The 57,671-nt window shown below is 42.2% G+C and carries 46 protein-coding genes, 1 tRNA gene and 1 other annotated feature (2 of these 48 running past the window's edge); of the genes, 41 read left to right on the top strand and 6 right to left on the bottom strand.

Translation table 11 applies throughout. The features are described 5' to 3' along the window. The 6 genes from ychF to GT641_RS04780 all read left to right on the top strand — a co-directional run. On the top strand, nt 1-990 hold the 3' portion of the coding sequence (gene ychF, locus GT641_RS04805; protein ID WP_117807322.1) for a redox-regulated ATPase YchF. It extends 108 nt beyond the left edge of the window; only the last 990 of its 1,098 coding nucleotides appear in the window; its start codon lies off the left edge, out of view; the stop codon is at nt 988-990. 29 nt (nt 991-1,019) lie between these two features. Beyond that, nucleotides 1,020-2,000: a prolipoprotein diacylglyceryl transferase gene (gene lgt / locus GT641_RS04800; protein ID WP_161116942.1), complete on the top strand. Its 981-nt coding sequence runs from the start codon at nt 1,020-1,022 to the stop codon at nt 1,998-2,000. 127 nt (nt 2,001-2,127) lie between these two features. Further along, a tRNA-Gly gene (locus GT641_RS04795) sits at nt 2,128-2,199 on the top strand. A 568-nt stretch (nt 2,200-2,767) separates the two neighbouring features. Beyond that, nucleotides 2,768-4,813: an LTA synthase family protein gene (locus GT641_RS04790; protein WP_161116941.1), complete on the top strand. Its 2,046-nt coding sequence runs from the start codon at nt 2,768-2,770 to the stop codon at nt 4,811-4,813. Between the two features lie 172 nt (nt 4,814-4,985). Further along, nucleotides 4,986-6,437 carry an IMP dehydrogenase gene (guaB, locus tag GT641_RS04785; RefSeq protein WP_008401827.1) on the top strand — a complete coding sequence of 484 codons (1,452 nt, stop codon included), beginning with the start codon at nt 4,986-4,988 and terminating at the stop codon, nt 6,435-6,437. Nucleotides 6,438-6,619: 182 nt separating this feature from the next. After that, nucleotides 6,620-7,561: a tRNA-dihydrouridine synthase family protein gene (locus GT641_RS04780; protein ID WP_243143693.1), complete on the top strand. Its 942-nt coding sequence runs from the start codon at nt 6,620-6,622 to the stop codon at nt 7,559-7,561. Nucleotides 7,562-7,635: 74 nt separating this feature from the next. Here the strand turns inward: GT641_RS04780 and GT641_RS04775 are convergent, their stop codons facing one another. After that, nucleotides 7,636-9,024 carry a TrpB-like pyridoxal phosphate-dependent enzyme gene (locus GT641_RS04775; protein WP_161116939.1) on the bottom strand — a complete coding sequence of 463 codons (1,389 nt, stop codon included), beginning with the start codon at nt 9,022-9,024 and terminating at the stop codon, nt 7,636-7,638. 335 nt (nt 9,025-9,359) lie between these two features. Continuing rightward, nucleotides 9,360-9,485 carry a hypothetical protein gene (locus GT641_RS13290; protein WP_274922261.1) on the bottom strand — a complete coding sequence of 42 codons (126 nt, stop codon included), beginning with the start codon at nt 9,483-9,485 and terminating at the stop codon, nt 9,360-9,362. A gap of 139 nt (nt 9,486-9,624) precedes the next feature. Next, nucleotides 9,625-9,913: a binding site (T-box leader), on the top strand. 73 nt (nt 9,914-9,986) lie between these two features. On the opposite strand from GT641_RS13290, the gene aspS reads away from it, so the two are divergent. From aspS to GT641_RS04760, 3 genes are all read left to right on the top strand, one after another. Next, nucleotides 9,987-11,738: an aspartate--tRNA ligase gene (aspS, locus tag GT641_RS04770; RefSeq protein ID WP_021943673.1), complete on the top strand. Its 1,752-nt coding sequence runs from the start codon at nt 9,987-9,989 to the stop codon at nt 11,736-11,738. A gap of 91 nt (nt 11,739-11,829) precedes the next feature. Continuing rightward, complete coding sequence (locus tag GT641_RS04765; RefSeq protein WP_161116938.1) at nt 11,830-12,672, top strand: pyridoxamine kinase; 843 nt, start codon at nt 11,830-11,832, stop codon at nt 12,670-12,672. A 15-nt stretch (nt 12,673-12,687) separates the two neighbouring features. After that, a complete protein-coding gene (locus GT641_RS04760) occupies nt 12,688-13,290 on the top strand; it encodes a TIGR04100 family radical SAM protein (protein WP_161116937.1) in 603 nt (200 codons plus the stop codon). A gap of 128 nt (nt 13,291-13,418) precedes the next feature. Here GT641_RS04760 and typA read toward each other — a convergent pair whose 3' ends face one another. Next, on the bottom strand, nt 13,419-15,257 hold the full coding sequence (gene typA, locus GT641_RS04755; protein ID WP_008401819.1) for a translational GTPase TypA: 1,839 nt from the start codon (nt 15,255-15,257) through the stop codon (nt 13,419-13,421). A gap of 215 nt (nt 15,258-15,472) precedes the next feature. On the opposite strand from typA, the gene GT641_RS04750 reads away from it, so the two are divergent. After that, nucleotides 15,473-16,780 carry a Na+/H+ antiporter NhaC family protein gene (locus tag GT641_RS04750; RefSeq protein ID WP_161116936.1) on the top strand — a complete coding sequence of 436 codons (1,308 nt, stop codon included), beginning with the start codon at nt 15,473-15,475 and terminating at the stop codon, nt 16,778-16,780. A gap of 277 nt (nt 16,781-17,057) precedes the next feature. Here GT641_RS04750 and hslO read toward each other — a convergent pair whose 3' ends face one another. Then, entirely contained in the window at nt 17,058-17,933 is an 876-nt protein-coding gene (gene hslO / locus GT641_RS04745; RefSeq protein WP_161116935.1) for an Hsp33 family molecular chaperone HslO, read from the bottom strand. A gap of 172 nt (nt 17,934-18,105) precedes the next feature. Beyond that, on the bottom strand, nt 18,106-18,879 hold the full coding sequence (locus GT641_RS04740; RefSeq protein ID WP_161116934.1) for a class I SAM-dependent methyltransferase: 774 nt from the start codon (nt 18,877-18,879) through the stop codon (nt 18,106-18,108). Nucleotides 18,880-19,095: 216 nt separating this feature from the next. Between GT641_RS04740 and GT641_RS04735 the strand changes: the two genes are divergently transcribed. The 3 genes from GT641_RS04735 to GT641_RS04725 all read left to right on the top strand — a co-directional run bounded on the left by GT641_RS04735 (nt 19,096) and on the right by GT641_RS04725 (nt 24,745). Next, the gene (locus GT641_RS04735) at nt 19,096-20,043 is read left to right on the top strand and encodes a magnesium transporter CorA family protein (protein WP_021943669.1); all 948 of its coding nucleotides are present in this window, start codon (nt 19,096-19,098) and stop codon (nt 20,041-20,043) included. A 533-nt stretch (nt 20,044-20,576) separates the two neighbouring features. After that, nucleotides 20,577-21,734 carry an exonuclease SbcCD subunit D gene (locus GT641_RS04730; protein ID WP_008402958.1) on the top strand — a complete coding sequence of 386 codons (1,158 nt, stop codon included), beginning with the start codon at nt 20,577-20,579 and terminating at the stop codon, nt 21,732-21,734. A 2-nt stretch (nt 21,735-21,736) separates the two neighbouring features. Next, a complete protein-coding gene (locus GT641_RS04725; RefSeq protein ID WP_243143696.1) occupies nt 21,737-24,745 on the top strand; it encodes an SMC family ATPase in 3,009 nt (1,002 codons plus the stop codon). A gap of 69 nt (nt 24,746-24,814) precedes the next feature. Here GT641_RS04725 and GT641_RS04720 read toward each other — a convergent pair whose 3' ends face one another. Beyond that, complete coding sequence (locus GT641_RS04720; protein WP_161116932.1) at nt 24,815-25,999, bottom strand: DUF4317 domain-containing protein; 1,185 nt, start codon at nt 25,997-25,999, stop codon at nt 24,815-24,817. A 559-nt stretch (nt 26,000-26,558) separates the two neighbouring features. Between GT641_RS04720 and GT641_RS04715 the strand changes: the two genes are divergently transcribed. From GT641_RS04715 to GT641_RS04585, 28 genes are all read left to right on the top strand, one after another. Next, nucleotides 26,559-27,248 carry a response regulator transcription factor gene (locus GT641_RS04715; protein WP_117785483.1) on the top strand — a complete coding sequence of 230 codons (690 nt, stop codon included), beginning with the start codon at nt 26,559-26,561 and terminating at the stop codon, nt 27,246-27,248. Nucleotides 27,249-27,286: 38 nt separating this feature from the next. Beyond that, a complete protein-coding gene (locus GT641_RS04710; protein WP_161116931.1) occupies nt 27,287-29,998 on the top strand; it encodes a HAMP domain-containing sensor histidine kinase in 2,712 nt (903 codons plus the stop codon). A 137-nt stretch (nt 29,999-30,135) separates the two neighbouring features. Then, complete coding sequence (locus tag GT641_RS04705; protein WP_008402965.1) at nt 30,136-30,438, top strand: transcriptional repressor; 303 nt, start codon at nt 30,136-30,138, stop codon at nt 30,436-30,438. A 485-nt stretch (nt 30,439-30,923) separates the two neighbouring features. Beyond that, the gene (gene mraZ, locus GT641_RS04700; protein ID WP_021944496.1) at nt 30,924-31,370 is read left to right on the top strand and encodes a division/cell wall cluster transcriptional repressor MraZ; all 447 of its coding nucleotides are present in this window, start codon (nt 30,924-30,926) and stop codon (nt 31,368-31,370) included. A gap of 17 nt (nt 31,371-31,387) precedes the next feature. After that, nucleotides 31,388-32,332, top strand: coding sequence for a 16S rRNA (cytosine(1402)-N(4))-methyltransferase RsmH (gene rsmH, locus GT641_RS04695; protein WP_008402967.1), 945 nt, complete (start codon nt 31,388-31,390; stop codon nt 32,330-32,332). Nucleotides 32,333-32,347: 15 nt separating this feature from the next. Then, the gene (locus GT641_RS04690; RefSeq protein WP_008402968.1) at nt 32,348-32,914 is read left to right on the top strand and encodes a hypothetical protein; all 567 of its coding nucleotides are present in this window, start codon (nt 32,348-32,350) and stop codon (nt 32,912-32,914) included. 76 nt (nt 32,915-32,990) lie between these two features. Next, nucleotides 32,991-35,123 carry a penicillin-binding protein 2 gene (locus tag GT641_RS04685; RefSeq protein WP_161116930.1) on the top strand — a complete coding sequence of 711 codons (2,133 nt, stop codon included), beginning with the start codon at nt 32,991-32,993 and terminating at the stop codon, nt 35,121-35,123. 89 nt (nt 35,124-35,212) lie between these two features. After that, entirely contained in the window at nt 35,213-36,943 is a 1,731-nt protein-coding gene (locus GT641_RS04680; RefSeq protein ID WP_161116929.1) for a penicillin-binding transpeptidase domain-containing protein, read from the top strand. A gap of 70 nt (nt 36,944-37,013) precedes the next feature. Further along, complete coding sequence (gene mraY, locus GT641_RS04675; protein WP_192919799.1) at nt 37,014-37,973, top strand: phospho-N-acetylmuramoyl-pentapeptide-transferase; 960 nt, start codon at nt 37,014-37,016, stop codon at nt 37,971-37,973. Between the two features lie 17 nt (nt 37,974-37,990). Further along, nucleotides 37,991-39,346 (top strand): UDP-N-acetylmuramoyl-L-alanine--D-glutamate ligase, encoded by a 1,356-nt coding sequence (murD, locus tag GT641_RS04670; protein ID WP_008402973.1) that lies wholly within the window; start codon nt 37,991-37,993, stop codon nt 39,344-39,346. Then, complete coding sequence (gene ftsW / locus GT641_RS04665) at nt 39,343-40,497, top strand: putative lipid II flippase FtsW (RefSeq protein WP_347562843.1); 1,155 nt, start codon at nt 39,343-39,345, stop codon at nt 40,495-40,497. Before murD ends, ftsW begins: the two co-directional genes overlap by 4 nt. A gap of 27 nt (nt 40,498-40,524) precedes the next feature. Next, the gene (locus GT641_RS04660; protein ID WP_161116928.1) at nt 40,525-41,289 is read left to right on the top strand and encodes a cell division protein FtsQ/DivIB; all 765 of its coding nucleotides are present in this window, start codon (nt 40,525-40,527) and stop codon (nt 41,287-41,289) included. Between the two features lie 203 nt (nt 41,290-41,492). Beyond that, nucleotides 41,493-42,764, top strand: coding sequence for a cell division protein FtsZ (ftsZ, locus tag GT641_RS04655; protein ID WP_161116927.1), 1,272 nt, complete (start codon nt 41,493-41,495; stop codon nt 42,762-42,764). A gap of 88 nt (nt 42,765-42,852) precedes the next feature. Then, entirely contained in the window at nt 42,853-44,403 is a 1,551-nt protein-coding gene (locus tag GT641_RS04650; RefSeq protein WP_161116926.1) for an NAD(P)H-hydrate dehydratase, read from the top strand. A gap of 26 nt (nt 44,404-44,429) precedes the next feature. After that, nucleotides 44,430-45,596, top strand: coding sequence for an alanine racemase (gene alr, locus GT641_RS04645; protein ID WP_008402979.1), 1,167 nt, complete (start codon nt 44,430-44,432; stop codon nt 45,594-45,596). Between the two features lie 70 nt (nt 45,597-45,666). After that, nucleotides 45,667-46,011, top strand: a complete 345-nt coding sequence (locus GT641_RS04640; protein WP_008402980.1) for a type II toxin-antitoxin system PemK/MazF family toxin — start codon at nt 45,667-45,669, stop codon at nt 46,009-46,011. A 213-nt stretch (nt 46,012-46,224) separates the two neighbouring features. Then, the gene (locus tag GT641_RS04635; RefSeq protein ID WP_119962735.1) at nt 46,225-47,031 is read left to right on the top strand and encodes a hemolysin family protein; all 807 of its coding nucleotides are present in this window, start codon (nt 46,225-46,227) and stop codon (nt 47,029-47,031) included. A gap of 98 nt (nt 47,032-47,129) precedes the next feature. Further along, the gene (locus GT641_RS04630) at nt 47,130-47,870 is read left to right on the top strand and encodes a YebC/PmpR family DNA-binding transcriptional regulator (RefSeq protein ID WP_008402983.1); all 741 of its coding nucleotides are present in this window, start codon (nt 47,130-47,132) and stop codon (nt 47,868-47,870) included. 210 nt (nt 47,871-48,080) lie between these two features. Beyond that, on the top strand, nt 48,081-49,862 hold the full coding sequence (locus tag GT641_RS04625; protein ID WP_008402985.1) for an ABC transporter ATP-binding protein: 1,782 nt from the start codon (nt 48,081-48,083) through the stop codon (nt 49,860-49,862). Between the two features lie 16 nt (nt 49,863-49,878). After that, entirely contained in the window at nt 49,879-51,639 is a 1,761-nt protein-coding gene (locus GT641_RS04620) for an ABC transporter ATP-binding protein (RefSeq protein WP_161116925.1), read from the top strand. A gap of 41 nt (nt 51,640-51,680) precedes the next feature. Further along, nucleotides 51,681-52,907 carry an acetylornithine/succinylornithine family transaminase gene (locus GT641_RS04615; protein ID WP_161116924.1) on the top strand — a complete coding sequence of 409 codons (1,227 nt, stop codon included), beginning with the start codon at nt 51,681-51,683 and terminating at the stop codon, nt 52,905-52,907. A gap of 14 nt (nt 52,908-52,921) precedes the next feature. Further along, nucleotides 52,922-53,416 carry a preQ(1) synthase gene (gene queF, locus GT641_RS04610; protein ID WP_008402990.1) on the top strand — a complete coding sequence of 165 codons (495 nt, stop codon included), beginning with the start codon at nt 52,922-52,924 and terminating at the stop codon, nt 53,414-53,416. Nucleotides 53,417-53,428: 12 nt separating this feature from the next. Next, nucleotides 53,429-54,742 (top strand): folylpolyglutamate synthase/dihydrofolate synthase family protein, encoded by a 1,314-nt coding sequence (locus tag GT641_RS04605; RefSeq protein ID WP_161116923.1) that lies wholly within the window; start codon nt 53,429-53,431, stop codon nt 54,740-54,742. A gap of 22 nt (nt 54,743-54,764) precedes the next feature. After that, nucleotides 54,765-54,911 (top strand): hypothetical protein, encoded by a 147-nt coding sequence (locus GT641_RS12960; RefSeq protein WP_008402992.1) that lies wholly within the window; start codon nt 54,765-54,767, stop codon nt 54,909-54,911. A gap of 1 nt (nt 54,912) precedes the next feature. Next, nucleotides 54,913-56,322 (top strand): tetratricopeptide repeat protein, encoded by a 1,410-nt coding sequence (locus tag GT641_RS04600; RefSeq protein WP_161116922.1) that lies wholly within the window; start codon nt 54,913-54,915, stop codon nt 56,320-56,322. Nucleotides 56,323-56,468: 146 nt separating this feature from the next. Further along, complete coding sequence (locus GT641_RS04595; protein WP_008402996.1) at nt 56,469-56,810, top strand: STAS domain-containing protein; 342 nt, start codon at nt 56,469-56,471, stop codon at nt 56,808-56,810. 20 nt (nt 56,811-56,830) lie between these two features. Beyond that, on the top strand, nt 56,831-57,262 hold the full coding sequence (gene spoIIAB / locus GT641_RS04590; protein ID WP_008402997.1) for an anti-sigma F factor: 432 nt from the start codon (nt 56,831-56,833) through the stop codon (nt 57,260-57,262). Beyond that, nucleotides 57,263-57,671, top strand: the 5' portion of a protein-coding gene (locus GT641_RS04585) for a sigma-70 family RNA polymerase sigma factor (RefSeq protein WP_161116921.1). The gene runs 269 nt beyond the window's last position; only the first 409 of its 678 coding nucleotides appear in the window; it begins with the start codon at nt 57,263-57,265; its stop codon lies off the right edge, out of view. It abuts the gene before it with no gap.

Below are 57,671 nucleotides of genomic sequence, written 5' to 3'. Positions count from 1 at the left end.
CCAAATGTAGGTGTCGTTGCAGTACCGGATGAGAGGTTAGACAAGCTGACAGAGATGTATCACTCAGCAAAGACCACTCCTGCAGTTATTGAATTCGTAGATATCGCAGGACTCGTAAAGGGCGCATCCAAAGGCGAAGGTCTGGGAAACCAGTTCCTTGCAAATATCAGAGAGGTAGATGCGATCGTTCATGTTGTCAGATGCTTTGAAGATACAAATGTTATTCATGTAGATGGTTCGGTTGATCCGATCCGTGATATTGAAACGATTAATCTGGAGCTGATCTTTTCCGATATCGAAGTTCTGGATCGTAGAATAGCAAAGACGATACGAGGTGCAAGAAATGATAAGATGCTTGCAAAGGAGCTGGATTTCCAGCAGCGTATCAAAGCGCATTTGGAGGAAGGCAAGCTTGCAAAGACTCTTGAAGTAACAGATGAGGACGAACAGGGTTGGATCGAGGAATACAACCTTCTTACATGGAAACCGGTTATTTTCGCAGCAAATGTAAGCGAAGACGATGTAGCAGATGATGGAGCATCAAATGAGCATGTTCAGAAAGTAAAAGAATATGCAAAAGAATTTGATTCAGAAGTATTTGTTGTCTGTGCACAGATCGAGCAGGAGCTAGCAGAACTGGATGACGAAGAAAAGAAAATGTTTTTGGAAGATCTTGGAGTAAAAGAATCCGGTCTTGATAAACTGATAAAGGCAAGCTATTCACTGCTTGGACTGATCAGTTATCTGACAGCCGGTGAGACAGAATCCAGAGCATGGACGATCAAGAAGGGAACAAAAGCGCCGGGAGCAGCCGGCAAGATCCATTCTGATTTTGAGCGTGGATTCATCAAGGCAGAGGTTGTAAGCTATAAAGATCTTATGGAATGTGGCAATATGGTAGCTGCCAAAGAAAAAGGTCTGGTAAGACAGGAAGGTAAAGAATATGTGGTAGAGGACGGAGATGTCATCCTCTTTAAGTTCAACGTATAAAACAGCTTCCTTTAGGAGATAACAAGAAAATGGAAACAATTTCAGAATATTTTAACAGTATTATCTTTCCGCATTTGGGAATCTTCCTGAAGCATGTAGGTGATCATATATCCATTGGCAGCTTTGAGATCCGGTTTTATGGTATCATCATTATGTGTGGATTTATCCTTGCCTACTTCCTTGTGACAAATGAAGCGAAACGAACAGGACAGGATCCGGAAATGTATCTGGACTTTATCCTGATCCTGATCATTCCGGTAATCTTAGGCGCAAGAATTTATTATATATTGTTCCGGCTGGATCAGTATATAGTGGCGGGAAATGTAAAAGAAACCATCCTTGGCATGTTAAATATCAGAGGTGGCGGACTTGCAATCTATGGTGGTGTAATTGCTGGTATTATTACCGGATGCATCTTTGCGAAGAAGCGGAAGGTAAATGTGCTTCGGCTTGCCGACACAGCAGCGTTTGGTCTGCTGATCGGACAGATCCTTGGACGCTGGGGCAATTTCTTCAACAGGGAGGCGTTTGGTGCGTATACAGATTCTGTATTTGCGATGGGAATCCCTCTTGATTATTACAGACATGAAGGAACACTAAACAGTCTGATCAGCAGTGGAGTGATCTCAGATACTATGCTTGCAAATACACAGACACTTCATGGTGTGGAATGTATAACAGTACATCCTACGTTCCTGTATGAGTCACTCTGGAATCTGATGTTGCTGATTTTTCTTCTTATATATAGAAAGCATCAGAAGTTTACAGGTGAATTCGCATTTATCTATGTAGCAGGCTATGGACTCGGAAGATGTATCATTGAAGGACTTCGTACAGATTCCTTAATGATCGGCAATTCCGGTATCCGTGTATCACAGCTTCTTGGATTTGCATGCTTTTTAGTTGGTGCAGTTGTGCTCATCGTTGGTTATGTTCGCAGAGCAAAAGGGCAGTTGCAGACCATTGAAAATGAGTCTGTTCAGGCGCCTTCAGAGGATGAAAACAACTAGGCTCAATGCGGTAATTCATTGCGTGAAAAAAATATTTAAAAAAGTTGAAAAAAGTTGTTGACAGATACAACGTCTTATGATAACATATCCATTGTTGTGAGGCAAACAAATCACAACAATGGAAAATGCGCGAGTGGCTCAGCGGTGGAGCACCTCCTTGCCAAGGAGGGGGTCGCGGGTTCGATCCCCGTCTCGCGCTCTTATTATTTTATAGGAAGTCTTATTTAAGACTTCCTATTTTTATGTAGCAAAGGTTTTGAAACCAACAATATGAGCCACTGCCATTTATCAGAAAAACAGTAGCATAGACGACTGACTTTCGATGATCCGATGCTGGAACACCGGGCACAACGAATTTATCGTGCCCGGCGTTCCATGCAGATCGGATCGGAATCGAAAGGAGGAGAGTCATGCGTGTTTTACGATAAATGGCAGTGGCTCATTTGGGCTCAAAGTCTTAATCATCTTAAGAATCCTAAAGAAGATTTAATAATTGTTTTATTGTAGTTTCCTCCGAAATATGATATTTTCCCATCATATAAAGCATTCCCAAAGATATAGATAGAAGAAAAGTAAGTAAAAATTACGCAAAAAATGAAAAAATGAGGTAATTATTTGTAAAATTTGCGGATTGAATAAAAAGAAAGGAATGCTATAATGAAACCGATTTAATCTTATTCTGAAATTACCGGTTTATGAATAAGATAACAGGATTGCATTAAGTATTTGGTTAGTGGTTGCCGAATCACGGCAGAATGGAGTTTTAGATGAAAGACAAATTGAAGAAATTGTGTAGTACAGCTATATTCCAGTGTGTTGCGATTGCAATTGTGCTGGATATTATTTTGGAGATATTGGGAAGACACTCATTTATCAATACGATGAAATATATTGTGAATGAACCCTTGGTGTTCCTGTATAACTGTTCCATTATCTTCTTTACTCTGACATTGGCACTGCTGATGCGTAAGAGAGTGTTTGGTTATGGTATTATTTCATTTGCATGGCTGCTTTGTGGTGTAACGAACTGTATTGTTTTAGGCTTTCGTATCACTCCGTTTTCAGCGATCGATATGCTGATGGCGAGAAATACGATCACCATCATTGATAAGTATTTTTCAGTATGGCAGATTGTATTCATCGGTGTAGCGTTATTTGTTGCATTGGCAGCGGTTATCATATTGTTCTTAAAGTCCCCGACAATCCAGGGAAATATTTACAGGATCCGTACAACGGTTCTGATCGTTGCATCTTTCTGTATGGTTATGCTATTTACAAAGATTGCATTAAATGCACAGGCAATCTCGGATAACTTTGCAAATCTGGCAACAGCATACGATAAATATGGTTTTGTATATTGCTTTTCAAACAGTGTAGTGGATGTCGGAATCAGTGAGCCGTCAGATTACAGTGAAGAAAAGATGCTTGAGATCAAGGATGAACTGGATACGGTGAAAGCTTCGGGAGCAAAATTTGCAAAGAGAAAGCCAAACGTAATTGTAGTTCAGTTGGAATCTTTCATGGATCCATCATATGTAAAAGAATTATCTTTTAATATGAATCCGATTCCGAATTTCACAAAATTAAAAGAAGAATGTTCGTCAGGTTTCCTTACGATGCCTGCAATCGGAGCGGGAACGGCAAATTCGGAATTTGAGGTGCTTTCCGGATTTGATGTGGCATACTTCGGTGCCGGTGAATATCCATATAAGACGGTACTTGGAAGTACAACCTGTGAGACGATGGCGACACAGTTTAAAAAGCTTGGTTATTCTACTCATGCGATGCATAACCATGACGGTACATTCTATGACCGTTATATCGTATATAAGAATCTTGGCTTTGATACATTTACCCCTATGGAATACATGTATGACGTAGAGCATACTCAGAAAAACTGGGAAAAGGATAATGTACTGACCGGAGAGATCATGAAGACCCTGAAATCTACAGAGGACAAGGATTTTATCTTCACGGTCAGCGTTCAGGGACATGGAAGATATCCGAGTGAATTAGATTATGAGAATTATTCCTATCCGGTAAAAGTAACAGGTACGGGAAGTGAAGAACTGGACAATGAATGGACATATTATTGCAATCAGCTTCATGAGATGGATGAATTTATCAAGGATTTAATTGAAGAACTGAAGAATTATGATGAAGATGTAGTACTGGTAATGTATGGTGATCATTTACCGGGATTTGAACTGACAAATGATGATGTAGAGAATGGAAATCTGTACCAGACGGAATATTTCGTGTGGAGCAATATGAAGCATTTCATTGATAAAGATGAAGACATTCCGGCTTATGATCTGAGTACGAAGCTGTTTGATGTGATCGGACTTGAAAAGAGTGCCATGCAGAAGGTGCATACACTTTACAGCGAAGATGATCCTGAATACAGCGATGTAATGTGGAATGTAGAATATGATATGTTATACGGTAAGCGATATATGTATCCGGATGGCTGGCCATATGAGCCTACCGATATGCAGTATGGTGTAGAACCAATCTATATTACGGATATAAAAGAAGGCGATTATCAGAAAGTGTCCGATGACCCGGAGAAAGCGCCGGAGCAGCTCCATGGATATTATATCAAGGGTGAGAATTTCAATGAATGCAGTTTTGTTTGGATCAACAACGGATTCAAGAAGGAAACAATCTATATAGACCGGAATACTCTGTTTATTCCTGATATCACGTTTGACGATGGTGAGGAAGTCTATGTTGCTCAGGTTGGTGATGACAGCATTGATATCGGAAAGTCGGAAGCGTTTATTTATCAGGCTCCGGTAGCAGAAAATTAAAGATAACTGATAATTCCTCATAAAAAAGAAATTTTTTGGTAATAAATAATCTTGACATTAAATAGGTTATTTGATAGCATAGCATCATATATTTTGGATATAACAGGAGCGTTCGTTTGAATGCTCCTGTTATATCAACTTACAAATAAAAAAAAGAAAGTGAGAGAAAAAAATGGGTAAGATCATAGGCGAAGGAATTACATTTGATGACGTATTATTAGTACCTGCATATTCTGAGGTGCTTCCAAATGACGTGGATTTAACAACTAACTTAACAAAGAAAATACAGCTTCAGATTCCTCTTATGAGTGCCGGTATGGATACCGTAACAGAGCACAGAATGGCTATCGCTATGGCTCGTCAGGGTGGTATCGGTGTTATTCACAAAAATATGTCAATCGAGGAGCAGGCAGAGGAAGTAGATAAGGTTAAGCGTTCTGAGAATGGTGTAATTTCTGACCCATTTTATTTATCTCCTGAGCATACACTTGCCGATGCAAATGCACTTATGGCAAAGTTCAGAATTTCAGGTGTGCCTATCACAGAGGATGGCAAATTAGTCGGTATCATTACAAACCGTGACCTGATGTTTGAAGAAGATTATTCCAAGAAGATCAGCGAGTCAATGACTTCAGAAGGTCTGATCACAGCAAAGGAAGGCATTACATTACCGGAAGCAAAGAAGATTCTTGCAAAGGCTCGCAAAGAAAAGCTTCCGATCGTTGACGATGATTTCAGATTAAAAGGACTTATCACAATTAAGGATATTGAAAAGACGATCAAATATCCACATTCTGCTAAGGATCCACAGGGAAGACTTCTCTGTGCAGCAGCCGTTGGATGTACAGCAAATATTCTGGATCGTGTTGCTGAACTTGTATCAGCAAAGGTTGATGCGATCGTTATTGATACAGCACATGGACATTCAGCAAACGTACTTCGTACTTTCAAGATGGTAAAGGAGAAGTATCCGGATCTTCAGGTTATCGCCGGTAACGTAGCTACTAAGGCCGGTACACAGGCAATGATCGATATGGGCGTAGATGCAGTTAAGATCGGTATCGGACCTGGTTCTATCTGTACAACCCGTGTTGTTGCAGGTATCGGTGTACCACAGATCACAGCTATTATGGAAGCATATGATGCAGCTATGAATGCAGGTATTCCTGTTATCGCTGATGGTGGTATCAAGTACTCAGGAGATATCACAAAGGCAATTGCAGCAGGTGCAAATGTATGTATGATGGGTAGCTTATTTGCAGGTACAGATGAAGCTCCTGGTGACTTCGAATTATATCAGGGACGTAAGTACAAGGTATACAGAGGTATGGGTTCTATCGCAGCTATGGAGAATGGAAGCAAGGACAGATACTTCCAGGAGAATGCAAAGAAGCTTGTTCCGGAAGGTGTAGAAGGACGTGTTGCATACAAGGGTTCTGTTGAAGATACTGTATTCCAGTTGATCGGTGGTCTTCGTTCTGGTATGGGATACTGTGGAGCTCACAACATTCCTGAATTACATGAGAAAGCAGAGTTTGTTAAGATCTCAGCAGCATCATTAAAAGAGAGTCATCCACATGATATTCATATCACAAAGGAAGCTCCAAACTACAGCGTAGAGTAATAAAAGTATTTAATAGAAATATAAGTTAGAATATAGCCGGTGAGAATATGCAGATAACATATATCACTGGCTATATTTGAGTACTGAGTTTGGCGACTGCTGTGATGACATAAAAGTATAAGAAGTCTGTGTCTGCGATTATCATGATGACATATGTTTTAATAATTGGAAGGAGAATTAAGATGCTCTATCTGGCACCTTTAGAGGGGATAACCGGATATATATACAGAAATGCATACCAGAAATATTTTGGAGGAATCGATCGGTATTTTACGCCTTTTATAGCTCCTGCAAAGGGGAAACCGTTCAGACATCGTGAGCTGGCGGATGTTCGCCCTGAACATAATACGGGCATAACGGTGATCCCGCAGATTCTGACGAATCATTCAGAAGGCTTTATAAAAGCGGCAAAAGCTTTAGCTGATATGGGATATGATGAGATCAATATAAATATGGGCTGTCCTTCCGGTACGGTTGTTTCAAAAGGAAAAGGTTCAGGGATGTTGGCAGATCCCACAAAGCTGGATCATTTCCTTGAGGAGATATTTGCAGCCGATATCTGCAAAATATCGGTAAAGACCAGACTGGGAATGGAATTTGCAGATGAATTCCCGGATATACTGGATGTATTAATGAAATATCCATTTACCGAAGTGATCATTCATCCAAGAACCAGAGAAGATTATTATGGTGGCAGCGTAGATCTTGCTATGTTCGATCTGGCAGTAGAACGATACGGAGAGCAGACAGAAAGTGTCCTTTGCTATAATGGTGATATTACCGATGCAGCCGGCTATAAAAATATTCAGAAACGATATCCACAGGTTGATAAGATCATGATCGGACGTGGAATCATAGGAAATCCGTTTCTTCCACAGGAGATTGCAGAACGGAGGTGCTGTTATAACGCAGGAATCCTTCTGGCATTCCACGATGAACTGTTTGCCGGTTATATGGAAGCAGGGCTTGGGGCGAGAAATGTCATGTTTAAGATGAAAGAGTTGTGGTCGTTTATGGAATGTCTTTTTGAAGCTCCCGACCAGCAGAAGATATTAAAAAAGATCCGCAAAGCCAACGATCCGGATACCTACAACACCGAAGTCCGGAAGCTGTTGCAAACATAGCCTATAAGTTGAATACTAGAAAAAGGAAGCTGACAATAATATGTATTGCCAGCTTCCTTTTTTATAGGGGAAGTTTAGAACTCATTTCCGGGAAAATGAGGGATTCCGTCAAAACCTGCCTTCAGATCGTCATCGGTAGGAATATAATCGCTCATCTCACCATCGTTATATTTGCCATAAGCAACCATATCGAAATATCCGGTTCCGGTCAGACCAAAGACGATCGTCTTTTCTTCCCCGGTTTCTTTACATTTCAGTGCCTCGTCGATAGCAACACGGATCGCGTGGCTGCTTTCAGGAGCAGGAAGAATACCTTCCACTCTTGCAAATTGGGTTGCTGCTTCAAATACTGCCGTCTGTTCAACACTTCTGGCTTCGATGATGCCATCATGATAGAGCTGGGATACAACAGGGCTCATACCGTGATAACGAAGTCCGCCTGCATGGTTTGGTGAAGGGATGAATCCGCTTCCGAGGGTGTACATCTTTGCCAGTGGACATACCTTGCCGGTATCACAGAAATCATAGGCATAGACACCTCTTGTCAGACTTGGGCAGGATGCCGGTTCTACAGCGATGATCTGGTAGTTCTTCTCGCCACGGAGAATCTCGCCTGCAAATGGGGAGATCAGACCACCGAGGTTTGAACCGCCGCCGGCACATCCGATGATGATATCCGGTGTGATGTTATATTTGTCAAGTGCTGCTTTTGTTTCAAGACCGATAACAGTCTGGTGAAGTAATACCTGATTCAGTACACTTCCGAGTACATAACGATAGCCTTCCTGCTTGGACTCTGCTTCAACAGCTTCTGAGATGGCACAGCCAAGGCTTCCGGTTGTTCCAGGATGCTCAGCAAGGATCTTACGGCCAACCTCTGTTGTGGTACTAGGAGATGGAGTTACGGTTGCACCGTAGGTACGCATAACTTCACGACGGAATGGCTTCTGTTCATAGGAAACCTTAACCATATATACCTGACAGTCCAGACCAAAGTAGGAGCATGCCATAGAGAGGGCGGTTCCCCACTGACCGGCACCGGTCTCGGTTGTAACACCCTTTAAACCCTGCTGCTTAGCATAATAAGCCTGAGCGATAGCGGAGTTTAATTTGTGGCTGCCGCTTGTGTTGTTTCCTTCAAATTTGTAGTAGATCTTAGCTGGTGTCTGCAGTTTTTCTTCCAGACAGTATGCACGAACCAGTGGAGCAGGACGGTACATTTTATAGAAGTCCTGAATTTCCTGTGGAATCGGGATGTATGGAGTGGTGTCATCCAGCTCCTGCGCGATCAGTTCGTCACAGAATACAGGACGAAGATCATCGGCTGTCATTGGCCGAAGTGTTCCCGGATTTAACAGAGGTGCCGGCTTGTTCTTCATATCGGCACGTACGTTATACCACTCTTTTGGGATCTCGTTTTCACTTAAATAGATTTTGTAAGGAATGTTTGCATCTTTTTTCATAATCATAACCCTCCAATGCTTGATTCATTTGTATAAATAGTTTAAGTTATCCCGGTTATCTTTGATGGGATATATAAATATGTTCCGGGGAATTTTATAATGTCATGCATTTTGCAAAATCATCATCCTTGTGGGCAAAGAATTTTGCATGGATTTGTGATAGATATTAAGACATAAAAAAACTGCCCCAGTATAAAAATGCTGGGACAGGAGATTGTTCATTAGAAACTGTTTCCTGCGGTGCCACCCGGCTTGACGTATCAGATACGCCCGCTCATTGTCTGCAAATACATACATTACAGATATCTCGTTCTTAACGGAGTATCATCTCCGGCTTACATACAGAATGCATATACAGGAATCGTACCACATCGTTCAGCTTGCCCTCGGGAGTCCATTCCATCATGGAAAACATACTGCCTTCCACCGGCGGCAGCTCTCTGGGATGTTTGTCGCATCATGTACTTACTCTCCTTCAACGGTTTAAAGCAATACTAGCATAATTGTTTTTATGTGGCAAGTATTTTTTTATGAATGGGGTTGTATTTTTAAGAAAAGTCCGTTGACAAGCCATTTTCCCTGCTATATAATTGACACATTGAAAAGGCGAAGACGGAGAGAAGTAGCGCTTTTTATCGCTCACAGAGAGCCGGCGGTGGTGAGAATCCGGCAGAATGAATAAGCGTGAATAACACTCTAACAGCTGCAAGCTGAACCCGTGAAGAAGACATTTGCAGAGATGACCGGAAAATGCGAGATGGTTGTTCTGCGAAATGAACCTCACAGTAGTAGGTGCGCCGCAATTGTGCGTGAAACAAGGAAAGGGACTGTCAGATAAGAGACAGTAAATCAGGTGGTACCGCGGATATGAATTATGTTCGTCCTGGATGCAGGGCAGGCATAGTTCTTTTTTTATGCAACCTGTGAAATATAAAAATCAGTCAAAGGAGATAATGCAGACAATGACCATTTCAAACATTTATCGTAACAGAACCTTAAATGAGATCAGCGAAGGCGACGTTGGCGCAGAGCTGAAGGTGGCAGGATGGATCGAGAACATCCGTGACCATGGTGGTGTATCCTTCATCGACCTGAGAGATATGTATGGTGTTCTTCAGGTAGTTATGAGAGACACTTCATTATTAGATGGACTTACAAAAGAGGATTGTGTATCCATCTCAGGTGTGATCGAGCACAGAGATGAGGAGACATACAATCCAAAGATCCCGACAGGAACGATCGAACTGGAGGCACATTCCGTAGAAGTGCTTGGAAGAGTATACAAGCAGGTTCCGTTTGAGATCATGACATCCAAGGAGACAAGAGAAGATGTCCGACTCAAATACAGATATCTGGATCTTAGAAATAAAAAAGTAAAGGATAATATGATCTTCCGTTCACAGGTGATCAGCTTCCTTCGTCAGAAGATGACAGAGATGGGATTCTTAGAGATCCAGACACCGATTCTGTGTGCTTCATCACCGGAAGGTGCAAGAGACTATATTGTTCCATCCAGAAAATTTAAAGGCAAGTTCTATGCTCTGCCACAGGCTCCACAGCAGTACAAGCAGCTGCTGATGGTTGCAGGATTTGACAAATATTTCCAGATCGCACCATGCTTCCGTGACGAGGATGCAAGAGCAGACCGTTCACCGGGTGAGTTCTATCAGCTCGATTTTGAGATGAGCTTTGCAACACAGGAAGATGTATTTAAAGTAGGAGAGGAAGTTCTCTCAGCAACATTTGAGAAATTCGCACCGGAAGGCTCTGTTGTAACACAGGCTCCTTATCCGATCATCAGCTATAAGCAGGCAATGTTAGAATTCGGTACGGATAAGCCGGATCTTCGTAATCCGCTTCGTATCATCGATCTGACAGATTTCTTCCAGAGATGTACATTTAAGCCATTCCATGGCAAGACTGTACGTGCGATCAATGTACCGAAGAAACTGTCAAAGGGACAGCATGAGAAGCTCTTAAAGTATGCTCAGTCTATCGGTATGGGAGGCCTTGGATATCTGGAAGTTCTGGACGATATGACATACAAGGGACCGATCGATAAGTTCATTCCGGATGATATGAAGAGTGAGATCGCAGAGCTTGCAAATCTGAAAGCAGGAGATACTATCTTCTTCATTGCCGATGTAGAAGAACTGGCAGCTTCCTTTGCAGGACAGCTTCGTAATGAGATCGGTGCAAGACTTGATATGATCGAGAAGAATGCATACAGATTCTGCTATATTAACGATTTCCCTATGTACGAGTACGATAAGGAAACAAAGAAGATCATCTTTACACATAATCCGTTCTCCATGCCACAGGGTGGTCTGGAAGCTTTAAATGAGAAGAATCCGTTAGATGTTCTGGCATACCAGTATGATATCGTATGTAATGGTATCGAGCTTTCATCCGGTGCTGTCAGAAATCACGACATGCAGATCATGGTAAAAGCATTTGAGATCGCAGGATACACAGAAGAAGATCTGAAGACAAAGTTTGGAGCACTTTACAATGCATTCCAGTTCGGTGCACCACCACATGCCGGTATGGCTCCCGGTGTTGATCGTATGATCATGCTCCTTCGTAATGAAGAAAATATTCGTGAGATCATTCCGTTCCCTATGAACGGAAATGCACAGGATCTGATGTGTGGCGCCCCTGGTGAGGTTACAGAGCAGCAGCTCCGTGAGGTTCATATCAAGGTAAGACAGTAACAGAGAAAATCAGGTATTTATGTATAGATTACCGGATAGAAGATTATTTTGATATACACTCAAGATTTTATGTTAGAAAGGTGCATAAGATATGCAGGGCTCGCATAATAACCAGAAAAAGATAGCAGTTATAAATGATTACTCAGGATTTGGACGCTGCTCTATAGCAGTAGCAATGCCGATCATTTCTGTAATGAAGGTTCAGTGCTGTCCGGTTCCGACGTCGATTTTTTCCAATCATACGGGGTTTGACAGCTTCTATTATGAAGATTTTACAGATCATATGCAGAGGTATATCGATGAATGGAAGAAGCTGGATCTGCAGTTTTCCGGTGTCTGTACCGGATTTCTGGGTTCCACTGCACAGATCAGTATAGTGGAACGGTTCCTTACGGATTTTAAAAGACCGGAGACAAAGGTGATCGTGGATCCGGTAATGGGTGACTATGGCAAACCATATCCGACCTATACAGACGAACTGTGCCAGCAGATGAAAAAGCTGGTGCGGTTTGCTGATATCCTTACTCCAAATACCACAGAGGCATGTGTTCTGACGGATACACCATATAAGGATGACTGGCATATGGATGAATTGAAAGCTATGGCGGAGAAGCTGGTAGCACAGTCAGAGAGCAGACAGGCAAAAGTTGTGATAACAGGAATCAGGCGGGGAAGCTTCCTTGCTAACTTCTGCTATGAAAATGAAAAAGTAACCGTTGTGAAGACGAAGAAGATCGGAGAGTCGCGCTCCGGTACCGGAGATGTCTTTTCGGCGATTCTTGCGGCGGATGCCGTAAATAATGTAGATTTTACAGAATCAGTTAAGAAGGCAAGTGTATTTATTAAAGAATGTATCAAACGTTCCGTTGAGATGGAGCTTCCATTGACCGATGGAGTGTGTTTTGAGGAATGTCTGTACAAGCTTGCCAGATAACAGGAGGCGAATAGTATGGAGATATTATATAAAGTTCATAATAATCTGTATGTAAATCTGACAAATAAATGCCCATGTGCATGTACATTCTGTCTCAGACAGAACATGGATCATGTTGGTGAATCAAAGAGTCTGTGGTTAGAGCGGGAACCATCAGCAGAAGAAGTGATTGCTGAATTTGCAAAATTCGATATGAGCCGGTTTAATGAGGTTGTGTTCTGTGGATTCGGAGAACCGACGGAGGCCTTTGAGGTGTTGAAGAAGGTTGCGGCATTTGTAAAGGAGACTTATCATATGCCGATACGTTTGAATACGAATGGGCTGGGAAATCTTGTAAATGGCAGAGATATCACACCGGAGATGGAAGACCTGATCGACACGGTATCGATCAGCTTGAATACGCCGAATGCAGATCGGTATCATGAACTGGTCAGAAGTAAGTTTGGAGATAAATCCTTTGATGCGATGCTTGACTTTGCAAGAAGTTCTACAAAGTATGTACCAAATGTAGTTATGACGACTGTAGATACCACGATTACAAAAGAGGAAGAGGAAGAATGCCGGAGAATCTGTGATTCGATCGGTGCAAAATACAGAATCCGCCCATGGGAGGATTAATAAATCTGATAAGAAAAGCTCTGTATGAAAATACAGGACTTTTCTTGTTATCCTATAAATAAAGACCGCAGGTAGCGATCAGGCTGCCTGCGGTCTTACTGTAATATTTATTATTATAACATAAATGCTTATTTATTTCCGGCATCTCTCTTAGCACGGAAACGAAGTGTAGGATCAAGGATCTTCTTACGGATACGGAAGCTCTTAGGAGTGATCTCAAGAAGCTCATCTGTATCGATGAAGTCAAGTGCCTGCTCCAGACTGAGTACCTTAGGAGGTGTCAGCTTTAATGCATCATCAGCACCGGAAGAACGGGTGTTGGTCAACTGTTTCTTCTTGCAGACATTTACTTCGATATCATCGGTACGTCCATTTTCACCGATAACCATTCCGGCATATACAGGTTCACCTGGTCCGATGAACAGTGTACCTCTTTCCTGTGCATTGAACAGACCATAAGTGATAGAAGTACCGGTCTCATATGCGATCAGAGAACCCTGTGAACGATAGTTCATATCACCCTTATATGGGAGATATTCATCAAAGATCGTATTGATAACACCATTTCCCTTTGTAGCGGTCATGAAGTCACCACGGAAACCGATCAGTCCACGGGAAGGTACAAGGAACTCCAGTCTGGTTGTACCATTTCCGGTAGGAGCCATACCCTGAAGCTCACCCTTTCTGGAATTTAACATATTAATAACTGTTCCAGTAAATTCATCCGGAACATCGATATATGCAATCTCGAATGGTTCAAGCTTCTTACCGCGTTCGTCTGTCTTATAGATAACTTCGGCTTTGCTGACTGCAAATTCATATCCTTCACGTCTCATGTTCTCGATCAGGACGGATAAGTGAAGTTCGCCACGACCGGATACCTTGAAAGCTTCTGTTGTCTCTGTTTCTTCTACACGGAGACTGACATCTGTATTTAATTCACGGAACAATCTGTCACGTAAATGTCTGGAGGTTACAAACTTTCCTTCCTTACCGGCGAAAGGAGAATCATTTACCATGAATGTCATGGAAATAGTTGGCTCTGAAATTTTCTGGAATGGGATTGGGTCCGGATTTTCAGGAGAACAGATCGTATCACCGATATTAACATCTGCAATACCGGAGATGGCTACGATCGATCCGATGTCTGCTTCATTTACTTCTACTTTATTCAGACCCTCGTAAACATAGAGCTTACCGATCTTAACCTTTAACATTCTGTCAGGGTCATGTTCATTTACAATAACAACAGGCTCATTTACAACGACCTTACCGTTGTCAACCTTGCCAACACCGATACGGCCTACATATTCATTGTAGTCGATTGTGCTGATCAGAACCTGTGTACCTGCATCCGGATCACCGGTAGGAGCAGGAATATAATCAACGATGGTATCAAACAGTGGCTTCATATCTGTACCCGGTTCATCTGGATCAAGAGAAGCAACACCTGTCTTTGCTGATGCAAATACAAATGGGCAGTCAAGCTGATCGTCATTTGCATCCAATTCGATCAGAAGCTCAAGAACTTCATCTACAACCTCTTTAGGACGAGCTTCAGGACGGTCACATTTGTTTACACATACAATAACACTGAGGTTCAGCTCCAATGCTTTCTTCAGAACGAATTTGGTCTGTGGCATGGCACCTTCGAAAGCATCAACAACAAGAATAACACCATTTACCATCTTCAGGACACGTTCTACTTCACCACCGAAATCAGCATGTCCCGGAGTGTCGATAATGTTGATCTTTGTCTTACCATAACGGACGGCAGTGTTCTTGGAAAGAATCGTGATACCACGTTCACGTTCAATATCATTTGAGTCCATGACACGTTCGGTAACTTCCTGATTATCACGGAATACACCACTCTGTTTCAAAAGTTCATCCACTAATGTTGTTTTGCCATGGTCAACATGGGCAATAATCGCAACATTTCTGATATCATCTCTGGTAATCTTCATTTTTTTCACTCTTTCTTTATGATATTAAAATTACTTACAATACAACGTTTACCATTCTAGCATACGAAAAAAAGCATTTCAATGGAAATGATAGCCGAAAATTACACCAAAATATTCGGTAAAATGCGCCGAACTGTACAAAAATATGTTATTATTAGAAAGTATGACAGGCGGGAACGGTTCCTGCTAAATAAGTGATTTGGAGAGGTATTAAAATGAATGAGAAAAAGGGCAGAGCGATCGCACTGTTGCCGATCGGTGTATTTCTGGTATTGTATCTGGGACTTGGGATTATATTTGAATATGTGATGAAAATTCCGATGGGCTTTTATAATGTGCCTATCATCGTGGCATTTCTTGCAGCTATTCTGGTCGCATGTATCCAGAACCGGGAATTGGTATTTGATAAGAAGCTTGAGATTATGGCACAGGGAGTTGGGGATAAGAATATTATAACGATGCTGTTGATCTTCCTGGCAGCGGGTTCATTTGTCGGGGTAGTCGGAAGAAGCAGCGCAGAGAGTGTAGCATATTTTATGCTGACACTGATTCCGGCAAGATTTTCAGTAGCGGTTTTGTTTGTTGTTGCCTGCTTTGTATCAGTTGCTATGGGAACTTCAGTTGGAACGATCACATTGTTAACGCCGATTGCTGTTGCAGTGTCGAGGGCATCTGGCTTTGATATGGCATTTTGTGTTGCATCGGTTATGGGTGGAGCAATGTTTGGAGATAATCTTTCTTTTATCTCAGATACGACGATTGCGGCATGTAATGGACAGGGATGTGAGATGAAAGACAAATTCCGGGAGAATTTCTGGATCGCGTTTCCGGCAGCGGTTATAACGCTGATATTAATTCTTGTACTTTCATTTCAGACCGACATACGGGGGCAGGTCAGCCAGTCTTATAATCTGGTGCAGATCATACCGTATGTTCTGGTGCTGATCGGTGGAATTATAGGGCTGAATGTATTTATCGTATTACTTACGGGGATTGTATCCGGAGCATTTATTATGCTGATATGGGGACATACTGCACCTGTTGATCTTCTGACAAATATGGGCTCCGGTGTTTCCGGAATGTTTGAAACCTGTATGGTAGCAATATTAGTTGCAGCGTTATGTGCACTGATCCGGGAATATGGCGGTTTCGATGCACTTCTCAGTTGGATACACAGGATCTTTCGAGGAAAGAAAGGCGGACAGCTCGGAATGGGGTTGCTAGTCGGAACAATGGATATTGCAACTGCAAACAATACGGTAGCAATCGTTATGGCAAATCCGATTGCCGGAGAAATGGCACAGGAATATGGAATCTCTCCGAAGAAGACTGCCTCTTTGCTTGATACTTTTTCCTGTATCTTTCAAGGAATAATCCCATATGGTGCGCAGATGTTAGTTGCAATTGCCGCGGTAGGAGAACTGGGTGATTCCATTTCTGCTTTTCAGATCATTCCGAAGCTTTTTTATCCGATGTTCTTGCTGCTGACATCACTCGTTACCATAATAAGAAGTGATAAATAATAGAGACAATTCAAGAATGTAGAAAACGCTGATCTGTTTCTATACGAATTAAGTGAATTATAAAAGAGTTTATCGGCAATGTGAACATGTATACTATTATGAAGCAAGCCTGTTTTAACGCCGGTTCTTAGTGAGTCGCCATAGGCGAAGAACTTAGTACCGTTGCGTTGAAATAGAGTGCAAGCGTCTTGCGTAATAATAGGTGTGCATATTCATATTACCGATAAACTCTTTTTGTAATATTCACTCACATAGGAACAGATCAGCGTTTTCTGTTTTATTTGCCAAGTAACATATTTTCCAGTTCCTCCGGTGAGAAGGTGTAAGACGAGTTGCAGAACTGGCAGTTTACCTCGATCGGCTTATTGTCTGCGAGCAGATTTGCAATCTCCTTTTTACCGAGACTGATAACGGCCTGTGAGAAACGTTCCTTGCTGCAGTTGCAGTGCCACTTCGTAGGAATGGTATCGGTAACTTCTACATTATAGCCTTCAAAGATCTGCTTCACGATATCAAGCGGTTCCATACCCTGGTCGAGGAGAGCGGTAATGGATGTGAATTCACCCAGACGTTTTTCTAGATCAGAGATCAGTTCCTCGGATGCAAATGGCATAAGCTGAATGATAAAGCCCCCGGCTTGTTTTACTGTGTTGTTCTTCTCCATCAGAACACCTAAAGCTACAGAAGTTGGAATCTGTTCTGAGGTTGCAAAATAATACGTCAGGTCTTCTGCAATCTCACCTGAAACAAGCTGGGTCTGACCGATATAAGGCTCTTTTAAACCGATATCCTTGATCACGGAGAGCACGCCCATATCAAGAGCTTTAGCGACATCCAGTTTTCCCTTATCATTTGCATGCAGGATAACCTCCGGATTGTTGACATAGCCTTTGACATTGCAGTGCGCATCAGCAGTCACTGTCAGTCCGCCGATCGGACCGCTGCACTGGATCTGGAGCGTTAGCAGATCGGAGTCATTCTTACATGTAGCCCCCATCAATGCACCTGCGGTTAGCAGACGACCGAGGGCAGCAGTAGCAACCGGACTGGTATTGTGAATACTTCTTGCTGTTTCAACGATTTCCTTTGTGGTGCCGGCAAAGAAACGAACCTGTCCATCTGCCGCCATACCTCTGATAATATAATCACTCATATGTTATTCCTCGTTCTTTCTATATATAACGTAAAATATTGCACTTTTAAGGTGCCTTTTTAAAAATAATACCTGCATTTATAAAGTGCTGATTAATAACAAAATAATGCTTGTACTTATAAAAGTAGTGCTTAATAAAAAATTGATGACTAAAATCACTACGGGCAGGAGATCAGATATATAATTTGCCTTCGTGATGTTTTTCTCTGGCTATCACATAGACACGTTCACTGTCATCGGTTGCTGGCGTGTGCGTAAATGCATCATACATGGCAAGAAGCTCCATACCTGCCTGTTCTACACAACGAATCATGTCCTCACAGGTCAGTCCGATCTGGTAATGGAATTCCTGCGTTTTTCGGTACAGGTCGTCCTCCTCTTTCAGAAACAGGCTGAGTGCAAGCTCGTTGACATTTTGTTCCTCATCATAATAATTATCCCAAATGAAGCTGACATCATCCCGATCCTCAGCAATCACTGAATCTGCAACGACATCCCGGAAATAGTGTTTGGTCTTAAAATCACAGATAAAGATACCCCCTGCTTCCAGATAATTATTTGCAAGAGAAAAAACGGTAGTGATCTGATCTGTATTTGACAGATAGTTGATGCTGTCACAGACGCATACAATGGCATTTACTGTTCCATATAATTCAAAGGAACACATATCCTGTTGGAGATACATAATGGATGAGAAACCATTCGCAATCTTTTTTTCATTTGCAATCTCCAACATATCGGAAGACACATCAATTCCGATCATATCATAGCCTGCGGCTGCAAGTCCTTCCGTGATCGTTCCCGTTCCGCAACCAAGCTCGGCAACCAGACCTTCGGTGATATTGTATTCATGGAGCAGGCTGGTGATATAAGATATCCATTCGTCATAAGGAATGTTATCCATCAGCTCATCGTATACCTGCGCGAAGCTTGTATAGGCATCCATAGAAAAACCTCATTTCATAAAATCTCAATGCCATCATTATATACATCTCAGAAAGGAAAAACAACCGTTTCTTTTGGAGCAGTTTTCTATTTGCTGCGGCAGACAGAATGTAAAAAATAAGGTTTGAGATTGAACATGGTGGGCTTTTGTGTTAATATAAATTCGGTTAGAAATCCTCATATGGAAGAAACCATATATGAAAGTGGGTAGTTTGGCATGATAAAGTTCTACAGAACAGATCATAAGGTTTTGTCAGAGATAACAGAATATGAAGACAATATGTGGGTTTGTATGACGAAACCTACAGTAGATGAGACCAAACTGATTGCAGAAGATTTTGAGATTGATCTGGCAGATGTCAGAGCTGCATTGGATGATGAGGAGAGCTCCCGTGTGGAGGTCGAAGATGGTTATACACTGATCCTTGTCGATATTCCGTCGATCGAGATGAGAAATGAACGCGAAGCATATACAACTATTCCTTTGGGTATTATCCTCGTAAAGGACATTCTGATCACGGTATGCGCGGAGGATACGCCTGTTCTGGATGCATTTATTGAGTCAAAGGTAAAGGAATTCAGTACAAAGAAACGGATGCGCTTCATGTACCAGATTTTATATAGAAACTGCATGACCTATCAGTATTATCTGCGAGTTATGGATCGCAGAAGAAATCTGATCGAGCAACGGATCCAGGATGAGACAGAGGATGCGGATCTGATTGATCTTCACGAACTGGAATCTAACCTTGTATACTTTGCAACATCACTTCGTGCAAACGGAGTTGTATTAGATAAGCTTGCAAGATACAGCAGTATCAAGCAGTACCCGGAGGATCAGGAGCTCCTGGATGATGTTATGGTCGAGAACAAACAGGCTATCGAGATGACCGGAATCTATCGAGATATCATAAGCGGTACAAGAGAACTGATGACGACGATCATTAATAACCGCCTGAATAATATCATGAAGTTCTTAGCGGCTATCACCATCGTAATGGCGATCCCGACGATCATATCCGGTATCTATGGAATGAACGTATCAGGTAAGTGGATGCCTCTCGCAGGAACCCCATACGGCTTCTACATTGTATGCGGCATCATTGTCCTGATCTGTATTATCATAGCGCTAATCCTCAAGAAAAAGAAAATGTTCAAGATGTAAAAATAAATCCGTCAAGCAAATAAGCAGCGTGTCTGTGTACAGACAACGCTGTTTATTTATTTGACGGATAAACACACATAAGCATGAAGGACGATAGTCCGGAATGCGCATGTGAGAAGCGATTTCGAAAGTTCGAAGAACGGAGAAATCGTATTATTTTTACAGGTAGAGGGAGGGTGACACATAAGCATGAAGGACGAAAGTCCGGAATGCGCATGTGAGAAGCGATTTCGAAAGTTCGAAGAACGGAGAAATCGTATTATTTTTACAGGTAGAGGGAGGGTGACACATAAGCATGAAGGACGAAAGTCCGGAATGCGCATGTGAGAAGCGATTTCGAAAGTTCGAAGAATGTTGACCCTCTTGCCTCATAATGCTAAACTTAACTTATTTAAAAACCAACATTCATTTCAAAGACAGAAAGTTTCTATCCTTAGAACCGCTGCATGAAAACAGAGCGAGAGCGATTTGCGTAATAAGTTACTAAGGATAGAAACTTTCGTTTGGGAAACGTGGGAAAGGAGACAACAACGATGAAGCTGTTTCATTTGTCGGATCTGCACATTGGCAAGATCGTAAATGGATATGAGATGTGGGAAGACCAGCGCTATGTGTTTGACCAGATCCTTGCATATGTAAGAGAAGAACAGCCGGATGCCGTGATGATCGCAGGAGATATCTATGACAAAGCAGTTCCATCCGCAAAAGCAGTAACAGAATTTGATGAATTCCTGACTGAACTTGCAGACAGCGGAACGATCATCCTCATTATCAGTGGCAATCATGATTCGGCAGAACGTCTGGATTTTGCCAGCAGTATCATGAAAAAGCAGAATATATATATGAAAGGAACCTATGGTGGAGAAGCCATGAAGGTGACGATGCAGGATAAATGGGGAGATGTGAATTTTTATCTGATGCCGTTTGTAAAGCCGTCAAACGTAAAAAATACATTATCGGATTTAACAGAAGAACCGGAGAAAGAGTCAGCAGCCTTAACATATACAGAAGCCATGCAGCAGGCAGTTGCAGCCATGCAAGTTGATCCGGGGAAAAGGAATGTACTGATCGCCCATCAGAACGTAACAAATAGTGGAGTGAACCGGCGGTCGGATTCGGAGACAATATCGATCGGTGGACTGGATAATATTGACCGTACGGTATTTGATATATTTGACTATGTGGCACTTGGACATCTTCATTCTCCACAGCAGATCGGAAAGCCGGAGATTCGGTACTGTGGCACACCGGTTATCTATTCTATGTCGGAAGCCGACGATCAGAAATCTGTCACAGTGGTAGAACTTGGAGAAAAAGGAAAGCTTTCGATCCGTGAACTGCCCCTGCACCAGCTTCATGCGTGGTACAATTTTACGGGTACACTTGATGAAGCCATGAGCCGGGAAGCAAATGAAGATTATGCGAGAATTGTGCTAACGGATAAGGAAACGATCATTGATGTTCAGGCGAGACTTCGGACCGTGTATAAGAACCTGATGTCAGTAGAATTCCAGATGGCAGATGGCAGCAGACCGGAACAGGAACGGACACTTGAGGATGTGAAGAATCTTGCACCTGATGAGGCATTTGCGGATTTCTATAACAGAAAGATGAAAAGGGAGCTGTCCGATGAAAATGCGGTTTATATCAGACAGTTGATCCGGGATTATTATGAACAGAGACAGGGGTGAAGATGATGCGGCCACTGGTACTTACAATGGAAGCGTTTGGAACGTATATAGAAAAAACGGAGATTGACTTTCGAAAATTTGGGAAACAGGGACTTTTTCTGATCTCGGGAGATACCGGATCGGGAAAGACAACGATATTTGACGGAATCATGTATGCCCTTTACGGAGAGACCAGCGCAGGAAGCGGGAAGAATAACACCGGACGAAACGGTGAAATGCTCCGAAGTGATTTTGCAGATCCAAAGCAGCTTACTTATGTAGAGCTGTTATTTGAAAGCGGCGGTCATGAATATAAGGTCTGGCGAAGTCCGGCGTATGAGAGACCGGGATACAAATCCATGAAGCAGGCAGAAGTGCGCTGGATGGAGGATGGACAGGAGACAGAGCTGAAAGCGGCAGATATTGATGGTAAGCGGACAGCAGGGGTGATCGGCAGGGTAAGAGAGGTGTTGGGACTTACGGCCGATCAGTTCCGACAGGTTGCGATGATCGCACAGGGAGATTTTAAGAAGCTGTTAGTTGCGGATACGAAGACCCGAAGCGATATCTTTAAGACGATATTTGATACGAAGATTTATGAATATATCCAGAACAGGATCGCACAGGACTGTAAAGAGGCAGAGGGGGTCTATACAGAGCTTGTTGCAAAGGTAGATCGTACGATAGAGGGAGTAGAGCTGCCGGATGAAACGGAGCTTTATAAAACAGGGCTTCAGGATCTGCCGGAGCATCTGGAAAATCGTCATCTGGCATTTGATGATATTCTGGAAGAGCTGCACAGCCTGAATCAGATCGAAGAAAAGCAGGCGAAAGATCTGCATCATCAGATTGAGAGTTATACACAGACCAATAACCAATATGACAACTGGTATACAGCAATCGAGAAAAATAAGAGAATCATTGGTCAGACCTATGATGGCTATGTGGCACATCTCGATGCATACAGACAGGTGAAGCAGGAATTTGTCAGTGCAGAAGCACAGAATCATAGTATGGAAGCACAGTCTACAGAACCGCTTATGCTGAGACAGGCAGAGCTTCAGAAACAGGCAGATTCTTTTGTGCGGTTAAATGAGATGGAGAAAGAACTGCTGCTTGTGGAGCAGGTATGCCATCAGGCAGGAAAGAAAAGACAGGATATTCTTGAAACAAAGAAGAAACTTCAGAAGCAGACCGAGGAGCTGGAACAGATCGTGAATCCGGGTGACACTTCACAGGTGAAGCTTGAGAAGGTTCAGACAGAAAAGAAGCAGATTGCAGAACGTATGCAGCGGTTACAGGAGCTTGAAAAAGAATGTCTGGAGATTGATCATCTGGAAATTAAGAAACAGCAGATGGTGGTTGATAATCGGAGTGCATTTGAGAAGCGGAATCAGGCAAATGCGAATTACGAGGAAGCTATCAGAAATCGGAATGATCAGATCTGTGGAGAACTGGCAGCGAACCTACAGGAGGGAACACCGTGTCCGGTCTGTGGAAGTAAGACACATCCGGAAAAGGCACATTGTGACGGAGCTGTTGTAACAGAAGAAATGGTAAAGAAGCTTCGTGCTGCATTTGATCAGGCGGATGCTTCATTCAGACGAAAAGAAAATGAGCTTGGAAGCCTGAATGGTCGTCTGGAAGAAAAACGGAATCAGACAACAGCAGCGGTTATGGAGATGGCAGCCTTTACCATACCGGATCAGACAGCACAGGCTGATGTTCTGATAGATGAGGTCAGAAAACTGCATGTAATCTGGGAGAAAAGGACAGAGGAAACAGAAGCCAGACTGCGGACACTTGAGAAAGAGCACAGAAGTTATCAGGAACATAAAAGGCAGCTTGGCGAGCTTCGTTTGCAGATAAAAGAACTGGAAGAAACGGAAGTGCGGGTAACAGAGGAATATCAGGAGGCAGACCGGAGTTACACGGCAAAGCAGGCAGCCGCGGCACAGATGCGACAGGAGATCCGGGGGGATGAGTCGGATATCCTGAAGCAACTGCAACAGGTGAGAAATGAGATTGCCGAGGTGAACCGGAAGAAGACAGAGGCAAGAGATACTTATAATAAACTTGCAAAGGAACTCTCTGCACTTGAAACAAATTTGAAACGTGATGCAGAAGATCAGAATATGCAATACAGACAGGAATGGCAGTTGGAGAAAGATGTTCTTTCTGCACTTGAAACGGACAGTGGAGAAATGAACACATCTGTAAATGACGAAAGTGTGATACAGAAGCTTCCTGACAGCAATCAAGAAAATGATTTTGCAGATGAACAGGAACTGGAAAAGCAGGCAGGCGGCTACGGAGAATGTTATACACATTTCTGTACGGCATCAACGGTTCTGCTTGAACAGATATCCGGGCAGATAGAACGCTCGATTCGGAAGAAAAACAGTGTTGCCATCAGGCATGATGCGATCGCGGAACGATTAGTTAAGAATAAGGCAGCATACAGCAAATTAAAGAAGGATTATGGAGCATATCTGAATATCTATAAGAGATACAGTAAGCTTCAGGATCTTTCACAGGCTGCACTTGGTAATTATAAGCTGGAAACCTATATACAGGAGGTCTATTTTGACCGCATTATAGACAGTGCGAATCACAGACTGCGCCAGATCGTATGCAACCAGTTTGAGCTGAAACGCGGACAGAAGACTGCAGGAAACAGAGGGCTTGATTTGTTCGTGCTGGATCATCGGACAGGAAAAGAAAGAGATGTCAAAACGCTGTCCGGCGGGGAAGCATTTGTAGCATCTCTGTCTATGGCACTTGGACTTGCCGATATTGTATCTGCAAATGCGGCAGGTGTAAGAATTGATACATTATTTATCGATGAAGGCTTTGGCTCTCTGGATTCTGATATTCTGGAGCAGGCATTAAATGTACTGGCTGAGTTGTCCGAGTCCGATCATCTGGTTGGTATCATATCTCATGTGGAAGAGCTGAAGCATCGTATCGACCGCCAGATCCTGGTTACTAAGGATCATCAGGGCGGCAGTCATGTGGAGATACAGGTGTAAAAAAATATACCCCACTGATCATAGGAAGATATCTGCTTACAGGCATTTGTATGATCAGTGGGGCATTTTTTAATATTTTACAGGAATTCCGTTTACGGATACTTCATCTGTGATCTCGATTACGATACATTTCCGTCCATCGATCTCACGGGTCTCTACGAGATCGGCGCGGTCAGGATTGACCTTGATCACAACCTCCGGAGTCTTTACCTCAAATGATTTTGTACTGGCGATATTATTTGCATAGAGCTGTACTTTTCCCGGAGCCGGTGCAGGCAGAGTCTCTTCGGAACCTTCGGCAACCGGACGCTGGTTCACGGAAGCAGCAGCGGCGCGATCAAAGTTTGCATCAAAGGTCTGCATTTTTTCTTCGGATACTCCCGAGGTTTCCAGAAGATTCTTTAATGAATTCCTGGATAAGGTCAGTGGTTCCGGACTATCCTTTTGTTCCTCGATCATTTCATTCAGATTCTCATGGATATTTCGGATCACTTCATAATCACAGTCCATTCCGAGTGTATCGGTGATGATCGTCTGGAATGCCTCTTTCTGATTACCGGCAGTTACAGGCATTCCCGTTCCGAGAATATAGCGGATAAATTCCTCATGGATCTCCTCCGGCTTCTTTGTATAGTAGAGAACATTATGGATATCGGCTGTCCGGTCGATAAATGCAGGGAACAGGAAACCGATATCAGGAACATCCACGATCCAGTCACGGATACGATTATGGAAGGTGTTCTCCGAATCAAAATAACTAAGTCCTGCCTTTGACAGATTTACATGGCAGATACAGCACATGATGTATTCGTAGATCTCATCCGAGGCATCATCCATTGTCAGTCCGTCGGTCGTTTTTCCGGGTACGTCATATGTATCATGGATCAGCAGGATCAGATAGTTCCCTGTATAGTCATAATTCTCGATCACCTTATCATAGAACTGGTCGATCAGTTCATCATCCTCTAATTTGCTGTTGCGCAGCTTTAACAGAAATTCCTGCGTACCGCCGTCAAATTCCGAATCTGTGGGAAACGGCATCGTAATCAGATTCTTTCCGATCGAGCCAGACAGATTTTTCTTAAAGATCTCAAAATATTTAAATGCTTCCTCCTCCGGCAGAGAGAGAAATGCTTCCTTCATTGTCGCAATTTTACGTCTGTCACCATCCACATAGCAGCCACAGATCTTATCGATCGAACAGGTAGCCTGCGCAAACTGATGCCGGATTTCCAGAACCTCTTTCTTTGTCATATGTATCAAACTCCTTTATAAAAACTTTAATAGTGCATTATGTGTTTCATGCATTCTATGCATTTAAAAAATCTAAAATAAGCCTAATAAGTGTATCACCTAAAAAAAACAAAGACAAGAATTGACATCCATAACTTTTAATATTTCACATGGTTAACAATGATATTTAGATTTGTAAAAACAAATGTGTAATAATTATATTGCCATACCAATATACAGATAGAAGTGTGGAATGATATATTTCATGTAGCAAACCTATCCGAGTGCCGGTACTTAAGTTGCGTCTTTTGCAACTTTATGTACCGCTGCATCGAGGATAGAACGAGAGTGATTTGCGAAATGAAGATATATCATTCCACACTTCTATCGTCCCCACATCTTAATAAATCTTAAGGATATCCCAAATTGTATCTTAATGGTAGAAAGCCTTACAATGATACCGTCAAAGAAAGATATGGAAAATATCAGCGGTTTGCTGTATCCTAAAAAGGAATGCGTGGTGCGCACACGTACCGGAAAGATACAGACAACGATTATATTTTCAGACGAGGAGAGAAAAATGTATAATATATTAATTTGCGATGATGAGAAAGATATCGTATCAGCTTTAAAGATTTACCTGAAAACATCCGGCTACAATATTTATGAAGCTTACAACGGAAAAGAAGCGTTAGAGCAGATCAAAGAGCATGACATCCATTTGGTGTTAATGGATATCATGATGCCGGAGATGGATGGGATCACAGCGATGTTAAAGATCCGCGAGGAGACGAATCTGCCGGTTATCCTTCTGACCGCAAAGAGTGAAGATACAGATAAGATCCTTGGACTGGAAGTGGGTGCAGATGATTACATTACCAAGCCGTTTAATCCGGTAGAGGTGATCGCCAGAGTGAAATCGCAGCTTCGAAGATATATGCAGCTTGGAAGCGGACAAATCAAGAAAGATGCGATCGTGATCGGGGGAATTGAGTTGAATGATAATTCCAAACAGGTTACGGTCGATGGCGAACTGGTCAGTCTGACACCGACAGAATATGATATTTTAAGGCTTCTGATGGAACATCCGGGACAGGTATTTTCACCGAGAGATATTTACAAGGAAGTCTGGAAAGAAACACCGCTCGGAGCCGAAGGTTCGGTAGCTGTCCATATCCGTCATTTGCGTGAAAAGATAGAGATCAATCCCGGAGAACCAAGATATATCAAGGTGATCTGGGGCAGAGGTTATAAGATGGAATATCAGTAAACCTCTATACAGTCTGACAGGAATGGAGAATGCGAAACATGAATAAGTTAAAAAATAACAATCCTTTTAAATTACTGATTTATACGTTATTTTTTATCACCTGTAGCGTTGGATTTATATTGGGTTATGTACTGCTTGATATGTATGAAGCCGGAATATTTCAGGGCAGATCGGAATCGGAGCTGCGGGCAGAACTGGAAGCGGATTATCAGAGCGAGATGTTGACTACCTGTGTGAATCGTGGTGCCGAGTATATTAGAAATACTCTGGATATCAGTTACAGTGATGATGAATGGGGAGACTATGAATACGATCCCGATGCTTTGCAGAAAAAGGATATGAATCATGATAATGTTGTCGATGCAAGTGATTTTCTGATGCTGTTGTCGGAAAAGGAAAATGCATTTGATAAATATGATCGTACCTATAAAGAGGATTTGGAGAAAACATATGGATATGCGAAAACAGATCTGTATGTGAGTGTTGGTGATGATTGGGATTCTTCAAAAACGGGTGAATCAAATTCCATTATGCTGGCGCAGACAGATAATCTGCCGGAAAAAGCATTAGTATATGGAGTTTTAGGAGAGAAAGCAGTTGTCAGTACGACGACCGGTATTCCTACAGGAAAGATTCTGAGATATGATACCTATAAGGAAGCACAGAGTATCGGTGTGGAAAAAGAAGGAAACAATTATAATTATGTTAACCTGCGTATGCCGGATGAAGCAGCTCTTTCCAGGTCAGAGGTGTCTGATGATTATGGAATTGATCTGAGTGATCTGGAGGAAAATACCACAGATACGGAAGCAGAGACGGAAGCCGAAACCAAGAATTCAGGAATATCGGAAGAGTCTGCAACATCAGAAGATTCAACAACAATGGAGGAGGAAATAGAGAGTTCCGGTTCATACAATACGCCGGAGGGAGTAACGATTTCTTATAATAGAAATCAGATAGCGATCACAGCAAACGGAACGACAAAGCAGTACGAGTATTATGCGGAGGATGATATGTATTATCCGATCATAAAAGATGGATATACCGTAATCGTTGGCAATTATGCAGGAGACGATATTACGATATATGCTTCCGGTAATTTATATATCGACGGCACATCTGACGTTTCTTCACGTATGAATAAGAGCCTACAGGCGATCAGCAAAGCTGCTTCGGGAAAGAACAGAATCCTGCTCTTCTTTGGACTTGATTTTGTTTTGTGTATCATATTCATGATCACAAGTATGGTATTATCCGGTAAAGACGGTGTTGTAAGAAAAACAGAAAAGGTTCCGGTTGAAATTATATTGGCTGGAATAGTCGTTTTGATAAGTCTGTTGATTGCTTTTGCACAGAATATATGTTATTCCTTATCATATGCTTATTATAGTTACAGCAGTACAGACCGGCTTCATTATTTTATTGATAGCAGTATTACAGGACATGATATTGAGACTATTGTATGTCTGATCGGTTTGGGTTGTATCTGTACGGTCGGACTTTTACTGATCAACAATCTGATCGCAAGAGTCAAACAGTCGAATTTGCTTAATACATCATGGATTGTCAGACTGGGTCGTAAGTTGTTTGGAAAATCGGGAAAGATAACCGCATTTTTCCGGTATGTATTCAGCAAGGTTCCATTTATAATAAAAGCGATCCTTTTGTATATCGTAATTACGATCGTTGAAATTATAGTAGCATTGCTTGTTTTTAATGCTGTATATATAAATGAAGCTGGATTTATTGTATTAATGCTGTTGAAGATCATCTGTGCAATTGCCTATATGGCATTTGTCTGTATGATGCAGGAGCTTTTCCAGGGTGGAGACAAGCTTGCAAAGGGCGAGTATGGTCATAAGGTAAATACAAGATTCATGTTTGGAAAGTTCAAAGAACATGGCGAGAATCTGAATCATATCAATGAAGGTGTCCAGCTTGCGGTAGATGACCGGATGAAAAGTGAACGGATGAAGACGGAGCTTATCACGAATGTATCGCATGATATCAAGACACCGCTTACTTCTATTATTAACTATGTCGATCTGCTTCAGAAGGAGGATATTGAAAAAGAACCTGAGGCTTCTTATATAGAAGTAATAGCAAGGCAGTCAGCAAGGTTAAAAAAACTGATCGTGGATCTTGTGGATGCTTCTAAGGCATCGACCGGAAATGTAAAGGTAGAGCTTGTAAACATGGATGCGAATATGATCGCAGAACAGGCATCCGGTGAATATATTGACAAATTGATGCAGAAGAATATCACGCTGGTAACGAATCTCGCAAAGGATCGTGCAGGGATCGAAGCAGATGGCAGACACCTCTGGAGAGTATTTGATAATCTGTTAAATAATGCATTCAAATATACAATGCCGGGGACTCGGTTATATGTAAATACTTATATAACCGATGAAGATGGATCGGTGATCCGTGATCTTAAAAAGAGTATCAAAGAGCCTGCAAAGGTATGCATAGAGTTCAAGAACATATCAGAAGCACCCCTGAATATTTCAAGTGATGAACTGATGGAACGCTTTGTAAGAGGTGACAGTTCCAGAAATACAGAGGGAAGCGGACTCGGTTTATCCATTACAAGAAGCCTGTGTCAGCTTCAACATGCGGATTTTAACATCGTGATCGATGGAGATCTGTTTAAGGCTGTGATTACATTTGCATACTGTAAAGAACCACAGGAAGATCAGGATGTGGATCAGACAGAAGCCGCAGAAGACATAGATATTGAACAGTAGTCACCGGGATTTGAAAAAAACAGTTATTTGTTCACAAAATATATAAATAATTATTGACAACTAACGAATGTTAGAATATACTAACCAACATAAGAACGTAGTAGTTATATTTATTGATATAAAAATGGAGGAATAAAATGATTGTTCAGGAAATCCGTAATGACAATGTGTTTGGTTATGTAAGATATCAGGGAGAACCAAACCGGAAGGATGCAGTGATCGAGAAGCTTAGAAAACAGGGATTTCGCATTACAAAACAGAGATGCATTCTGTTAGATATTATTCTGGATGAAGACTGTTCTTCTTGTAAGGAAATATATTACAAGGCTGTCAAGAGAGATGACAGTATAGGAATCGCAACGGTATACAGGATGGTGAACACACTGGAAGACATCGGTGTGATCAGCAGAAAGAATATGTACAAAGTTGCGTGTTTCTAAAAATGGGATCATCCCCCACCGGAACGTACACTCAGGTGTAAAAACACATACAAACATACAAATGGGACATCCACAATGGTGTGGATGTCTTTTTTCTGTATTGTATTCCGTTTTGTCTCTGCTCAGTCTGATACTATTGCTATATGCATCGACATTTGCATAGTTTCGTAGTGAGACTTGCACTAGCTGTCAGCATAAAGCCCATGTCTGAGCCCGATAGGGCGAGTTAGGGCGACTGCTGACAAATAAGCGTGCGAGTCGAACAGAAACGAAGCAAGTCGTGCATATAGCAGTGGTATCGGACTGAGCAGAGGCAAACCAGGACAGACACAGCGATATAAAAATTAAGGCAATCGCAAATGTGAAATTTTCATATTTGTGGTTGCTTTTTTTAGTTAAGTAGTATAGAATTACCCTATAAGTGGAGTGAAGTGGTGGATTGGTGCCACAAAGTGGAGGAAATGAGTCGAAAGAAGGTGGAATGAGTGTCCAAGTGTTTAACAGGTGAATATGAACACAGATTAGATACCAAAGGGCGACTTATCATGCCATCCAAGCTTAGAGAGGAACTCGGCTGCACCTTCATGATCACAAAAGGTCTGGACAATTGTCTGTATGTTTATCCGAATGATGAATGGCAGCAGTTTGCGGACAAGCTGAACCAGCTCCCGATGACGAATAAGAGTGCGAGACAGTTCAAGCGTTTCTTCAACTCAGGAGCAGTAAAGTGCGAAACGGATGCACAGGGTCGAGTGATCATTCCACAGACACTTCGTACATTTGCCAATATCGAAAAAGATGTTGTCATCATAGGTAACGGAGAAAAAGCAGAAATCTGGAATAAGGAAGCATGGGATGAGATCAATAATGAAGAATCCCTGAATATGGATGAGATTGCAGACAAGCTGGACGAACTGGATTTCAGAATATAAGGACAGAAGTGGTAGTTATGGAATTTAAACATACATCGGTTTTACTGGATGAAACCATTGAAAATTTGAATATCAAACCGAATGGTGTTTATATGGATGGAACCCTTGGGGGAGCCGGACATTCGAGAGAAATAGCGAAAAGACTTGGATCGGATGGACATCTGATCGGCATCGATCAGGATGGTGAGGCGATCGCGACAGCGAAAGAACGACTGGCAGAGTACGGTGATCGTATCACAGTCGTAAGAGATAACTATCAGAATTTTAAAAGCATACTAGACGAGCTAAATATAAGTCAGGTGGACGGGATACTGCTGGATCTCGGCGTATCTTCATATCAACTCGATAATGCGGATAGAGGATTCACATATCGGGTTGATGCTCCCCTTGATATGCGTATGGATGATCGCCAGACAAAGACTGCGAAGGATATCGTAAATGGATATACCGAGCAGGAGCTCTTTCATATACTTAAGGAATATGGCGAAGAACGATTTGCAAAAAGCATTGCATATCATATTGTGAAATATCGTGAGAATAAAGAGATAGAAACGACAGAAGAATTAAACGATATCATCCGTGGATCGATTCCCGCAAAAGTAAGAAATGCTCAGGGACATCCTTCAAAGCAGACATTTCAGGCGATTCGCATCGAATTGAATCATGAGCTTGAAGTACTGACGAATTCCATTGATGGAATGATCGACTGTTTAAAACCGGGCGGAAGATTATGTATCATCACATTCCATTCGTTAGAAGACAGGATTGTGAAAAATGCATTTCGTAAAAATGAAAACCCGTGCATTTGTCCACCGAATTTTCCGGTGTGCACATGCGGAAGAAAATCAAAAGGAAAAGTGATAACAAGAAAACCGATTCTTCCAACAGAAGAAGAAATGGAAATAAATTCAAGATCCAAAAGTGCAAAACTCAGGGTGTTTGAAAAAGGTATGAATATATAAAAGGGGTGTTTTAAAATGTCAGAAAGACGGAATCACTACTACATAGACGGAAGTACGGTTCGAAAGCTGGATTATTCAGCAGAACCGGTCAGAAGAGAATATGAACCTGTAAGGAAAACTGAGATGCCGGAACGTCATCCTGCCGGAAGAAGACCGGAGAGACAGACAGCAGCACCTGCAAGAAAGCAGATGCCACAGAGAAAGAAACAGGTAAGAACAAAACAGGCACCGGCTGTCAGACAGAGAGACAGAAGATGGGTAGATGAATTAAGGCATGGACTGTTCTTGACATTTGCGGTAATATGTGCAGTAGGATTATGTTTTATTGTACTGAAATTATCTGCAGATGTAAAAGAAAGCAAGAAAGAGGTTACAAGCCTTCAGAGCCAGCTGAATGAACAGCTGAATGCAAATGCAGAATACAGCTCAGGTCTGGACAGCATGACAGATCTGGATGAAATATATAAGATCGCTACAACAGAACTTGGTATGACATATTCAAAGCCGGGACAAACTGTTTATTATTCACAAAACAGCGATGATTATGTTGTACAGTACAAGAACATTCCTGAGACTAAATAAGCCTCAGGAAATTTTGCGTTATGCAGGAGCAGGAAGAACAGCATAACAGAAAAATATTTTATAAAGGTGGAACTATATGTCAATAAAAGGAAAACAGTTCTTAAAAAGAATGAAGACAAGACTGCTTATCATTTTTTTCGCGGCAGTAATATTCTTTGCGGTATTAGTTGCAAGAGTTATTTATATCAGTGTTGCAAAAGGTCAGGAGTATCAGGAGGAAGTGCTGGATCAGAAATCTTATGATAGTCTTGATATACCATTTGAACGGGGAGATATCGTAGACCGAAACGGAAATGTTCTTGCAACAAGCGAGAAGGTATATAATCTTATACTTGAGCCAAAAAATATTCTGCGGACAGAAGCAGGCAAGAAAGCAACAAAGGCTGCGCTGATAAAATATTTCAACATGGAAGAATCGAAGTTCGATGAGTGTATGCAGAATACGGATTCCTTTTACAGTGTCGCCATGAAGGGACTTGCTTATACAGATGTGAAAGCCTTTCAGGAATTTTGCAGTACAAAAGACGGCGCAGATGTGATCGGTGTGCGCTTTGAAGAGGAATATAAAAGAAAATATCCAAATGGCAGTCTTGCCTGCCATTTGCTTGGTTATACAGTAAGCGGAAATGTCGGACAGGGTGGAATCGAAGGCTACTATAACAGCTATCTGAATGGCGTAAACGGTAAGACCTACGGATATCTGACAAATGATAATACCGTAGAATCGGTTACGGTGCCCGCGCAGAATGGATATACGGTAGTATCGACTATCGATCTGAATATTCAGAAGATCATTGAAGATAATATAGAAGAATACATGAAAACGACCGGCGCAAAGAAGATCGGTGTTATTGCGATGGATCCGGATACAGCAGAGGTTCTCGGTATGAGTACATCTTACAGCTATGATCCGAATGAGCCGATGGATACAGATGCGCTTCGTAATATGAAAGTTACTGTTACAGAGAGTACAGAGGCTGCGACGGAAGACAGCAGTGAAGAAGGATCTTCTGAGGACACTACAGATGCAACAACGGAAGAACCGAAAGATCCGGAAAAGATCACATATGATTTTTCATCCATGACAGATGATGAATTTAAGAAGACGATCGATGATCTGACAAGTGATCAGACATATGAAGCCTTAGATGCGGTTTGGAGAAATTACTGTATCAGTGATATCTTAGAGCCGGGTTCTACATTTAAACCGTTTACGATTGCAGGAGCGATTGAAGATGGTGTGGTCAAAGACGGAGATACATTTTATTGTAAGGGTTACGAGATCGTAGCGGATGGTACAGATCCGATCTATTGTCATAACCGAACCGGTGACGGTACACTTACATTAAAGCAGGCATTAGAACAGTCCTGTAACGTGGCATTAATGCAGATTGCAAAGTCAGAAGGAAAAGAAACCTTTTCCAAGTATCAGGATATATTTAATTTTGGAAGCCAGACAGGTATCGATCTTTCCGGTGAGGGAAGCGGACTTGTATATTCGGAAGAAAATCTGAATCCGGTTGAGCTTGCTACTTCATCCTTTGGACAGGGTATCAATGTAACAATGATCCAGATGGCAGCGGCCTTTTGTTCATTGATCAACGGTGGTAATTATTATACACCTCATACGGTCAGACAGATTGTAGATGAGGATGGAAGCATCATAGAGAACAATGAACCGGAACTTGTTCGTAAGACAATATCAAAGAGCACATCGAATCTGATGAAGCAGTATATGGCCGGCGTAGTTACTGAGGGTACCGGTTCCAGAGCAACGGTTGAAGGCTATACGATCGGCGGTAAGACAGGTACAGCAGAAAAGATCCCGAGAAATAAGGGAAATTATGTATTATCATTTATAGGATTTTCACCTGTAGAGAATCCACAGATCATGCTCTATGTAGCAGTAGATGAGCCGGATGTAGAGAGTCAGTCTACATCAGGTGCCGGAGCACTTTTATTTCATGCGATCATGGAAGATCTGCTTCCGTATATGAATGTATATCAGAGCAGTGATGAAGATGTAACCTATAATGGTAAAGATGAACCGATCAGTTCTCCATTTGAAGGTGATGTAGAAGATTCGACAGGAGAAGCTTCTTCTACAGAAGAAAGTACAGCAGAAGACGATACCACAGAGGGTGATACAACAGCGTCATCCGAGGACACAACAGAGGGTACGACAGAAGCCAAGGTTACAGATGAATAAAAATGGAAATATTCGGGACATTATCGCCGGTGGCATATTTGTCCGGGAAAAGTAATAAGATATAAGGATAAACAAACGCGGCGGTCAGCATGAAGCTATATAGTTTTAACCGACGTAAGATATATTTTATGTGTATCGCACTGGTAATGGCAGCGGTATTGCTGATGGGAAGACTCGCATATCTGATGGTTGCAAAAGCAGACTATTATGACAGCGCAGCGACACAACTTCACGAAAGAGAGCGAAGCATCAAGGCGCCGAGAGGAAAGATATATGACAGAAATGGCAATATTCTGGCTGATAACAAGGCAGTCTGTTCTGTATCTGTTATCCACAGCCAGATTGAAGATGAGGAAGAAGTTATCCGTGTCTTAAATGAACATCTGGATAAGGCTGAAGCGGATATCCGCAAAAAGGTGAAAAAGGTTTCATCGAGAGAATTGATAGCAGCCAATATAGATAAAACAACCGGAGATGCCATAAGAGAATTGAATGTTGCCGGAATTAAGGTTGACGAGGACTATAAAAGGTATTATCCTTATGGAAGTCTTGCTTCCAAGGCCCTTGGATTCACAGGATCTGACAATCAGGGTATTGTCGGTCTTGAGGTATGGTATAATGCGATATTGGCAGGAGAAGATGGCAGCATCCGTACAGTAACGGATGCAAAAGGAATCGAATTACCAAATGTAAAGGAAACGAGAGTAAGTCCTGTACCGGGAGATAATCTGGTACTTTCAATGGACTTGACAATACAAAAATATGCAACACAGGCAGCGCTTGCTGTTATGGAAGAAAAGCAGGCAAAACGTGTGGCGATGATTATCATGAATCCGAAAAATGGCGAGATATATGCCATGGTTGATGTTCCGGAGTATGATCTGAACCATCCGTTTCAGTTAAATACAGGGATTGACGGTTATGAGAGTATGACGGAAGCGCAGAAGATGGATGCGCTGAATAATATGTGGCGTAATTTTACAGTCAGTGATACTTATGAACCGGGATCGACATTTAAGATTGTAACAGCGACGGCGGCATTGGAGGCAGGAACAGTGTCCTTATCCGATACCTTTTACTGTCCGGGATATAAGATCGTAGAGGATCGACGGATTCGATGTCATAAGACGACGGGGCATGGTTCGGAAGACTTCCGGCATGCACTGATGAATTCCTGTAATCCGGCATTTATGACGATCGGGGAACGAACAGGAGCCACGAATCTGTATCAGACCTATCAGAAGCTTGGCTTGTTTCAGAAAACCGGGATTGATCTTCCGGGTGAGGCAAATTCCATTATGCATAAGCTTTCCGATATCGGGCCGGTGGAACTGGCAACAATGTCATTCGGACAATCGATTCAGATATCACCGATCCAGTTTGTGACAGCAGCAGCTACTGTTATAAATGGTGGAAATAAGATTACACCGCATATCGGTATGAAGGTGACGGATGCAGATAATCAGGTGACAACAAATCTGGAATATCCGGTCACAGAACAGGCAGTCAGCAGTGAAACATCAGCATTGATGCGGGATCTGTTGGAATCGGTAGTAGCGGAAGGCGGTGGAAGTAAAGCACAGGTTGAAGGCTACAGGATCGGTGGCAAGACAGCAACCAGTGAGAAATATCCCAGAGGAACGGGAAAATACATATCATCGTTCATAGGTTTTGCACCGGCGTATGATCCGCAGATAATGGCATTTGTTATGATCGATGAACCGATGGGCATATATTATGGCGGTACTATTGCAGCTCCGGTTGTACAGGAAGTTTTTTCCAATATTCTGCCATACTTGGGAATACAGAAGGAAGAATAAGAAAGTTACCTCATACATGAGGAAAAAATATAGCCGTTTCATAAAAAATGGCAGGTAAGGAGTACAAAAAATGAACTTGGATTTTTCAATTATTTTACCGATACTTATAGCATTTGGAATCAGTGTGGTGTTAAGCCCGATCGTAATTCCGTTTTTAAAGAAACTGAAATTTGGACAGTTTGTACGAGATGATGGCCCGGAAACGCATTTGAAGAAGTCAGGAACCCCGACGATGGGTGGTTTGATCATTCTGCTCAGTTTGGTGATCACCTCGTTATTTTATATGAAAGATTATCCGGATATTCTGCCGGTGTTATTTGTAACACTTGGTTTTGGATTGATTGGATTTCTCGATGACTACATTAAGGTAGTGATGAAACGTTCCATGGGGCTTCGTGCTTGGCAGAAGATGTTGGGACAGTTCGTTGTAACTGCCATATTTGCATATTATATTGAGAAATATACCGAGATCAACAATGAGATCATTATTCCGTTTATCGGGAAGACAGTTGTTCTTAATAAGTGGTTTTACATCGTATTACTGTTCTTTGTAGTACTTGGAACTGTAAACGGAGCAAATTTTACAGACGGATTAGATGGTCTTGCATCATCTGTAACAGCGCTGATCGCTACATTCTTTACAGTTGTTGCAATCGGAACCGGTTCAGGACTTGCACCGATCTCCTGTGCAGCTACGGGAAGTTTATTAGGATTCCTTGTTTATAACGTATACCCGGCAAGAGTGTTCATGGGTGATACCGGCTCACTTGCGCTTGGAGGATTTGTAGCATCGATCGCATATATGCTTAAGATGCCGTTATTTATTCTGATCGTGGCATTCATTTATTTTATAGAAGTATTATCGGTTATCATTCAGGTAGTTTCATTCAAGCTGACCGGAAAACGAGTGTTCAAAATGGCACCGATCCATCATCATTTTGAGCTTTCCGGATGGCCTGAGACAAAGGTTGTATCAATATTTGCGATAGTAACAGCCGTGCTTTGTGTTGTAGGTTTACTGGCTGTTTAATACGGAGGATATGAAAAATGAATTTTAAAAATGCTTTAGTGGCAGGTACAGGTAAGAGCGGAATCAGTGCGGCAAAGCTTCTGATCGCGCACGGCGTAAAGGTTACGTTGTTTGATGAAAACGAAAAAAGAGATAAGAATGATCTGATGGAGAAGCTTTCCCGGTCGGAGCTTGTTACGATCCTTCTTGGGAAATTAACAGATGAAGTATTGAAGCAGACAGATATTATGGTTATAAGCCCCGGTATTCCGGTTGATTCTGCTTTTGTAGAAGAAGTAAAAAAAGCAGGTATTCCGGTATGGAGTGAGATTGAACTTGCATATTATTTCGGTAAAGGTAAGATCGCTGCGATCACAGGAACCAATGGCAAGACAACCACAACTGCACTTGTCGGAGAGATCGTCAAAGCATGGAATCCAAAGACTATCGTAGTCGGAAATATCGGTATCCCATATACAGAGCTTTGCGATACAACAGATGACGACAGTGCGACAGTAGCGGAGATCAGCAGCTTTCAGTTAGAAACGATCGTGGATTTTCATCCAAATGTCAGTGCTGTCTTAAATCTTACACCGGATCACCTGAATCGTCATTATACATTTGAGAATTACGGAAATGTCAAGAAATCGATTACAAAAAATCAGACAGAAGAAGATGTGGTTGTATTAAACTATGATGATGAACATACAAGAGCAATGGCAGAGGGGATTCGTCCGAGAGTTGTATATTTCAGCAGACTGGAGAAGCCTGCCGGAGGTGTATATGTAGAGGATGGTCATATCAAGATTGAAGCAAACGGAGAAAAGATTGATGTTCTTGCGTTAAAGGATCTGATCCTGCTTGGGGCACATAATGTTGAAAATGTACTTGCAGCTGTCGGTATCTCATATTATATGGGAGTGCCGGTTAATATTATTCGTGATGTTGCAGTAAGCTTTAAGGCTGTAGAGCATAGAATAGAGTATGTAAAGACTGTAGCTGGCGTGGATTATTATAATGATTCCAAGGGAACGAACCCGGATGCAGCCATCAAGGGAATTCAGGCAATGGTAAAACCAACCTATCTGATCGGTGGAGGTTATGATAAAGGCTCTACTTATGATGAGTGGATTGATGCATTTGACGGAAAAGTCAGATGCCTTGTTCTGATCGGTCAGACAGCGAAGAAGATTGCAGAGACTGCCAAAAAACACGGATTCCATAATATTGTATTTGAAGACGATCTGTTAGAAGCAGTAAAATATTGTCATGAAAATGCAAAAGATGGGGAAGCAGTTCTCCTTTCTCCGGCATGTGCAAGCTGGGGAATGTTCGACAATTATGAACAGCGAGGAAGAATGTTCAAAGAATATGTCCGCGATTTTAAGGAGTGAAATATTTGAATGACAGAAACAGGAAAACAGATACAAATGAGATAGATAGCAGAAAACAGCCGTTATGGTACAGCGGACGCTACTTCGACTATCCGCTGTTTGGAATTGTATTGGGACTTGTCCTGTTCGGGCTGGTTATGGTATACAGTACCAGCTCATACCGGGCGGATGAATTGTATGGCGACAGTACATATTTTGCAAAACGACAGCTTGTTTTTGAACTTGTTGCACTGGTTGGAATGTTTCTGGTATCCAAGATTGATTATCGCAGATATGCGAGATACTCCAAATATTTTCTGTATGTGGCAATAGCACTTCTGGTGCTGGTGTACATTATAGGAAGTGCGAGCCATGGTTCGACCAGATGGATATATATCGGAGCATTTGGCTTTCAGCCATCCGAATTTGCAAAGCTGGCACTGATCGTTTATACAGCAGATATCTGTACCAGAAAACCCAGAAGTCTGAATACGATCAAGGGACTTGCAAAGATGCTCCTGCTTCCGCTTATAACGATCGTGTTGATCGCGATCGAGAACTTGAGTACGGCGATTATCTGTTTTGGGATCGTGATGATCATTGTATTTGTAGCGAGCCCGAAGAACTGGCATTTTATATTGATGGGCGTTCTGGGAATCCTGATGTGTGTGGTATTTATCGCTACAGCAGGATACCGTGCAGATCGTATCCGTATCTGGCTTGCTCCGGAGAAATACGATGATGGATACCAGACCATGCAGTCGCTATACGCGATCGGTTCCGGTGGATTCTTTGGCAGAGGGCTTGGAAACAGTATTCAGAAGATGGGATTTATTCCGGAATCACATAATGATATGATATTTTCTGTTATATGTGAGGAACTGGGCTTATTTGGAGCTGTGCTTACGATCATAATGTTTATTTTACTGATCTACAGATGTACAGTGCTTGCTATCAATTCAGGTGATCGGTTTGGAGGATTGATAGCGGTTGGGGTCATGGCACATATTGCAGTACAGGTATTGATCAATATCAGTGTTGTTACAAATACGATACCTCCGACAGGTGTGCCGCTTCCGTTTATCAGTTACGGTGGCAGTTCGATTTTCTTCCTGTTACTTGAAATGGGACTGATGTTTGCAGTTGCAAGGCAGATAAAACCGGGAAGATAGAAGATGTAGTATAGGATGAATGTAGATATGCAGAAAGAACAGAATGTGCAAAAATCTGAACAGAAGAAAAAGAGGAAAGCCGGAAAGATATTTTTGATCATTTTGGCTGCATTATTGTTGCTGTGCATGGGTGCATACATTTATGTTATAAAGTCCTATAGCCTGACGAAGATACAGGTGTCCGGAAATGTCCATTACACAAAGGATGAAGTGATCGACATTGTTACAAAAGGAAAGAAAGCAGACAATACATTATTTTTCTATATTGAAAACAAACTTCATCCGGTAGAGGATGTAACGTTTGTTGATAAGTTTCAGATAGAGGTGATCGGTAAGCATACAGTGACTATCACAGTATATGAGAAATCCATGGCAGGCTGTGTGATTTATATGGATCAGTATATTTATTTTGATAATGACGGCCGTGTGCTTGAGACTTCGGCTGAGAAGCTTCCTGATGTGCCATGTATACAGGGACTCAAATTTGATCGTATCGTTGTAGGAGAGAAGCTCCCGGTAACCAATGATGCGATGTTTCAGGAGATTCTTACCATGACACAGTTGATTGATAAGAACGAGCTCCTGATCGATGAGATCCGGTTCAACAGTGATAACGAGATTGTCTTGTATAAGGATAAGATAAAGATTGAACTTGGAAGCGGGACCGGTCTTGAGGACAAGCTGATGAATCTGGAAAGTATTCTTGCAAAACTTGAAGGAAAAAGCGGAACATTGGACCTGACAGACTATACGGCAGGCACAGGAAATGCAATATTTAAGGAAAATAAGTAAAATTTACGATAAAAAGTTGTTGCGTTATTTATAAAAAAATCGTATTATTAAGATATTAATGCGATTATATAGATGTACACTCCTCATACTTTTGCCACGCGGATAATATTTTCGCGGAGAAGTATTTTATGACAGAATAGAAAACTGGGGGTAGGAGCGTATGTACAAGAAATAAAAGAAATATATAGAAGGAGGAAATAACCTTGCTCGAAATAAAGTCTAACGATGAGAGAACACCAGCTAGAATACTGGTAATTGGAGTGGGTGGCGCAGGTAACAATGCGGTAAACAGAATGATTGATGAAAATGTAGAGGGTGTTGAGCTGATAGCGATCAATACCGATAAGCAGGCACTTTCATTAAGCAGAGCCACAACTAAGATTCAGATTGGTGAGAAGCTGACAAAGGGACTTGGTGCAGGTGCAAAGCCTGAGATCGGTGCCAGTGCAGTTGAGGAGAATAGAGAAGAAATTGTTGATATTATAAAGGATGCCAACATGGTATTTGTAACCTGTGGTATGGGTGGCGGAACCGGAACAGGTGCTGCACCGGTTGTAGCCGAGATGGCAAGAAATCTTGGTATACTGACCGTTGGTGTAGTAACAAAGCCTTTTGGTTTTGAAGGAAAGCCACGTATGAAGAATGCGATGGATGGTATTGCAAGATTAAAAGAGAATGTGGATACCCTGATTGTTATTCCAAATGATAAGTTACTGCAGATTTGTGATAAGAGAACAAGTATTCCTGATGCGTTAAAGAAAGCAGATCAGGTTCTTCAGCAGGGTGTTCAGGGTGTAACAGATCTGATCAATAAACCGGGTCTTATCAACCTTGACTTTGCTGATATCCAGACAGTTATGAGAGATAAGGGTATTGCACATATCGGTATCGGTTCAGCAAGCGGTGAGAATAAAGCAGTTGATGCGATCAAAGAGGCTATGGATTCACCATTACTGGAGACAACCGTATCAGGTGCAACCGATATTATTGTAAACTTCTCAGGAAATATTGGCATCGTAGAAGCGTACGATGCAGTTACTTATCTTACCGAACAGGCTGGCGATGGTGTAAACATCATCTTTGGTACGGTTGATAATGATAATATGGGTGAGGAGATCAGTATCACGATTATCGCAACAGGACTTGAGAAAGCTGAGACAGCTGCGCCTGTAAGCAGATTTGCGGGAACCGCTGCTCCAAAGCTTGACAGTGTGAATACAACAGCTTCATTTAGTGAGACAAGAAAGACAACGACACCTACTTATGGTGGACAGGCACTTAGCAGTTCATCGATCAGACCTACATTCCTGTCAGAGGCTTCTTCCGCACAGACAGTAAAGCCGGTAGTTCCGAACACAACAAGAACAACGACACCGGTTGAACCACATGTCAGTGCACCGACACCAAAACCGACAAGACCTGCAGCACAGGCAAATGACAGTATCAGAATACCTGAGTTTTTAAAGAAAAGATAAATAGCAGAAATGCAATCAGATATGTACGAATGCCATGGCGTAATAGCCATGGCATTTGTATATACCAACGGAAGGAGGTAGCAGTTTTATGAAATTTCTTGCAACAGGGAATGAGATGCAGGAGATTGATCGTAACTCGATCGATCAGATCGGAATTCCGGGAATCGTATTAATGGAGCGAGCGGCTATGGCTGTAGCAGGAGAAATTGAAAATAGATTTCCGATTGATCAGAGAAGCGGACAATGTGTAGAAACCATGGCAGATATTAAGGTTCTGATTATTGTTGAAAAGGGAAATAATGGCGGCGATGGATTGGCAGTAGCGCGGATCTTGTCAGAAAAGGGTTATCAGACGGATGTATATTGCATAGGGCAGATCCGGAAAGCAACGGAGAGCTTTGCTGTTCAGCAGAATATTTTAGAGCAGCTCGGTATAAAGCTTCTTGATGAATATCCTGATCAGAAGTATGATATTATCGTTGATGCGATATTTGGTGTAGGATTAAAACGGGATATCAGGGGTATTCATCAAAAAATTATTGAGAAGATCAATGATACTCCGGCATATGTTGTATCGATAGATATTCCATCCGGGGTGTCGGCAACTACCGGGCAGGTGATGAATGTTGCAGTAAAGGCGGATCTTACAGTAACAATGGGGTTAATGAAGGTCGGAATGGTACTTTATCCGGGATGTGCTTGTTGCGGAGAAATCCTTGTAAAAGATATAGGATTTCCGGGAAAAGCAGTCGATATAGTAATGCCGGAAATATATACATACGAAGAAAAAGACTTGATGCGTCTTCCAAAAAGAGCAGAAGACGGAAATAAAGGTACATTTGGGAAAGTAGCAGTTATAGCCGGTAGTCAGGAGATATCGGGAGCAGCCTGTCTTGCGGCATCGGCAGCCTATCGGGTTGGAAGTGGTATGGTAAAGGTATATACCCATAAGGATAACAGAGTGATCGTAGGCGGATATCTACCGGAAGCATTGATGAAGACATATCAGGATGAGAAAACGGCTGTCCTCTGTGCAGAGGATGCATGTGCATGGGCAGATGTTATACTGATCGGACCGGGTATCGGAACCGGAAAAGAAGCGGAATGTATGCTTAAGACAGTGTTGGAGGAGTTCAAAGGAACGATCGTTGTTGATGCCGATGGCCTTAATCTTTTATCAGCTCATAAAGATTTGCTTACGGCAGGAGAGATAAGCAGACAGACGGGAAATATATCACTTGTTATTACACCACATATAAAGGAAATGTCCAGACTGACAGGAAAGACAGTGGCTGAATTAAAAGAAGCACCGGTTCGTGAGTGCAGGACATTTGCGGAAGCAGAAACACTTGTGTGTGTATTAAAAGATGCAAGAACCTGTGTCAGTGCAGGAGGTGTGCATACTTACATGAACACTTCGGGTAATGATGGCATGGCAACAGCAGGATCAGGTGATGTCCTTGCAGGAATGATCGCAGGGCTATCCGCCGGTGGAATATCTCCGGCAGAGGCAGCAAGACTTGGGGTGTATATACACGGACTGGCAGGGGATCGTGCAAAGAAACGGTATGGAAAGGCGGCTATGACCGCCGGCAGTCTGATCGATGAGATCGGTCCGGTCATGAGTTCTTATGTATAAAATATAATAGGCAGAGGCGCAGACAAATGAATAAATATAGAAGAATAGAAGCAGATATCAATCTGGATAATATCAGAGAAAATATAAAAATGATGAAGGCATGTGTGCCGGAGAGTATGAAGATGCTTGCCGTGATCAAAGCAGATGCCTATGGCCACGGAGCAGTAGAGGTTTCAAGAGCCCTTTCTGATCTGGCAGACTTTTATGCCATTGCCTGTATTGATGAGGCGGTAGAGCTTCGTCATGCAGGATGTGAGAAGCCATTGTTGATACTTGGATATACAGACCCATCAGAGTATGATGAACTGATCACATACGATGTAAGACCTGCTATGTATGATAAAGCTGAATGTGCCATTCTCTCAGATGATGCGGTAAAGAAAGGAACAAAAGCAAAGATCCATATCAAGATGGATACCGGTATGAGTCGGATCGGCTTCCAGTGTGATGATGCAGGTATCAATGATATCGTAGAGATTGCGCATATGCCGGGAATTGAGGTCGAGGGAATATTTACACATTATTCAAAGGCGGACGAATACGATAAAACAGCTGCAAATGGACAGCTTGCGTTATTCCGGTCTGTGATCGGCAGATTAGAAGAACGGGGTATATCGATTCCTGTAAAGCATATATCAAACAGCGCAGGAATCATGGAGATGGATAATGAAGGCTTTGATATGGTAAGATCCGGTATCGTAACATACGGACTATATCCATCGGATGAAGTCGATCATTCGATCGCGGCACTTAAGCCGGCAATGGAACTACTTGCCAAGGTAGTTCATGTGAAGGATGTGAAAGCAGGAACAGGTATCGGCTATGGATGGACATTTGTCGCACCGCATGATATGAGAATAGCAACCGTGTCTGCCGGTTATGCTGACGGATATCCAAGAGCACAGTCCAATATCGGACGTGTGATCATTCATGGTAAGTATGCACCAATCACCGGACGTGTCTGTATGGATCAGTTTATGATCGATGTAAGTGATATACCGGAGACGGCAGTCGGTGATACAGTTGTTCTGATCGGAAAATGCGGAGATAAAGAGATCACGGTGGAAGAAGTTGCGGAACCGGCAAACAGCTTCAACTATGAACTGATCTGTAATATCGGAAGACGTGTACCAAGAGTCTATATTAGGGATGGAAAAGAAGTCGGGGAAGTGAATTATCTACGCCGGAACTGAATATCATAGAATAGAATTGGAAATACTTTTCACAACAGAAGATATTAATAAATAAATGGAGTGAAAAGAATTGGTAATCAGAAGAGGCGATATATTTTATGCTGATTTACGACCTGTCGTTGGTTCGGAACAGGGAGGAGTCAGACCGGTACTTATCATACAGAATGAAGCGGGAAATAAACACAGTTCTACGGTGATTTGTGCAGCGATCACCAGCAAGATGAACAAGGCGAAGCTGCCTACACATGTTGAGATTGATTCCAGTCGGTATGATCTGGCAAAGGATTCGGTTGTGCTGTTGGAACAGGTGCGTACGATCGATAAACAGAGATTAAAAGAAAAAGTATGCCATATGGGAGATGACATTCTGAAAAAGGTAGATATTGCATTAAAGATCAGTCTGGATCTGTATTGATCTTTGTGGCATGGTAATTACAGACATTGTATAATCATACAGTTATACAGATTTCCATATGAATACGGATTATGCAGATTCTCATATGAAAAAATTGACGAATGTTGGAATTAATGATATATTTCCATTATATTTGCATTCGTATGGGATTAAGAATGAATGCAGAATGAAACGAACAGGAGAGGTGATTTGTAGACAGAGACTGTCTGGTATATGAAATTATTTAATAACAGAAAAGCTGATGAAGAAAAAGTTGAGGAAGAGATTATTTCCATGGTCAACGAGGGAAATGAACAGGGACTCATTCATGATGACGAAGTAGAGATGATCACAAATATTTTTGAATTCAGTGAGAAAGAAGTCCGGGATGTTATGACTCCGCGTTCCGATGTAGTTGGAATCGACAAACATACCACAATGGATGAAACGATCAAGATCATGCTGGAGAATAATTATTCCAGATATCCGGTGTTTGATGATGATCTGGACAATATAGTCGGAATCCTTTATTTTAAAGATTTTGTAAAAGCGTATCTGCAGGATAAGAACCAGACGATCGAACAGATCATGGTTGAGCCGACATTTGTGCATCCGACTAAGAATATATCGGAATTATTCAAACGGATGCAGAAAGAGAAAATCCATATGGTTATTGTGGTGGATGAGTATGGTCAGACAGAAGGCATCATAGCGATGGAAGATATTCTGGAAGAAATTGTCGGCAATATTTTTGATGAATACGACGATGATGACGATGATATTGCACTTGCGGGTCATGGATATATCGTGGGCGGCAGAGCAGAACTGGATGAATTGTCGGAACATCTGGGAATTGAGTTTCCGGATGAGGATTTTCAGACACTGAACGGGTTTATGCTGTATGAACTGGGAAGGCTCCCTTATGAGAACGAAAAAATAGATATTACATATAAGGGATATAATTTTGAGACCATTGGGATCAAGGATAAGATGATCGATAAGGTGCGGATAACCAAGGTTGAAAATGAAAATCAGGTATGATATTATGAACCAGTTGGGCTTATAAAGCTTCAAAAAAGAAACCGATATCCGAAAATGGATATTCAAAAGATAGAATTACAGAGTTAAGGAGTAAAAAAATGTCAGGACATTCAAAATTTGCAAATATTAAACATAAGAAAGAAAAGAACGATGCTGCAAAGGGTAAGATCTTTACCATTATCGGTAAGGAAATTGCAATCGCTGTAAAAGAAGGTGGTGCAAACCCTGATAACAACAGTAAGCTTCGTGATGTAATCGCAAAGGCAAAGGCAAACAATATGCCAAACGATACGATCAAGCGTGGTATCGACAGAGCAGCAGGTGATGCAAACTCAGTAAATTATGTTGCTAATACATACGAAGGATATGGTCCGAACGGTACAGCGATTATCGTTGATACTCTTACAGATAATAAGAACAGAACGGCTGCAAATGTAAGAAATGCATTTACAAAGGGCGGCGGAAACGTAGGAACGACCGGTTGTGTATCTTATATGTTTGATAATAAAGGACAGATCATTATTGATAAAGAAGAATGTGATATGGATGCAGATGATCTTATGATGATGGCACTGGATGCCGGAGCTGAGGATTTCAGTGAAGAGGAAGACAGCTTTGAGATCATCACAACACCGGATGATTTCTCAGCAGTCAGAGAGGCTCTTGAAAAAGAGGGAATCAAGATGGCAGAAGCAGAGCTTACCATGATCCCACAGAACTATGTAGATCTGACAGATCCTGAGGTTGTAAAGAAGTTTACAAGAATTCTGGATCTCTTAGATGAAGATGATGATGTACAGGCCGTATATCACAATGCAAATCTTCCGGATGAGGAATAATTATATCGTTCATGCCATTTGTGCATGAAAGAATTCCCACAGAATCCACATGCAATTTTATGTAAGGGGGTGTGGAGATTCTACCATATATGTATGCCAGGCAGGCAGCAGGACGGCAGAAAGCCGTTTGGCAGCACGCCTGGCATATGGTATGTTAAAAACAAATGCAGAGAGCATATATACATTTTACAACAAGAGTAGGAGCGTAGAATGAAGGGAATATTAAGATATTTACGGGACTATAAAAAAGAATCGGTTCTGGCACCATTATTTAAAATGCTGGAAGCCTGTTTCGAACTGCTGATCCCGATCGTAATGGCACATATTATTGATACCGGTATTAAGAATCAGGACATGGGATATGTTCTTCGGATGTGTCTCGTTATGATTGCACTTGGTATCATCGGCCTGAGCTGTTCTCTGACAGCACAGTATTTTTCCGCAAAAGCAGCAACCGGATTCGGAACGGCACTTCGAAGTGATCTGTTCCGTCATATCACAAGTCTTTCTTATAATGAGATCGATACGATCGGAACATCGACACTGCTTACTCGAATGACCAGTGATATCAACCAGATCCAGACAGGTGTCAATCTGGTGCTCCGTTTGTTCCTACGTTCTCCGTTTATCGTATTCGGTGCGATGATCATGTCATTTACGATCGATGTCAAATCAGCCATGACCTTTGTGGTTACAATACCGGCATTGTCGATCGTTGTATTCGGAATTATGCTTGTCAGCATTCCATTGTTTAAGAAGGTACAGGCAAGACTGGATAAGGTCATGCTTCTGACCCGAGAGAATCTGGAAGGTGCCCGTGTGATCCGGGCATTTAACAGACAGCAAAAAGAGGTTGATGAATTCGATAAGTCAACCGATGATCTGATGGATATTCAGTTGTATGTCGGAAGAATCTCGGCATTCTTAAATCCTGTCACATATGTGATCATCAATCTTGCAACTGTTGCGATCATCTGGATTGCAGCCGGACAGACCGATATCGGTATCCTGTCACAAGGTAAGGTTGTTGCACTGATCAACTACATGTCACAGATCTTAGTTGAGCTTGTAAAGCTTGCCAATCTGATCATTAACATCACAAAGTCGATCGCATGTGCAAAGAGAATCAATGTTGTGTTTGATACGAAGCCATCGATCACAGAGGTTGCAGAAGGTTCTGCTTTATCAGAAGCACAGAAGGCAGCCGGACAGGATGTTCCTAAGGTGGTATTTGACAACGTAGCCTTACGGTATGGTAAAGCATCGGAAGATTCACTGACCGGTATATCCTTTACGGCAAAAGCGGGAGAAACGATCGGTATTATCGGTGGTACGGGTTCCGGTAAGAGTTCTCTGGTCAACCTGATCCCGAGATTCTATGATGCCACCGGTGGTGCGGTTAAGATCGATGGTGTGGATGTAAAGGACTATGATCTCCGTTCCCTTCGAATGAAGGTAGGTGTAGTTCCGCAGAAGGCAGTTCTGTTCCAGGGCACGATCGCCGAGAATATCCGCTGGGGTAAAAATGACGCAACGGAAGAAGAGATCAATGAGGCACTTACGATCGCACAGGCAAAAGAATTCGTTGATCAGAAAACAGATGGCATGAACTTTAAGATTACACAGGGTGGCAAGAACTTATCCGGTGGGCAGAAGCAGCGTCTTACGATCGCAAGAGCAGTTGTAAGAAAGCCTGAGATCCTGATCATGGATGACAGTGCGTCGGCACTTGACTTTGCAACAGACGCAGCTCTTCGGCGTGCGATCAAAGAGCAGACAAAGGGTATGACCGTATTTATCGTTTCCCAACGAGCATCGACGATCATGGGAGCCGATCAGATCATTGTATTAGATGATGGACAGGTTGCAGGTATCGGAACCCACGAAGAATTGTTACAGTCCTGTGAGGTATATCAGGAGATATGTCAGTCACAGTTATCGGCAAATGAAGTATCCGGTAAAAAGACTTCTGCCGGAAATGCAATGGCATAGGAAGGAGGAAGCGACGATGAGTAAAAAAGAAAAAAGTACGTCTGTCAATAAGAAAACACTTGGCAGAATATTAAAGTATATCAAACGATACAGTTTCTTAGTTGTCCTTTCCCTGATCTGTGCAGCGATATCCGTTGTTCTGACCTTATATGCACCGATCATTACCGGACATATGGTAGATAAGATCGTCGGAAAAGGAGCCGTTGATTTCGGAGCATTAAAGACACTGGCAATCCGTTTTGTGATCGTAGTTGCGGTTACGGCAGTCTGCCAGTGGATCATGAATATATTGAATAATAAAGTTACCTATCATGTTGTAAATGATGTCCGTACATCTGCATATAAGAAGTTAGAACAGCTTCCGTTATCCTATGTGGATTCTCACACCCATGGTGATATCGTAAGCCGTGTGATCGCAGATGTAGACCAGTTTTCAGATGGTCTGCTGATGGGCTTTACACAGTTATTTACCGGTGTTATGACTATCGTTGGAACGCTTTGTTTCATGTTATCGATTAACGCTGTGATCACGGTTGCGGTTGTTGTGATCACTCCGGTTTCTCTGTTTGTTGCGGCATTTATCGCAAAGAAAACCTACCATATGTTCAGAAAGCAGGCAGAGATCAAGGGTGAGATGACATCACTTGTTAATGAGATGGTAGAAAACCAGAAGGTTGTAACAGCCTTTTCCATGGAAGAAAATGTAAATGACAGCTTTAACGAAGTAAATAAGAGATTGAATAAGGCAGGACTGGATGCGACCTTCTTCTCATCTATTACCAATCCGTGTACCCGTTTTGTAAACAGCTTAGTATATACCGGCGTTGGCATCATCGGTGCGGTCATGGCGATCAAGGGAAGAATATCCGTTGGTCAGCTTACCAGCTTTTTAAGCTATGCAAACCAGTATACAAAGCCATTTAATGAGATCTCAGGCGTCGTAACGGAGCTTCAGAATGCACTTGCATCCGCAGCCAGAGTATTTGAGCTGATCGATGAAGAACCGGAGATCGCGGAGCCTGCGGATGCCTATGTGATCGAGAAAGCAGATGGACAGGTGGATCTGTCTCATGTGGATTTCTCTTATAATAAAGATGTAGAACTGATCAAGAATCTGAATCTGAAGGTTGAATCGGGTAAGCGTGTAGCGATCGTCGGACCGACCGGATGTGGTAAGAGTACCGTTATCAATCTTTTAATGCGGTTCTATGATGTAGATGCCGGAGCCATTTCTGTAGATGGCCATGATATCCGTCAGGTAACGAGAGAGAGCCTTCGTGATAACTATGGTATGGTTCTTCAGGAGACCTGGTTAAAGACCGGAACGATCAAGGAGAATATCGCATACGGAAGACCGGATGCGACGGATGAGGAGATTATAGAAGCAGCAAAACAGTCCCACGCACACAGCTTTATCAAGCGTTTGCCGGAGGGGTATGATACCATGATATCAGAGGATGGCGGCGGACTGTCACAGGGACAGAAACAGCTCTTATGTATTACCAGAGTTATGCTTGATCTGCCACCGATGCTGATCCTTGATGAAGCAACATCATCGATCGATACAAGAACCGAGATCCGGATCCAGCGTGCATTTGCGAAGATGATGAAGGGAAGAACGAGCTTTGTCGTAGCGCATCGTTTGTCAACGATCAAAGAATCTGATATTATACTGGTTATGAAGGATGGACATATCATAGAGCAGGGTAATCATGAATCACTTTTAGCACAGAAAGGATTCTATTACACCCTTTACAATTCACAGTTTGCACATTAGTAGGAACTAAAAATTTGTATTTATATAAAGGAGACAGGAAGATGAAAGTTAATGAAAGCGGATATACAAAAGACGAATTACTTGACATAGTAGACAAATACCTCGCCGAGCAGTCCAGAAGATGGAATTTTATTGAAGAAAAGGGAGACGGCATGTATGTGTACGATGAGGAAGGAAATGAATATCTTGACTTCTTCGGCGGCATCGCAGTAAACAGTACCGGTAACTGTAACAAGAAAGTTGCGGCAGCGATCGCAGACCAGTGCCAGAATGTGATCCATGCATCCAATTACGCATATACACTTCCTATGATCCTGCTTGCAAAGAAAATTTGTGAGACGATCGGTATGGAGAAGGTTCTGTTCCAGAATTCAGGAACAGAGACAAATGAAGCAATGATCAAGATGGCAAGAAAATACGGAACCGATCATTACGGACCGGAGCATTATCATATCGTTACAGCCATTAACAGCTTCCATGGCAGAACCTATGGAGCGTTATCAGCAACCGGACAGCCGGACAATGCATGTCAGATCGGTTTCAAGCCGATGCTTCCGGGCTTCACATATGCAGAGTTCAATAATCTTGAGGATTTCAAGAGCAAATGTACCAAAGACACAGTTGCAATCATGGTAGAGCCTGTTCAGGGCGAGGGTGGTGTATATCCGGCAACGGAGGAATTCTTAAAAGGACTTCGTGCTTACTGTGACGAGACCGGCATCCTGTTGTTATTCGATGAGGTACAGACCGGATGGGGCAGATGCGGAGATACGATGGCATTTATGACCTATGGAGTGAAGCCTGATATGGTATCTATGGCAAAAGCGATCGGCGGCGGTATGCCGATTGGCGCACTTTGTACATCAGCAGAGCTTGCAAGTGCATTTACACCGGGGGCACACGGTTCTACTTACGCAGCCAATCCTGTATGCTGTGCAGCCGCACTTGCAGAGATCGATGAGATCTTAGACAATCATCTTGCAGAGAATGCAAAAGAGACAGGAGCTTATTTTGCAGAACAGCTTTATTCCCTTCCGTATGTGAAGGAAGTACGTGGACGCGGACTTCTGGTTGGCGTTGAATTCACCAAACCGATCGCAAACGAAGTAAAGCATCTGGCTGTTGAGAACAGACTGTTGATCACAGCGGTAAGACCAAATGTGATCCGTATGGCACCGCCACTGATCGTAACAAAGGAACAGTGCGATAAGGCTGTTCAGATCCTGATCAAATGTGTGTCAAAGGCAGCAGAAGAAGCAGATGCATAAGGAGGTAACAGAAGATGGGAAGAACCGCAGAAGAAATGGAAGATGTAACACTTCTCGGCAATAAGAATGTAAAATACAGCATGGACTATGCACCGGAGATGTTACAGACCTTTATCAATAAACATCAGGACAATGATTATTTTGTCAAGTTCAATTGTCCGGAATTTACCAGCTTATGTCCGATCACGGGACAGCCGGATTTTGCAACCGTATATATATCCTATGTTCCGGATGTGAAGATGGTAGAGAGCAAGTCTTTAAAATTATATTTGTTCAGTTTCAGAAATCACGGAGATTTCCATGAGGACTGCATGAACATTATCATGAAGGATCTGATCAAATTGATGGATCCGAAATATATTGAAGTCTGGGGCAAATTCACTCCGAGAGGCGGTATCTCGATCGATCCATATTGTAATTACGGAAGACCGGGAACAAAATGGGAAGAAGTTGCATGGAACAGAATGTCAAATCATGACCTGTATCCGGAAAAGATAGATAACAGATAGGCGGAATGTCAGATGAATTACAGGGAAACAGTTGAGTATATCCTAAGCATTCCACTGTTCGCACAGAAGATTGGCACAGAGAATCTTGCCAGTCTTCTTGAACGTTTAGGGAATCCGCAGGATAAGAGTAAAGTGATCCATATAGCAGGAACAAACGGTAAGGGATCAACGGCAAAGGCGCTTGCTACGATACTGATGCATGCAGGCTTTCATGTAGGATTGTTTACATCACCGCATCTTGTCTCGATCAATGAGCGGATCCGATATGATGATGAAATGATATCGGATGAAGATTTTACATGGGCGTTTGAGCAGGTGCGGAAGAAGTTCATCGTTCATCCGTCTTTCTTTGAAGTGATGTTTGCGATGGCGGCTGTTTATTATGAGAAGAAGCAGCCGGATTATGTGATTTATGAGACCGGAATGGGTGGCAGGCTGGATGCAACTAATGTCGTAAGACCGGAGCTTTGCATTATCACATCGGTAGGACTTGATCATATGGAATATCTTGGAGATACGATCGCTAAGATCGCAGGAGAGAAAGCAGGGATCATCAAACCGTCAGTTCCGGTCGTATATTTCAAGCGGGATGCGGTTTCGTCTGGAATCATAGAGACTCGTGCAAAAGAATTGGATTCTGCCGTAACAGCGGTCGAAAAATCAAACTATATAATAAATGAAATAGATGATAAAACCATTGATTTTTCATTTCATAATCGGTATTATAATTATGACCATTTGAGGATACCGAAAACGTCTCTTTATCAGGTCGAAAATACCTGCCTTGCAGTTGCATCCTTTGATATCCTGATGCAGATCAGGGATATGGTATACGAGAAAAATGCAGGTGCTGATGTCAGAATAGAGCAGGCAGTCAGAAGCGGATTGCTTGATTTTTCATGGGAAGGCAGGATGGAGGAGATTGCACCTGATCTGTTTGTAGATGGTGCGCACAATCCGGAAGCGGTCGAATGTTATTGCAGAACACTTCGGACGCTTTATACGAAGAAAAAGAAGATCCTGGTCTTTGCAGCAGTAAAGGACAAGGATTATGATACGATGATACGGGATCTGACAGAAGAACTTTCATTTGAGAAGATCATAGTTACGAGTGTGGATAATAAACGGAAAGCACCTGTTGCATTGATCGCTGACAGATTTCGAAAATACACAGGACATGCGGTGGAGGCATATGAGGATATTGCAGAAGCAATGAATGCCGCTATCCGTTATAAAGAACAGATTACAGATTCAGCAGTCTATTGTGTGGGTTCTCTTTATCTGGTTGGTGAAGTTAAACGATGGCTTTCAGGGATAAAAGAGTAATCTACAAATATGGAGGAATATCATGATAAACTTTGATGAAGAAGTAAAAAAATTCAGACCGACTCTGGAAGTAGATCAGGCAGAAGATGCCATTTATAATAATGATCTGAAGGATATCTCGGATATTATGCAGGAGATGCTTCGTGTAGCAAAGGAAACGGAGAAATAAGATGGCAGATGTACTGAATTGTAAGCATTGTGGCGGTAAGATCCTTGTTACCGGATATTGCAGCCAGTGCGGATTAAAGAGTGAGTTTGTAAATAAAGCACTGAACACATCCAAATATTATTATAATATCGGTCTGGATAAAGCCAGAGTCCGTGATATGAGCGGTGCAGAGGAAGCATTAAAGATCTCTCTTAAATATGATAAAATGAACATTGATGCCAGAAATCTTCTGGGACTTGTATATTATGAAACCGGTGAAGTTGTTCTGGCATTAAGCCACTGGGTCATCAGTGTGAATTATTTCAGCGGACGTAATGTTGCAAAACGCTACATCAAAGAAGTAAAGGGAAATCCCCATAAGCTTGAGACGACGAATAATGCGGCGAGAAAATACAATCAGGCAGTAAACTATGCCAGACAGGGCAGTAAGGATCTTGCCTTTATCCAGCTTAGAAAAGTCTTATCGGATAATCCGAAGTTTGTAAACGGATATTTGTTGATGGCACTTCTTCTGATCGATGATAACAAATATGATAAGGCAAGAAAAGCATTAAAACGTGTTATCAAGATCGACAGAACGAATCCGCTGGCTGTCCGTTATTTTAACGAGATGGGACATACGGATGAGGAGATTATGAGTTTTCGTGATTATCCGGATGATGATTATGACGCAGATCTTTTATTTGTGGAAGACCAGCCACGGGCATATGTAGATACTGACTCGGTTGATTATGAAGGAAAACCGGTTCCGGTTGGCAGATATAAGGATATCAATTTTTACAAATATTCACTTGCATATGTATTTGCGGGACTTCTGCTCGGACTGGCGGTTATGTGGTTCCTTGTAATACCGCAACATAGCAAGAATGCGGATAGCGAGAGCCGGGATGTGAAGATTGCTTACAGTGAAGATCTGGCAGATAAAAATACCAAGATTTCGTCATTGCAGGATCAGCTTGATACGCTTACGACAAAGAATGATACATTGACAAAACAGGTGTCGGAGTATGAGAAGAAAAGTAAGGCAGAGTTAGCAGATTCAGATAAAGTATCTATGCAGCTGGCACTCAAATATTATAACGATACACAGTATGATAAAGCTATGACAGAGTTTGATAAAGTATTGGAGACCAGCCCGGATTATGATGTTGCGTTATATTACAAAGCACTTTGTTACCTTGGTACAGAGGATGAAGATAAAGCAAAGACGGCATTTGAAACCTTCTTTGATAAATGTCCGGATTCTATCTACTATACAGTTGCAGTTTCATTATCCGGCGTTAAGACAAGTGAAGATGCGGGAGACGGGGAAAGCACTGTTGATACTACTACCGAGGGAACCACTCAAGAGGAAGGAACAACGCAAGAGACGGGAACCACAGAGCCCGGACCGGATCCTTTGAATGAGTAATAGATGTGTAAAAAAATAAATATTATAAAATACAAAAGACAAATAGGAGATAGACACGCCTGTTTGTCTTTTTTTGTGGAATTAATCATGCGATATCAGACAGTAATATATATACAAAAATACATGTATGAAAAAAGGAGGGAAATATGAATAATTATGAAAAGATTGGGGATACTATACTGATCGAACTTCCTGAGGAAGTAGACGATTATCGTGCAGCCGGATTGGTAGAAGAAACGGAAGATGCTTTTTCTGATTCCAGGGTTCGTTATGTGGTCTTTGACTTTAAGCACACAAATATGATGGACAGCTCCGGAATTGGATTTATAACCAGGCGGTTTCGTAATGTCTATGACCGAGGCGGACAGGCATTTGTCATAAACAGTAATGACAGAATGGAACGGCTGCTTACGATGTCCGGAATATTTAAGATCGTAACAAAAGCAGGAAATTTTGAGGAAGCGTATCGGACTGTACATACCTCATAGAAGAAAAGGAGAAGACGGAAATGGACAGAAATGAAATGAAAATAGAATTTGGAAGTGATCCAAGAAATGAGAGCTTTGCAAGAGTTGTTGTTGCATCATTTATGACAAGAACAAATCCGACATTAGAAGAAGTGGCAGATGTAAAAACAGCGGTATCAGAGGCTGTTACGAATTCGATCATCCATGGATATAAGGGAGAAGATGGTGTGATCGAAATTGTATCCCGTATTGCAAACAGAATCCTGTACATAGAGATCACAGATCATGGATGCGGAATCGAAGATGTTGATAAAGCTATGGAACCGATGTATACAACCGGAACAGATGGAAGATCAGGAATGGGATTTTCATTTATGGAAGCGTTTATGGATGAGCTGACGGTGGAATCGGAGCCGGGAGTCGGAACAGTAGTAAAGATGACGAAAAAAATAGGGACAGGATGTGCGATGTAAATGGAAAATAATCTGGATCTTCTTTTACAGGCGAAAAATGGGGATGACCATGCAAAAGAGAAACTGATTGAACAGAATCTTGGGCTTGTATGGAGTGTAGCAAGAAGATTTACAGGACGAGGATATGACATCGAGGATTTGTTTCAGATCGGATGTATAGGACTGATCAAATGTATTGACAAGTTCAGCTTTGAGTATGATGTAAAATTTTCCACATATGCAGTACCGCTGATTCAGGGAGAGATCAGACGTTTTCTACGGGATTCCGGTGCGATCAAGGTGAGCAGAAGCCTGAAAGAAATGAATATGAAGGTAGAACAGTACAGACAGAAGATAAAGAAAGAAAAAGGTTATGAACCGGAGATTACGGAGATAGCTGCTGCACTGTCCTTTGATGCCGGAGATATTG

Origin of the sequence: Clostridium sp. BIOML-A1, assembly GCF_009874105.1 — a bacterium.
In the GTDB taxonomy this organism is placed as follows: domain Bacteria; phylum Bacillota; class Clostridia; order Lachnospirales; family Lachnospiraceae; genus Coprococcus.
The sequence above is the reverse complement of the archived record's forward strand: the minus strand, read 5'-3'. Positions and strand labels throughout refer to the sequence as shown.

What these genes read in the sequence shown, in the direction of transcription:
- murD (WP_008402973.1), top strand. Translation starts at nt 37,991, where the DNA reads ATGAATTTTAAAAATGCTTTAGTGGCAGGTACAGGTAAGAGCGGAATC.
- GT641_RS04740 (WP_161116934.1), bottom strand. Translation starts at nt 18,879, where the DNA reads ATGGATGCCTATACAAGCTTCGCGCAGGTATACGATGAGCTGATGGAT.
- GT641_RS04620 (WP_161116925.1), top strand. Translation starts at nt 49,879, where the DNA reads ATGAGTAAAAAAGAAAAAAGTACGTCTGTCAATAAGAAAACACTTGGC.
- mraY (WP_192919799.1), top strand. Translation starts at nt 37,014, where the DNA reads ATGAACTTGGATTTTTCAATTATTTTACCGATACTTATAGCATTTGGA.
- GT641_RS04650 (WP_161116926.1), top strand. Translation starts at nt 42,853, where the DNA reads ATGAAATTTCTTGCAACAGGGAATGAGATGCAGGAGATTGATCGTAAC.
- alr (WP_008402979.1), top strand. Translation starts at nt 44,430, where the DNA reads ATGAATAAATATAGAAGAATAGAAGCAGATATCAATCTGGATAATATC.
- GT641_RS04735 (WP_021943669.1), top strand. Translation starts at nt 19,096, where the DNA reads ATGATAAAGTTCTACAGAACAGATCATAAGGTTTTGTCAGAGATAACA.
- GT641_RS04705 (WP_008402965.1), top strand. Translation starts at nt 30,136, where the DNA reads ATGATTGTTCAGGAAATCCGTAATGACAATGTGTTTGGTTATGTAAGA.
- GT641_RS04775 (WP_161116939.1), bottom strand. Translation starts at nt 9,024, where the DNA reads ATGAAAAAAGATGCAAACATTCCTTACAAAATCTATTTAAGTGAAAAC.
- guaB (WP_008401827.1), top strand. Translation starts at nt 4,986, where the DNA reads ATGGGTAAGATCATAGGCGAAGGAATTACATTTGATGACGTATTATTA.
- GT641_RS04710 (WP_161116931.1), top strand. Translation starts at nt 27,287, where the DNA reads ATGAATAAGTTAAAAAATAACAATCCTTTTAAATTACTGATTTATACG.
- GT641_RS04600 (WP_161116922.1), top strand. Translation starts at nt 54,913, where the DNA reads ATGGCAGATGTACTGAATTGTAAGCATTGTGGCGGTAAGATCCTTGTT.
- GT641_RS04765 (WP_161116938.1), top strand. Translation starts at nt 11,830, where the DNA reads ATGCAGGGCTCGCATAATAACCAGAAAAAGATAGCAGTTATAAATGAT.
- GT641_RS04720 (WP_161116932.1), bottom strand. Translation starts at nt 25,999, where the DNA reads ATGACAAAGAAAGAGGTTCTGGAAATCCGGCATCAGTTTGCGCAGGCT.
- aspS (WP_021943673.1), top strand. Translation starts at nt 9,987, where the DNA reads ATGACCATTTCAAACATTTATCGTAACAGAACCTTAAATGAGATCAGC.
- GT641_RS04635 (WP_119962735.1), top strand. Translation starts at nt 46,225, where the DNA reads ATGAAATTATTTAATAACAGAAAAGCTGATGAAGAAAAAGTTGAGGAA.
- GT641_RS04680 (WP_161116929.1), top strand. Translation starts at nt 35,213, where the DNA reads ATGAAGCTATATAGTTTTAACCGACGTAAGATATATTTTATGTGTATC.
- GT641_RS04660 (WP_161116928.1), top strand. Translation starts at nt 40,525, where the DNA reads ATGCAGAAAGAACAGAATGTGCAAAAATCTGAACAGAAGAAAAAGAGG.
- hslO (WP_161116935.1), bottom strand. Translation starts at nt 17,933, where the DNA reads ATGAGTGATTATATTATCAGAGGTATGGCGGCAGATGGACAGGTTCGT.
- GT641_RS04615 (WP_161116924.1), top strand. Translation starts at nt 51,681, where the DNA reads ATGAAAGTTAATGAAAGCGGATATACAAAAGACGAATTACTTGACATA.
- GT641_RS04750 (WP_161116936.1), top strand. Translation starts at nt 15,473, where the DNA reads ATGAATGAGAAAAAGGGCAGAGCGATCGCACTGTTGCCGATCGGTGTA.
- rsmH (WP_008402967.1), top strand. Translation starts at nt 31,388, where the DNA reads ATGGAATTTAAACATACATCGGTTTTACTGGATGAAACCATTGAAAAT.
- GT641_RS04780 (WP_243143693.1), top strand. Translation starts at nt 6,620, where the DNA reads ATGCTCTATCTGGCACCTTTAGAGGGGATAACCGGATATATATACAGA.
- GT641_RS12960 (WP_008402992.1), top strand. Translation starts at nt 54,765, where the DNA reads ATGATAAACTTTGATGAAGAAGTAAAAAAATTCAGACCGACTCTGGAA.
- GT641_RS04790 (WP_161116941.1), top strand. Translation starts at nt 2,768, where the DNA reads ATGAAAGACAAATTGAAGAAATTGTGTAGTACAGCTATATTCCAGTGT.
- GT641_RS04605 (WP_161116923.1), top strand. Translation starts at nt 53,429, where the DNA reads ATGAATTACAGGGAAACAGTTGAGTATATCCTAAGCATTCCACTGTTC.
- queF (WP_008402990.1), top strand. Translation starts at nt 52,922, where the DNA reads ATGGGAAGAACCGCAGAAGAAATGGAAGATGTAACACTTCTCGGCAAT.
- GT641_RS04595 (WP_008402996.1), top strand. Translation starts at nt 56,469, where the DNA reads ATGAATAATTATGAAAAGATTGGGGATACTATACTGATCGAACTTCCT.
- GT641_RS04690 (WP_008402968.1), top strand. Translation starts at nt 32,348, where the DNA reads ATGTCAGAAAGACGGAATCACTACTACATAGACGGAAGTACGGTTCGA.
- GT641_RS04630 (WP_008402983.1), top strand. Translation starts at nt 47,130, where the DNA reads ATGTCAGGACATTCAAAATTTGCAAATATTAAACATAAGAAAGAAAAG.
- GT641_RS04760 (WP_161116937.1), top strand. Translation starts at nt 12,688, where the DNA reads ATGGAGATATTATATAAAGTTCATAATAATCTGTATGTAAATCTGACA.
- lgt (WP_161116942.1), top strand. Translation starts at nt 1,020, where the DNA reads ATGGAAACAATTTCAGAATATTTTAACAGTATTATCTTTCCGCATTTG.
- GT641_RS04685 (WP_161116930.1), top strand. Translation starts at nt 32,991, where the DNA reads ATGTCAATAAAAGGAAAACAGTTCTTAAAAAGAATGAAGACAAGACTG.
- GT641_RS04625 (WP_008402985.1), top strand. Translation starts at nt 48,081, where the DNA reads ATGAAGGGAATATTAAGATATTTACGGGACTATAAAAAAGAATCGGTT.
- spoIIAB (WP_008402997.1), top strand. Translation starts at nt 56,831, where the DNA reads ATGGACAGAAATGAAATGAAAATAGAATTTGGAAGTGATCCAAGAAAT.
- GT641_RS04725 (WP_243143696.1), top strand. Translation starts at nt 21,737, where the DNA reads ATGATGCGGCCACTGGTACTTACAATGGAAGCGTTTGGAACGTATATA.
- GT641_RS04715 (WP_117785483.1), top strand. Translation starts at nt 26,559, where the DNA reads ATGTATAATATATTAATTTGCGATGATGAGAAAGATATCGTATCAGCT.
- typA (WP_008401819.1), bottom strand. Translation starts at nt 15,257, where the DNA reads ATGAAGATTACCAGAGATGATATCAGAAATGTTGCGATTATTGCCCAT.
- GT641_RS04730 (WP_008402958.1), top strand. Translation starts at nt 20,577, where the DNA reads ATGAAGCTGTTTCATTTGTCGGATCTGCACATTGGCAAGATCGTAAAT.
- GT641_RS13290 (WP_274922261.1), bottom strand. Translation starts at nt 9,485, where the DNA reads ATGATGCGACAAACATCCCAGAGAGCTGCCGCCGGTGGAAGGCAGTAT.